Here is a 57,671-nt window from a genome sequence, read left to right as displayed (position 1 = left end):
GCCTTGGACAGGGCATTGTCGCGAATCTGGGCACCAGGATGACCCTTGGCCAGGTCGGCGGCGTGGGCGGCGATCTTATAGGTGATGATGCCGGTTTTGACATCGTCCTTGTTGGGCAGGCCCAGATGCTCTTTCGGAGTGACATAACAGAGCATAGCGCAGCCGAACCAGCCGATCATCGCCGCACCAATGCCTGAGGTGATGTGGTCATAACCGGGGGCAATGTCGGTGGTTAGTGGCCCGAGGGTGTAGAACGGGGCTTCGTCGCAGCACTCCAGCTGCTTGTCCATATTCTCCTTGATCAACTGCATGGGCACGTGGCCCGGACCTTCGATCATGCATTGGACATCATGCTTCCAGGCAATCTTGGTGAGCTCGCCCAGGGTTTCCAGTTCGCCGAACTGGGCTTCATCGTTGGCATCGGCAATGGAGCCGGGACGCAGCCCGTCGCCGAGGCTGAAAGCCACGTCGTAGGCTTTCATGATTTCGCAGATGTCTTCGAAGTGCTCGTACAGGAAGCTCTCCTGGTGGTGAGCCAGGCACCACTTCGCCATGATGGAGCCACCGCGGGACACAATGCCGGTGGTGCGCTTTGCAGTCATGGGTACATGGTGCAGACGCACGCCAGCGTGGATGGTGAAGTAGTCCACGCCCTGCTCTGCCTGCTCGATCAGCGTGTCGCGGAAAATTTCCCAGGTCAGGTCTTCAGCTGCGCCGCCGACTTTTTCCAGAGCCTGGTAGATGGGCACTGTGCCAATGGGAACCGGAGAGTTACGGATGATCCATTCCCGGGTTTCATGGATGTTCTTGCCAGTGGACAGGTCCATGATGGTGTCGGAGCCCCAACGGGTACCCCAGGTCAGCTTTTCCACCTCTTCCTCAATGGAGGAACTGACCGCCGAATTCCCTATGTTGCCGTTGATTTTCACCAGGAAATTGCGGCCAATGATCATCGGTTCGGTTTCGGGGTGGTTGATGTTGTTGGGAATAATCGCACGGCCGCGGGCCACTTCGTCCCGGACAAATTCCGGCGTGATTTCCTGCGGCAGGGATGCACCAAAGGACTGGCCCGGATGCTGATCCTTCAGCAGCCCCTGCTCCCGCGCCTCCTGCAGCTTCATGTTCTCGCGGATGGCAACGAACTCCATTTCCGGCGTGATGATACCCTGGCGGGCGTAGTGCATCTGGCTGACGTTCTTGCCCGGCTTGGCCCGCAGCGGCTTGCGCTCGTCCATAAAACGGAGCGGGTCCAGTAGCGGGTCTTTCATACGGCGGCGGGTAAATTCAGAGGTATAGTCCGCCAGCTGCTCCACATCACCGCGCTCCTCAATCCAGGCTGAGCGAATAGGCTTGAGGCCCTTGCGCAGGTCAATCGTCGCCTCGGGATCACTGTAAGGGCCGGATGTGTCGTAGACAGCAACAGGAGCATTCTTCTCGCCACCCATGTCCGTCGGTGTATCGCCCACGGTAATCTCCCGCATGGGCACCCGCAGATCGGGTCGGCTACCCTGTACGTAGATCTTACGGGATTGAGGCAGCGGTTTGATGGCCGCGGAATCGACCTTGGCTGAATCGCTGAGATAGGAAGGTATTGTTGTCATCTTGCGCCCCTGGGGTTGGGTGATAAACGGGTCGCGTATGACGGGGCAGTGATCACAGAGCGAGTCTGTGGATTTGCAGTGTATTGTCTTAAATCCCTACGCCGGTATTATCCGGATCAGGTTGCGGGTTCTGCATGGCAATCTCAGCCGGCTGTCAGATGTTCTGACGCCAGCACCCCGTCAAGACGCGAATTCAATGTAATTGACACTTACAACGTGTGCCGACTGCAAGTGTAGAGCTCAGGCTGATTATTGTCCATAATGGCTGGCCTGAAGCGCTCAACGGCTATCTGAACACATATGAACAGGTATCTGCCACCTCGCCGGGTGATTCATTAACAGGAGACATCATGAAGAAACGACTGCTTTCCGGGCTGATCGGACTGCTCGCAGCCCAGCCTGCACTTTCCATGGATCTGGTTGAGACGTACGAGAAAGCACTCTCCTATGATTCCGGTATAGCAACTGCCCGCGCAAGCTTCGAAGCCCAGAAGGCGGCCAGCGACGTCAGCCGCAGCAACCTGCTTCCACAGATCGGTGCGTTTGGCGATGTCAGCCATACCGACGTCGATGGCCCCAACCAGGACAGCGCCTATGAAACCTACGCCTTTGGCGTGGAGTTGACCCAGCCGCTGTTCCGGGCCGACGCCTGGTTCAGCTATGATGCCAGCAAATTCCAGACAGAATCTGCTCGCGCCCAATACAACCTGGCCCAGCAGCAATTGATTCTCGATGTAGCCACTGCTTACTTCAATGTTCTTCGTGCTGCAGACACTCTCACCACCGCCCGGGCGACAGAGGCAGCTATCCAACGGCAGTATGATCAGGCCCAGGAACGCTTTGATGTAGGCCTGATCGCCATCACAGAAGTCTATGAAGCCCGCGCCAGCTACGATGACAGCAAAAGCCAGCGCATCGCTGCAGAAAGCGAACTGGATATTGCCCGCGAGCAATTGGCACGGCTGACCGGTGAATATACCGAAGACCTGAACAACCTGCGCCGCAACTTCCCGCTGGGCCGTCCTGAGCCGATGGACCCGTCTGCATGGGAGAACACCGCACTGGATCAGAACTGGCAGATTCAGTCCGCGATCTTCGATCTGAATACAAGCGAAGCCAATCTGAAAACCGCGAAATCAGGGCACCTGCCAACGGTTGATCTGAACGCTTCCTATGGCAAAACGGACATCGAAGGCCTGGAAGATCCGGCTCTTGCAATGAGCCAGCGAGACGGCACAACAACGGAAGGCCGCATTGGCATCCGGCTGAACGTGCCTCTGTACATGGGGGGAGGCACTCAGGCCGGCGTTCGCCAACAACGGTCGCTGGTAAACGTTGCGGAGCAGTCCCTGGAAACGGTTCGCCGTGACGTCAGGGTGAATACCCGCAGCCTGTTCCGCACCGTAAACACCAACATCGAATCCGCCTCTGCACTGGAGCAGACCATCATATCCCGCCGCAGCGCTCTGGACGCCACACGTGCAGGATACGAAGTTGGAACCCGAAATATTGTGGAAGTACTGGATGCGGAACGTAACTATTACGTAGCCCTGCGAGACTTCGCCAATGCCCGCTACGACTACGTGATCAATACCCTGAGCCTGAAGCAGGCCGCCGGCACCCTGAGCCCTCAGGACCTGGTTGACCTGAACAACTGGCTCAGCGCTTCAGCGCCCGGGATTGAAGCACTGGCTGAAGAAGAGGAAACCCTCGAAGACCCCATGCAATGAGCTGAAGTATAACGGGCGGGCTGCGGAGCCCGCCCTAGACCCTCTCAACAATGCCGTCCACCACCTTCTCGAGCGCTCCACGGTTGGCCTCGACCACCGCCAGTGCGTTACGCCCTGCAGTTTCTGCAGCCGCCCTGTCTGCAATCAGATGCATCACACACTGCGCCAGAGCATCTGAACATGGAGTTATGTAGAGCCCTTTCCCCGCATCAAGCCGGCTATAGATGGTTTCAAAGTTGAAGATGTTGGGGCCGGAGAGTACTGGCATGCCCCAGGCGGCTGGCTCCAGAGGGTTGTGGCCACCGCGCTCGATCAGAGATCCGCCCACGAACGCAATATCGCAGGCGCCGTAGAGCATTAACAGCTCCCCCATGGTGTCTCCGAGATAGATCTGGCATTGTTCCACGCCACCCACCAATGCGTCGCCAGTCCCGGAACGTCGCAGCAATGCCAGCCCCATGGAGCCTGCCAGGTCAGCCACATCATCGAATCGTTCCGGATGCCGGGGAACAATCATCAGCAACGCATCCGGGTACTGCGCCATTACCTGTTGATGGGCCTCGAGAATCTGTCGGTCTTCGCCTTCGTGAGTACTCGCGGCAATCCAGACCGGTCGTTCTGTACCAAGCTGCTGCCTCAGCTTCAATGATGCTGAGCGAATCTCCTCCGAGATCTCCACGTCAAACTTGATGCTGCCAGTTACCGAAACCGACTCCGGCGTTGCACCAATACGCAAGAAGCGGCCAGCATCTTCCTCCGCCTGCGCGGCAATCCAGCTGATACTTTGGAGCAGTGGCCGCACCAGGGAAGCTACTCGCTCATAGCCCCGTGCCGAGCGGGCAGAGAGCCTGGCATTGATCAGAAAGATGGGAACGTGGCGCTGCTTGCTCAGGGCAATCATGTTGGGCCATATTTCGGTTTCCATGATCACCAGCGCACGCGGGCGAACCCGGTCCACAAAACGGCGCACGGCACCCGGTGTATCATAGGGCGAGAACGCATAGCGAACCCGGTCACCAAACAGGGCTTTTGCCCGGGCTGAGCCAGTGGGGGTCATCGCTGTCATCAGTACCGGAATGTCAGGATTGCGACGCATCAGTGCCTTTACGAGAGGCGCAGCTGCAATGGTTTCACCCACGGAGACCGCATGGACCCAGATCACCGGCTCGTCAGAAGCCTCTACATAACCCAGCCGTTCCTGCCAGCGCACAAAGGCTTCCGGATTGCTGCGCCCTATCCACCACAGGCGCAGCAGCACAAATGGCAGCGCGATGCGAAAGAACAGGGAGTAGAAAAAGTGAAGCATAATAACTCCGGGCCGAGTCGGTGCGGCGGTCATTCTACATAAAGCTGATGCCCGAGTCTGCGGCACGGAATTCATCCTTTTCCGCAAGTTGCGGAGATTGCTGCTTTAGTGGATGAGAACCGTCCTGCTAAACTCCGGTTTTCACGATGTGGACACAATCAGGCAGGGAAACGAGTGAAGGAAAACAAGCGAAGGTCCCGCGATACCCGTTACTCCAGCTATCTCCACCCGCGCTGGTGGCCCACCTGGCTGGGTATCGCTGTGATGTGGCTGGCAGCATGGCTTCCCCTCAGGCTTCAGTGGTGGCTTGGCAGACGTATTGGTGATCTGGCCTATCGCTTTGCCGCCCACCGGCGCCACATTACGGAAGTTAATATACGTTTGTGCTTTCCCGAGCTATCAGAACAGGAACAGCAGGCTCTGGTAAAGAAATCATTCCAGGCCAACGGTATCGGTGTCATGGAACTCGGACTCGCCTGGTTCCGCAATCCCACCTCGTTCATTCCGGTCACCCGAGTACACGGTCTCGAATACGTTGACACCGCCCTTGCCAAAGGCAGAGGCATCCTGCTGCTTGGGGGTCACTACAGCACTCTGGATCTCGGCGGCAGCCTGGTAACCGAGTACATTGAGGCTGACGTCATGCAGCGTGACCACAACAACCCATTGATGAACGCAGTCATGACCCGCGCCAGGGCTCGCCGGTATGGCATGGTGCTGGACAGCAAGAATCTTCGGGGGCTGCTCAAACAGCTGAAAAACAACCGCGTAGTCTGGTATGCCACGGATCAGGATTACGGCCGCAAAGGCATCGTATTCGCGCCGTTTTTTGGTGTGCCTGCGGGCACCATTACCGCCACCTCGAGAATTGCAGAGCGCAGCGGGTGTGCGGTAGTGCCTTTCAGCCATTTCCGTCGTGAGCATGAACCGGGGTACGATATTTATTTCCATCCTCCACTGGCCAATTTTCCCTCCGGAGACGAGATGGCCGACGCAACTCAGGTAAACAGAGCCATTGAAAATGAGATCCGCAAGCACCCGGACCAATACCTGTGGATGCACCGTCGCTTCAAGACCCGCCCATCAAAGGATGATCCGGATCTGTACGGCAAGGGCGCAGGTTAAATGAACTGCACACCGATCAGGATCGGGGCATCCAATGACAGCTGACCGCTCCAGCTCGCCAGCACCGGTTGTATGGCTGTTGACGGACAACAAGCCTGGGCATCGCAACCAGTTGAAAGGGCTGGGTAACCGGCTGCGAGTGCTGGCTGGCGCCAATGTGTCTGAAATTGACGCCACCCAGGTACCGGTTCCGTGGTGGAGAGCGCTGTTGGGGATCGCTCCGGCCATGGATGAAATCCCGGACAACCCACGGCTGATAGTCGCAGCAGGCAGTGGCACACATCGTCTGCTGCTTTCCCTGAGGCGCCGCCCGAAAGCCAGAACCGTCGTGCTGATGAAACCGGCGTTTCCCATTGGCTGGGTGGATGCAGTCATTATTCCCGAGCACGATGGCGTAGCCCCCGGGAAAAACATTCTGACAACCGAGGGCGTAATCAACGCCATCACGCCATTGGCAAAAATCACCCAAAAGCCTGAGGGCCTGATCCTCATCGGCGGTCCCTCATCCCATTTCGACTGGGACGATGACGTAGTGCTGGGACAGTTGTCACAGCTTATGGGACATTACCCGGAATGGCGCTGGACCATCACCGGTTCCCGTCGCACTCCGGAAACCCTGTTGAGACAACTCGATGATCTTGCCGGCCCTAAAGTCACGGTTGTCGACCCCGAACGTACCCACTCCAGCTGGCTGCCCCATCAACTTGCCGCATCCCGTGCAGTCTGGGTAACGCCAGACAGCGCCTCCATGGTCTGTGAGGCCGCCACATCAGGCGTTCCCACCGGGCTTTTTGAACTGACTCCCAAACACAATAGCCGAGTCGCGCGAGGCATGGCGAGCCTGGTGGAAAAAGGGTACGTTGCACGCTGGAGTGACCACGCCACCGTGATGGCAGGCAAACTGTCAGGATCGCACTCCCTGTGGGAGGCCGACCGGGCGGCAAGGTGGCTGATCAATCGTTTTCTGAAGGGAGGCAGGCATTGAGGATTCTTCAGGCTTTACCCGCACTGTACAGCGGCGGAGTTGAGCGAGGCACCGTGGAATTCGCCGCCGACCTGGTCAAGCGCGGACATGAATCCTTTGTCGTCTCCAAAGGTGGGCCCATGGCCGAGCAGCTTCGTGGACAGGGCTCAAAACACATCTTCATGCCGATCCATCGGAAGACCCCCGCCTCTTTCATGCAGATCCTACCTATGCGGAAACTGCTGCTGGAGCTGAAACCGGATATTGTGCATGTGCGCTCCCGCATGCCTGCCTGGATCATTTTTCTGGCTTTGAAGAGCATTCCGGCGAATCAGCGCCCGGCCATTGTTTCCACCTTTCATGGTATGTATTCCGTTACCCCCTATAGCGCCATCATGACGAGGGCTGACCACATAATCGCCGTGTCCGGGTGTGTGAGGAACTATGTTCTGGACAACTATCCAGTGCCGGAAGAAAAACTGACGGTCATTCAACGTGGGGTGGATGTGGACGCATTCCGGCAGCGAGAGCTTAGTTCGCAGTGGCTGGGCCGCTGGTTCCGGCAGTACCCGCAGTTGGCCAACCAGAAAATCATCATGATGCCCGGGCGCATTTCACGCTGGAAAGGCCAGCTGGATTTTCTGGCCATGATGGCGCAACTGGTACGGGAACGGCCGGATTGTCATGGGGTTATCGTAGGCGGTGCCGAACCGGGCAAGGAGAAATTTCTGGAAGAGCTGGAAAAAGAACGTACACGGCTTAACCTTGCCGACAATGTGACCTTCCTCGGCCAGCGCAACGACATGACCACCCTCTATCTGCTGGCAGATGTGGTATGCCACATGTCCACCAAGCCGGAGCCCTTTGGGCGCACCGTTACCGAGGCGCTCGCCTCAGGCACCCCGGTGGCAGCCTTCGACCGCGGTGGTGCCGCCGAAACCCTGCGCGCCTGCTTCCCCGAGGGGCTGGTACAACCGGACAACACCGAGGCGTTTGCACAAACTGTGCTGGCTCTTATTGAAAACCCCAGGCATGACATTGAAATCCCCTGGCGATTCCGGCTGGAAGCCCAGACGCAGAGCACGCTTGAGGTCTATGAAAACCTGCTGGCCAGCAGACAGGCGCAGTAATGGGCTTCCAGGACCGACTGACGATTGCCCTGGTCATTGCTACCCCCGGCACGGGCTGGGGCGGCATGGAAAAGCATACAGCGGAACTCGCCAAGGCGCTCGCAATGAAAGGGCATGAAGTTCACGTGCTGGCTCATTCCGCCTACAGTGAGCGCTTTTCCGCGCCTGTCCACTTTCATGCGCTGCCCCTGCAACTGGGCCGTCGCAACCTGTGGCTCAGATACCGCCTGCGACAAACACTGCACACCATCCAACCAGACATCGTCCATGCCCAGGGCAACAAAGCCGCAAGCCTGATCAGCGGTGCTCGGCACCATGCAAGGGTCACCGTCGGTACGCTTCATGGCACCAAGAGCTCTCACAGAGCCTTTGACAGACTCAATGGCGTGATCGGTGTCAGCCGCGAGATCATCGGCACTGTCGCCCACCCCACTACCCGGCTGATCTTTAACGGGCTGCAACTACCGGAAAACACTGCCCAAAGCCAACCGAAAGCTCCGGAAATCCCCATTCCCCCTGAGCGCCCACTGTTATTGGCGGCGGGTCGCCTGGAACCGGTCAAACAGTTCGACCGGCTGATCCGGGCCTGGACCCAGGCGGACTGCGCCGGCACGCTGGTGATCCTGGGCAACGGAAGCCAGAGAGCAAGACTCCAGGCACTGATACAGGAGCTGAATGGTGCAGAGCGCATCCTGCTTCCCGGCTACGAACCGCACTTATCGCCCTGGCTGCGGGCCGCAACGGCCTGCATCATCACCTCCAGCCGAGAAGGCTTCCCCTACATCATGGTGGAAGCCCTGATGGCGTGCTGCCCGGTTCTGTCCACACAGGTCAGTGGTGTGGGGGATTTCCTGCCGGAGCGCTGCATTGCGGCTTCTGACAGTGTTGAAGACATCGCGACACTGATTCAGAGCAGCCTGGCAGAGCCGGGGTTGCTGACTGATATCCAGAGCGACAGCTTCCGGCAAGCCCGGGAGCAACTCAACCTGGAGACGATGGTTGCGAAAACCGAAGCTTTTTATCGGGAGCTACTTGCCACCGTGCCGACAGGGCGCTGATAGCCGCATCCGCCACTAACCTGTGTCCTTCCAGGGTAAGGTGAGTACCGTCGCTCATCAGAGTTTGAGACTTTTGCTGCCATAAAGGCTGATAGGCATTTACAAATATCGCATTCGACTCTTGCTCGGCCAGTTCCTGTAAACCCTCGTTGTATCGCTCTATGCGTGGATTCCTTGGTTCATCGAGGTTTGGCGGCGTAGCCACGAGCACAAAAAGTGTATCAGGAGCCGACCGCACTACCCGTTCTATGTTGCCCAGGTATTCCCGCAGAGGCACCTGCTCCACCGCGCCCCAGCGTTCCTGCAGGTGAAAACGACGCGTCCATTTTTTGAGCTTTTTGACCAGTTTTCTGGCGAGCTTTCGGCGAGGGGTGTCGGGGTAATAGAGAACATAGGGAGCGCCACGAAAGGTAAGCCAGGAGTCGACGAGGCCGTACTGAATAAACGCCAGCTGATAATCCTGCGGCGGGAAGGCCTCTGCATAACAAAGCAATTCGCGGGTCGTGCTCATGGTGTGTCCGCAGTTGGTCAGCGCCAGACCCAGATGTTCTGCTACCATCTCAGGCCACACCGGTTCGTGATAGTCTTTCAACCCTTCGGTGTTGCAATCGCCGTAGGCAATACAACCGTTCATAATGTGGCGCCCCATCAATGATTGATCTGTCTGACCTCGAGCCCTTCGCCTCCGGCTACAACCGGCACTGCTACCAGCACCCGGACGATCCTGCATTGTGTCTCAAAGTCCTGCGCCCTGAAAACATCGAAGCCCGTTTCCAGAGGCAGCCCTGGCCCAAGAAAGCCCTTGGCAAGGCCAGAATCAATGACAATCATCAGGAGCTCAAGGCGCACCGGCAACAGGCCATAAGGACACTGATCGCACAGGGCCGAGACTCGCTGCTCTGGTCCCACCTGCCCCGCTTCCATGGCTCCGTTGATACCTCGCTGGGGCTGGCAAATGTCAGCGAACTGATCATCAGCAGCGATGGCCGCCCTGGCGAAACACTCGAACACTATCTGCAGCGCCGGGGATTTGATCAACCGGTTCAGGACACCGTGGAACGATTCTGCAACTGGCTCCTTGAAACCGGCATCCTCACCCGGAACCTGCTGCCGCACAATCTGGTAATATCAGACCGGACCGGACAACCAGAATTGTTCCTGGTAGACGGCCTCGGCGCGCCCTCCATACCCGATATACTGGCCAGAATACCAGCCTGGCGACGGCGCTACATCAGCCGACGCATCAAGCGATTTCACCTCCGGATCAACTGGGAAACCGGGGAGCGCAACGAAAGCTGGGAAGCCTCTCAGAAGCTGTGACCAGCACCAATTGCTTCAACCGACCTTGCCGCTTACGCCGGATGGTGGTAGCTTCCGCTCATCCTGTTTCCTGTTGATTGTCCATCAGATTATGGCTCTTTCCAAAGCAACGTTTCTGATCACCGCCCTCCGGCTTGCCGGCAAACTCCCCCTGAGAGGTGCCCAACTCATTGGACGCTTCTTCGGGATGATCAGTTGGGTGTCCAGGTCACAGCTTCGTACGGTCACTGAAATCAATCTGAAAATCTGCTTCCCAGAGCTTACCGACGAACAACGGCAGCGCATGGCACGTTCCAGCCTTCGCCATACAGGCCAGACCATGATGGAAATCCCACTGATATGGGAATGGCCAGTAGAACGCTGCCTGGGGCTGATCAGGGAAATTGAGGGTGAGGAACTCCTCACGGAAGCAAAGAAAGATGGTCGGGGCCTGTTACTGCTGGCACCGCATCTGGGAAACTGGGAACTCACAGGCCTGTATTTTTCATCCCGATACCGGATGGCTGCCCTTTACAGCCCGCCTCATATCAAGGAATTTGAAGACTATATGGTCAAGGTCCGGGGTCGCATGGGCTCGGAACTGGTTCGCGGCGACCGCAGAGGCCTGGCAAGACTGATCACGCTCCTGCGGGAAGGAGAGGTTGCCGGCATCCTCCCTGATCAGAGCCCTCGCGGGAAAGGCAACGCTTACGCGCCTTTCTTTGGCCTGGAAGTACGGACCATGACCCTGGTCTCGAAACTGCTGCAAAAATCCGGTGCAAAGCCCCTGATGACCTATTCCGAGCGACTGAAAGACGGCCAGGGCTTCCGCCTGGTGATCCGTGAATGTGAAGCCGGCATAGATGATGATGATCCCGTCGTCGCAACGAGCGCTCTGAACCGGTCAGTTGAAAACTGTGTCAGGGAAGCCCCGGAGCAATACCAGTGGGAGTATAAACGCATGCGCCACAGGCCACCCGGAGAACTTAACCCCTACAAGCCAGGAAAGGTATGTTGAACCTCGACCGACCAACAACTTGCACCACTTTTAGCTTGTTCTCAGGTGTGGTTTAAATGGACCGAATCAACATGAACCAACCAACTCGCATGTTTCCCGTTGTCCTGATCATGGTAGGCCTCGGGGGGGCATTGTTGTCTTCCAGCATCCTGGCAATCGCCACTCTGCTTCTGGCAATCTCCGGACTGGTTTTCATCTACAAAAAAACCTTGCAGAAAGCTGGCTGGGATACGCCTAAAGAGCTTCGATTACTGCATTTTGCGTTCTGGTTTTTTGTGCTCGTAAGCTCCCTGTCATGGGCACTGGAAGGCTTTGATTATGAAGGTGGAAAAACCTTTGGCACACACGCCCGGTTTATCCTGTTCTGGCCGCTGGTGGTGGCCCTTACCGCAGTCGGTTTTCGCGCTCGCCACTTCTTCCTGGCCACGGCACTTGTTGCCCTTTCCTCGCTGGTAGCATTGCTGATTGCGCTTGCGACTGAATATGAGAGCTTCGAGCAGCTGCTCACCACCCGATTCGGCGCTGGCATTAACCCGATCAGTTTTGGCAACCTTGCCCTGCTCGGGGGAGTCCTTGCTCTTGTTGGTGGCTCCTATTTTGCCAGAACTGGTAAAACTCCTGCGGCGATTGCTGTTTTAGGTCTCGGAGCGACAGCGATTGTTATTTCCATGCTTTCGGGGACCAGAAGCAACCTTATTGCCCTTCCCGTTCTCCTGATTCTTTTGCTGCCATTGGTCGGCCCCAAGCTGCGCCTGCCAGGTTTAGCGGCAGTTGCAGTTATCTCATTGGCCCTCCTGTTCAGCAGTGATCGCATGCACCAGTCCATTGAGGACGCTCTCGAGGGCAAGGTGCTTGAACCGGGAATAGAGATACGCCTTGAGCTCTGGCAGGTAACCGCTAATATTTTTATGGAGCACCCATGGACTGGCGTCGGCCTTGGCGGTTACAGCTCAGCCATTGAAAACCTGGCGGATTCTCATCCCGAATACACTCGCCTGAAGAATTGCTGTACCGGCCATGCTCACAACGATCTTCTCAACAATGCAGCAACCAGTGGCATTCCCGGCATTCTAAGCTGGGGATTTCTGATCTTCATACCTATGGTCATATTCGCCAAAAATGTTTTCAACAGTCATAAACCCAGTGCTCACATTGCAGTGGCGGGCACAATGGTAAGCGCCGGTTACCTGGTATTCGGGCTCACTGAGGCCACGTTCAACCGAAGTCTTTTCCTTACCTTTTATCTGCTGGCCATTGCGGGCCTGGCATCAGCGTTGTTAGCTGAACTCAGCGCTTCGTATTTCCGTCAGCGCAAGGTGAAAGTCTCTGCCACAATTATTGCCAAAGACGAGGAACACCACATTGCCGACTGCCTTAAGTCCGCAAGACTCGTGGCGGATGAAATCATCGTTCTTGATAGTGGCAGCAGTGACAGGACGGCTGAAATTGCCAAAGAGTACGCCGACGTTGTTGAAGTGACGGACTGGCCGGGATTCGGGGTTCAGAAACAGAGAGCCCTGGAGAAAGCGACTGGCGAATGGGTGCTTTCACTGGATGCCGACGAGCGGATCACACCGGAACTGGCCAAGGAGATCAACCATCACCTTGCAGAGCCAGATGCAGACGCGTACAAGCTGCCCTGGGCGGTAACCATCTACGGCAAACGGCTGGATTTCGGGAGGAGCGGGCGAGCCCCCCTCCGACTGTTCCGCAGAGAGGGGGTCAGCTTTTCCGATGCCCTGGTACACGAACGGATCCTGATTCCCGAAGGTCGCAAAACCAGAACCCTTCGCGGCCGCCTGACCCATTACACCCATCGGGATTTTGGGCATTCCCTTGAGAAGAGTGCCAAATACGCATGGCTAGGTGCTATGGAGAAACATCGGAGGGGCAAGAAAACCAGGACAATGCTCTACCCGACGCTTCGCGGGGTGATGACTTTTGTACAGGTTTATTTTATCCGGTTTGGTTTCCTGGATGGCGCCGTGGGCTATTTGACCGCTGTGACGTATTCACAGGTTACGTTTAACAAATATGCAGGGCTCTGGACGCTGGGACGAACTTCCATCGACCAACCTTTAGGAAAAGATGAAGATTGACAAACACTCCCCTGAAAAAATGAACTTTGGGGATGACCTGAATAACTGGCTTTGGCCCAAGCTCATACCCGAATGCCTGAGCGAAGAAGATGGCATTCATTTCCTCGGTATCGGCACATTACTGAAGGCCCGCAGATTCGAGACAAAACTCGCTCTTACACCTCGCATCGTAATCTTCTCATCAGGCAGTTGGGGGGTTGATCTTCCTGTCCTGGACAGTCGCTGCCGAGTCTACGGTGTTCGTGGGCCAAGGACTGCCCGAGGGCTGGGCCTTAGTCCCGATAAGGTCATCGGTGACGGAGCATACCTGCTTAAGAACTTACCTGAGGGCCACATCGAAGAGCTCGGAACCGATGTTGGTTTTGTGCCTCACCATGGGAGCGAGCGTTACGTTGATTGGCAATCGGTCTGCGATGCAGCAGGACTGCGCTTTATTTCTCCGAGGCAATCGGTGGAGTCTTTCCTGGATTCAATTTCTCACTGCAAAGCAGTAATTACCGAAGCAATGCACGGAGCGATCACCTCGGATCTTTTGAGAATCCCTTGGGTTGCGGTTAGGTTTGCTCCAAACTTCGCCGACGAGAAATGGTTTGACTGGGCCGAATCTATGTCTATCAACTTGAAGATTCAACCACTACCTATGGTGTACCAACAAACACCGCCGGTGTGGAAGTCAATGGAAAATCGAGGAAAACGTGGATTAAACAAAATTGGCATCGGGCCAGAAAAGTGGGCCAGGTTACCATATGCATTAAGAGCCTCGCCCTCAAAGCAACGGGATCACTTGATAGAAAGTCTCAAATCGCTGGTTGAACACAGGGACGAGCAACTTTCCTCGGACACGGCGCTTGCCCAAACCGTTGAGCGACTTAATAGTGCTCTGGAAAAGTTGCGGGAGGACTACCGTGAGAAACGTTTTTAGAAAGGATTCAACTTCATTTCCCGAGACAGCCTGCGGCGTACTTTAATTTTCCTCACCAGGTTCAGAGGCTTTCTCTTTAACTCTCCATGGTGCTGCTCCAAAAAGTCATCCACCGCACTCATTACTCGGGCACTGGAGCACCCATCACGGAAGCTGTGAAGATTGTCGCAGAGCGCCCGTGTCGCCTCCATAAGCTCTGCAGGGTACTCAAGTGCCTCCTGCAGCGCTGTCTCTACCTCTTCAACCTCCTGAACATCAATCAGGTACGGACCGGGCATTTTCGTTCTGTAAGTGACTACCGGCCGATCCAGAAACATGAACTCGAACATAATGGAGGAGGTATCACAAAGCATAACATCTGCTTCAGGCAAAATCGGGAGCAGGTCCTCATCACTCTCCACAAAGCGCAGATTCTCGCCCGCCAGGCTCCGGTACTGCTCGACCACCTCTGGGTCCATCTTGGGATGAAGAGTGACGATAAACTTCCAGCGACCACTTCTGGATAGTTCAGCGATTTTTCCTACCAGATCCGGCGCAGAGGTGACTGATCGGCTGAACGTTGACGCATAGAAAACCACCGGAAGCTCACCGTCTTCGCGCTTCCTTTTACCCCGCGCAGCCTTCGACAACAGTGGGTCAAGTTTCGGCCATCCGGTATGGGCCACGGAAAAGTGGCGATGCTTTTCCGCGAGCTCCCTGAACTTGGCCGTATCCCGTTCAGCGTGAGTGCAATAGAGATCAAACCAGCCTCGGATCCGGTAATGATCGCTTTCATCTTCACGGCTGTGGCCGCGTTTGTTGCGAGCCATACCGTGAAACACCTCAACTTTTATGCCAGGAAAAAAATACGGCACCCAATCTCCGGGAACAAAGGTGGCGATGGCATTGTAGTCCATCACCTCTGCAACCGTTTTCAGGTGTTTTTCATCTGGTCGGAGAGGGGCAGCTGTGCAGCCCGCCACAAACCACGCAACATCGTCTCCACGCTTCCGGATTTCCTCCTGGAGTGGACGGAGTATGGAATAGGAGTAAGGCTGATTGACAAAAAACAGGTATTTTTTCATGCGTGAAGCTCGTTGGTAAGCTCCTGATAGAGCTCAAGTGTCTGCTGTACGGTAGTATTCGTGTTGAAATCAGAACTGATGCGCTGGTAGCCGTTGTCGCCAAGCGTTCTTGCCAACAGAGGATCCCGAGCAATTCTGTCCATTGCACCGGCCAAGGCAGCCGGATCCCTGACCGGAACAACCAGTCCATCCATATCGTGCCTGACAAGTTCTGGCATTCCGCCGGCTTCGGTCACCACCACGGGGCGTCGGTATGCCATAGCTTCTATAACTACTCGAGGCAGGCCTTCGCTTTCAGACGGTAAAACCAGACCATCACAAGCGGCAGCGACCTGGGGGGCATCCGTCCGAAAGCCTGCTAACCGGATACGATCCGGATGCCGGGAGCTTCGGATTCTTGAGGCCAGTTCCTGATTTTCCAACAGATCACCAACGAGCAAGAGGCAGACCGGAGAGTCGTCCTCCATGTACTCCATGGACTCAATCAGGGTACCAAAGCCCTTACCAGGCCGATCGCGACCGGTGCAACAGAATACGAATGCGTTATCGGGGAAACCGAACTCCGAAAGATCAGCCGGTGGCTTTGTATACCACTCAAGATTATGACCTTTATATATGCGGACAATCTTGTGAGGAGAAATCCTTCTGCCCAGAAAACGGATATTCAGAAAATACCTTTTGACAGCATCCGACACACACACAATCCGGTCAACTCTGGGGTGCAGAAAGGTAATCCAGGACTCAGGACTCCAGACGCCGACATTTCCAATCACCCCACGGTAAACGACAATTTTGACGTTCATTCCTCTGGACGCCCGCAGAGAACAGGCCAGTGCCCTGGGATTAAATGACTGCACCACGGTAAATGGCCGGGATTTCAGTTTCTCTCTGATCTGTCGGGTTCCGACCCTGTCAAACCTTCCCGTCAGCGCAATAGGGGAAATGGGCACGCCTGACTGCTCTATCCGCTTATAATGTCGTCCCCTGGGATTCGCCATCACCTCTATCTGGAGCCCAGCCTGGTGAAGACCGATAAAAAGCTCAGACTCCGGCAGATCACAAGAATCAGTGATGCACAGGACAACCGGCGCGCTACTCTTAGAATTCATAACAACCTGCCGAGAAGAAAACGTTCGATTCAAGAGGATTGACCATAACCATCGAGGAATGACTGCCAGCCCTGCTGCAGAGATGATGATTCTCCGCCACTGACTTTCACCAGAGATCGATACAGTCTCGAAAGGTTCTGGTCCTTCCAGCCGGCGGCCGAATTCGCTGATTTGATAGCGCCTTTATCGAAATCGATCAGGAAAAATTTATCGTCACGAACCAGGACATTGAAACAATTCAGATCCGCGTGCATAACGCCGGCATCATGAAATTTTCGAACCGTGCTGCCAAGAGATGCCCAAGCCTGCCTGCCCATCGCCTCAAGCAACTCAGCCAAAGGCGTTGTGCCCTCAAGCTCCTCAATTATAATAGCCGCACGATATTGTATTGGTGAGAGCTTCCGGTACCAGGCTGCAACAGGGCGAGGCACCGGGAGCCCCAGACCTATCAACTGGCTCAGTAATCGGAACTCAGCAAAGGAACGCACCTCCGACTCGCGGATATACCCATAAGAGCTCTGAGACACTTTAGCCATCCACCCGCCGCGGCGATACTGTCTGAGCACCAACTTGTCCTCTCCGGCTTGCAAAAACCAGGCACCTCCCCGACCACCACTGCCGACGGGACGGGCATTCTGCCCCCAATAGGCGGGATCAAACCAGTTGGTCGTAACTCTGCCCTGGTACCTGGGATGGACCAGCATCGCCGCCCCCCTCTCCCGGATACAAATTTCAGACTCAACCATATAGGGTACCCGGTTACCGAAAAAACAAGAGAAAGCGTCACACCTGAGCGTGCTGGGAAGGCCAAGCCCAAGTACGGTAGAATGGCGCACAGTTTACCAACGAGCCCCTCCCGGCTCCACATCCGGCAGCTAAAGATTGGAAACGGACCGTAACTTGATCAACTCCATCTGCATCCTCCGCCTTTCAGCCATTGGCGACGTTACCCACGTAATCCCCGTTGTACTGAGTCTTCAGGAGCAATTGCCCGGAGTGAAAATCACCTGGGTGATCGGCAAGATTGAAGCCAAACTCATTGGCGACCTGCCTGGCGTTGAATTCATCATTTTCGACAAGAAAGCCGGCCGAAAGGGCTACGCGGACTTGCGCAACACCCTGAAAACCCGGAAGTTTGATGCACTCCTCCATATGCAGGTGGCATTCAGGGCCAACCTGGCAGCGGCGATGATCCCTGCCAGGGTAAGAGTCGGCTATGACAAGGCGCGCAGCAAGGACCTGCACAGCCTGTTCATTAACCGGCGGATTGCTCCGGCGCCGCAGCAGCATGTGCGGGACTGCCTGGCGAGTTTTCTTGAGCCGTTAGGGCTGAAACCAGCCGCACCAAAATGGAGCATCCCCCTGTCCGATGAAGATCACGAGTTTGCCCGCCGCCAGTTGGCAACGGACCGCAAGAACCTGGTGATCAGCCCCTGCGCCAGTCACACCCTTCGCAACTGGCCGGCGGAACGCTATGCAAGGTTGGCCGATCACGCAATCCGTGTTCATGGAATGAAGGTGATTCTGGTGGGCAGCCCGGCACCTTTTGAGGCGGAATTCTGTTCTGCGATAGAGAACGCCATGGAAGAGCAGGTCCATAACATCTGCGGCAAGGATACATTGAAACAACTGGCTGCGCTGCTAGGCCATGCCGACCTGGCTGTGGCTCCGGATACCGGCCCGGCCCACATTGCCAGTGCGATGGGTACTGATGTGCTCGGCATTTATGCGGCGAGCAATCCTTATCGTTCGGGACCGTACAACTCGCTTGAATGGTGTGTTAATCGGTACCCCGAAGCACTGGAGCGGTTCACCGGTAAATCCGTCGACGAGGCTCGCTGGGGGGCCAAGGCGGAATTTGAGGGGGCGATGGAGATGGTTTCTGTGGAGGATGTTACCGGGATGTTGGATCGGTGGGTTGAGGCACAGGGTAGGAAGTAGTTGGCGCCGGATTTGGGGTTCGGCGCCGGGTTGGGTTGTCGCGTTACGCTCATTGTCGGATTACGGCCCTTTGGGCCTAATCCGACCTACGGGTAGAGAGACCGTTATTTGCGAGCGGTGTAGTCCTGGTAGGACTTTTCTTCTACGAAGCGGGAGCCCAGGGCCAGGTTGACATCTTTTTTGATGGCGGCGCGCTTGTCGTTGGTCACGTAAACAGCGCGGGCCAGCTCAATGAACCTGGGGCCAAAATCCTGGGCAGCTTCCTGGTCGCGGATGTCGTCTTCGATTTCCCAGAGTTCCTCGTTAACGGCTTTCAGCTGCTTGCGCAGATCCGCAATGGCAGCCTGATCCTGAACAGCTTCATCCCACGTGGCGCTCAGCTCATCCAGTTCAAGACGAACGTTTTTGACCTTCTCCGGGTCTGCAATCCGTTCGGATTTGATCTCCAGGATGGTGATCTTGTCCAGCACTTCGCCGAAGGAGACCGGCACTTTGATAACGTCTGCCATTTGCTCTTCCTGCAGGTGTTGTTAATGGAACACGGGATTAGCCGTTAACCGGTGTCAGCCACTGTGAGTGGGCTTCGCTCTTGCCCTTCACCGCGTCGAAATACATGCCCTGCAACTTCTCGGTCAGCGGGCCCCGCTTGCCAGCGCCGATCACACGGCCATCCAGTTCACGGATCGGCAGTACTTCGGCCGCAGTACCCGTGAAGAAGGCTTCGTCTGCGATATAGACCTCATCCCGGGTAATGCGGCGCTCTTTTACCGGAATGTTGAGCTCTTTGGCGAAATCCAGAATGGTCTGACGGGTAATGCCTTCCAGGCAGGAGGTCAGCTCCGGTGTATGCAGAACGCCATCACGCATGATGAAAATATTCTCGCCAGAGCCTTCCGCCACGTAACCCTCGTTATCCAGCAACAGGGCCTCTTCACAGCCACTGGCGATGGCTTCATTCAGGGCCAGCATGGAATTGATGTAGTTACCGTTGGCCTTCGCCTTACACATGGTGATGTTGACGTGGTGCCGGGTGTAGGAGGATGTCCGAACCTTGATGCCCAGTTCCTTGGCTTCCGGCGACATGTAGGACGGCCAGCTCCACGCCGCCACCATTACGTGTACCTTCAGGTTGTCGGCACGCAGGCCCATGCCTTCGGAGCCCAGAAACACCATCGGGCGCAGGTAGGCCTCATCCAGGTTGTTTTCCCTTACCGCGGCACATTGCGCGGCATTCAGCTCGTCCTTGCTGAATGGCATGGTCATATTCAGGATATGGGCGGAGCGGAACAGACGGTCGGTATGTTCTTTCAGGCGGAAAATCGCTGCGCCCTTCTCGGTGCTATAAGCACGCACACCCTCGAAACAGCCCAGGCCGTAGTGCAGTGTGTGGGTCAGCACGTGGGTTTTGGCTTCCCGCCAGGGAACCATTTCACCATCCAGCCAGATGAAGCCATCACGATCAGCCATCGACATTGTTTCTGCTCCTAAAGCGCTCTTATTCGGGAAACCGGCATTCTAGCAGGAAATCCCGGGCTTACGAAGAGGTACAACCACTCTTACATCACCCCAGCATTATCTGATTCCACATACTCTGGATGTAGTCACGCTCCTCGGGAAAGGCATCCCCCGCCACCTGACTGTTCAGGTTCTGCAGTGCCCGTCGGTGGATGGTGGATCGCAGGGTTATGAAGGCCTCTCGCAGCTTCTCGGTGTCCTCTACCGGCAAAACCCCGGCCCGGCCCAGCTCTTCCATCTGGCGGATGTTATCGGACCATTGGGTCAGTTCCGGATGCTCCGAGCACCAGGCCAGCATCAGGTACTGCACCATGAACTCGATATCGATAATGCCGCCGAAATCGTGCTTGATGTGAAAAACCTCGGGCTCCTTGCCCTCAACCCGGGGAGTGCCCAGTGCCGAGCGCATTTTCTCACGCATGCTGACCACGTCCTCCCGTAATTTGTTCCGGTCCCGTTGTTGGCACAGTATGTCATGGCGCAGCTTTTCAAAAGCCTCCAGTGTTTCCGCGCAGCCGGCCACACCACGGGCACGAGCCAGCGCCTGATGCTCCCAGGTCCAGGCGTCATTGCGCTGGTACTTCTCGAAGGCAGACAGGGTACTCACCAGCAGCCCCGAACTTCCGGACGGTCGCAGGCGCATGTCCACTTCATAGAGCTGGCCCGATGGTGTCTGGGTATTGAGGATGTGAACAATACGCTGGCCCAGCCGCGTGTAGAACACCGCGTTGTCGATGGGCTTGTCGCCGTCCGTCGACTGCTCCGGGTCCGCATCATGGATAAACACCAGGTCCAGGTCCGAGGTGTAACCCAGCTCGATACCGCCCAGCTTGCCATAACCGATAATGGCAAAATCGGTGTCACAGGCGGATCCATCCTTGCGCAGGGGGTAGCCATGGCGGCTGACCAGGTTGGCAAAGGCAACATCCACCACATGATCCAGCACCACTTCGGCAATCCAGGTCAGGTAGTCGCTGACTTTCATCAATGGCAGTGTTTCCCGGATCTCCGAGGCGGCCACCCGCAAGATGTGCGCCTTCTTGAAATGCCGCAGGGTTTCCATCTGCTCCTCAAGATCCTCGAAAGGAATACGCAGCATCTGCTGACGCAGGTCATCCTGGAGTTCGGTTTTCGCCGGGGGGCTGTACAGGCTCTCAGCGTTCAGGAGTTCGTCCAGCAGCAGAGGCGTTTCCGCCAGCTGGCTGGCGATCCAGGGGCTCTCGCTGCACAGCCGGACCAACTGGGCACGCGCCCCCGGATTCTCCATGAGGAGCACCATGTAGGCGGTTCTGCGCAGGATCGCCTCTACCAGCTGCAGAACCCGAGACAATGTCTGGGAGGGGCCGTCCACGTGAGTGAGCGCTTCCAGAAGCACCGGCATGAACTTGTTGAGCCTTTGACGGCCCTGGGTTTGCAGCGTTTGCAGGGTGCGAGTCTCACGCAGGTCACTCAGGGCTGAATAACTGCCTTCCGGATCTTCAAACCCATGCTCGCTGAGCCAGGCTGTCGCGGCTTCCCTGTCCATTTCCCCCAACCAGAGTTCCTGCCATCCTTCATCGAGCACTGCGGCTTCGTTTTCTTCATCTTCGATGGCAATAATATCTGCAAAGTGGGTAGCCACTCTCTCGCGATGCCTGTCCAACTCAGCTGCGCAGGACGCCCAGTCATCAAACCCCATGATCAGTGCGACCCGGGCCCGGGCCAGATCATTATCCGGCAGCAGCTGTGTCTGCTTGTCTTCCATACCCTGAAGGGCGTGCTCCATATTGCGAAGGAAAATATAAGCATCCCTCAGCTCTTTAACTACCCGTGACGGCAGGAGCTCCAGCTCCTCGAGCTCCTTGAGAATCACCAGCAGTTCCCGCTGCTGAAGCTCCCGATCACGGCCGCCCCGGATCAGCTGAAAAGCCTGAACCACAAACTCGATTTCCCGGATGCCGCCGTTGCCAAGTTTGATGTTATTTTCAAGACCCTTGCGGCGCACTTCCCGGCTGATCATCGACTTCATACTGCGCAGGGACTCGAACGCACTGAAATCGATGTACTTGCGGTAAACAAAGGGCTTTAGACTGTCCATCAACACCTGACCGGCGCCCTGATCCCCGGCCACGACCCGGGCCTTGACCATGGCATAACGCTCCCAGTCCCGGCCCTGGTCCTGGTAATAGGTCTCCAGCGCGGCAAAGCTCAGGGCCAGCGCCCCACTCTGCCCGTAGGGACGCAGACGCATATCCACGCGGAACACAAATCCGTCTGCAGTGATCTGGTCCAGGGCCTGGATCAGCCTCTGCCCCAGGCGAATGAAAAACTGCTGATTATCAATGGAACGTCGCCCGCCGCGGGTTTCCCCTTTCCCCGGAAACGCAAAGATCAGATCAATATCAGAAGACACATTGAGCTCGTGGCCACCCAGCTTGCCCATGCCCAGCACAATCAGCGGCTGCGGACCGTCTTCTCCCGTAGCCGGATTCAGGCCCCATGGCGTTCCCAACTGCTCGCAGGTATCGTCGTACAACCAGTCCAGAGCGCCCTGGATGCTGATATCGGCGAAGTCGCTGGTCGCTGCGATGGTTTCCGCCATACTGGCCCAGCGCATCAGGTCCCGCCAGATGATCCGGAACTGAATTTCCATCCGGAAGCGCCGCAAGGCAACATGAAGGCTGCTTTCGTCCTCCACCCCGGCCAGAAATTCCTGCCAGCGCTGGCGCAGATAATCGGCGGTGGTAGGCTCTGTCAGCGGTCGGGATCGGCACAAGGACTCCACCTGCTCCCGATGACGCTCCAGCACTTGCCGCAGGAACAGACTACGGGCAATGGCCTGAGCGACGTCTTCATCGGATACGCCTCCAGGGGCATGCAGGAAACCTGGCACGCCTTCCGGGAAAACCGAACTCCAGACGCCAGCGACTTCATTCGCCAACACCGTCGGTAGTGAGCGCCAAGGCTCGGACATAATGCAAACCCCTGTGTCTCTGTTATATTTCACGTACTGTATAACGAACTCCTCCCCGACTGAACAGCCGTAAGGACACCGATGCAGAGGAATCGCCGGCCGCTGAACCCGGAACATCAACTCTCCCACCTGCCAATGTCCGGGATTATCAAGGCACGAATCAAACGGCTTTTCTTGATTCTGGGAGGCCTGCTGATTACTCAGATAATGATCATCTGGGCGGCGGAAGACCTCTCACTGTTTGAATCCACGTGGATGACCATGACCACCCTGGTAACCGTGGGCTACGGTGATTTCGCACCAGAAACCTATGTTGGCAGAATCAGCACCATTGTGGTGATGTTCGTTTCCGCCATCACCCTGCTAACGCTGATCGTCAGTGATTACATCGAATACCGGTTCTACCGCCGGGAACGAATCTTAACCGGACGCTGGGTATATGCCATGAAAGACCACATTGTCATTATCAACACACCAAAGACCGGTGGCGAACAGTACTTTTCCCGCTTTGCCTCCCAGATTCGCGCAGTGCCGAGCTATGAAACCGTTCCCATCATGATACTCACACGGCACTTCACCAACGGTCTTCCCACGGAACTGTCCGACAACGGTCTGGTGCACTTCCACGGTTCCGGTAGCGACCCCGCAGCACTCAAGGCAGTCCACGCCGGCAGCGCGCGACACATCATCGTGCTGGCTGCCGACGAGGCCGACCCGTCATCAGACAGCCTGACCTTCGACATAGCCCATCGCTTGAGTGAGTCCAACCTGGGCCAGAAAGTCACTGTTGAATGCGTTCGGGATGAGAACCGTGACCGTTTTACAGCGGTAGGGGTTCGCACAGTGATCAGACCGGTCCGGACCTATCCGGAAATCATGGTGCGCTCAGTTGTGGCGCCAGGGTCGGAAAAGGTCCTGGAGGACCTGTTTAACTACCAGCACGACCATCCCCACCGCTACGAGATCGACCTTGACGACCTGACCTGGGCGGACATTGTCAGCGCGCTTATCCGCCACGGGATCGGCACGGCACTGGCCTACATTGATGACAACAACGACGTTATCTGTCACCCCCCAACCGACCAGGAAATTGAAGGCAAAGGACTGATTGTACTTGTAAAATCCAGCGAAACGCCCGATGTGGGCGTGGTCGAGGAAGCCCTGGCCCGCTATCGCGAATTCATAAAGAAATGGCATGACCTCCAGGACCAGGCAGCAGAAGAGGAAGCTATCGCAGAAAGGGCCGAAAACCGGTAACCAGGCAGCATGAACGCTAGCCTGCAGCAATGGCGAGCTGAAGCTGCCCGAGCTCCCTGTGTGAAACCATGTCGCTGACAGGCGTACCATTAACCAGAGCGCGCACCACTCGATGGTAAAGCTCACTGACGCCACGCTCATCAGCCAACCGGCCAATGTTGCCGAGTGCTTCCTCATCAACAGGAGCGGGAGAACCGGTCAGCCAGGACACACTCAGCGCAAACAGGAACTCATTCACTGCCAGCTCTGGCTCCTCCCCTGCATCCGGAGCCGGGTGATAAAGGCCAGCCAGGTAATACCCCTGTTCTGCCTTACTGATCAGATTCAGGAAAACCGGCACCTCGTCCGCCAACCGCCTTGCCCAGGCGAGCAATGCCGCCGCATCCCCGGACTTGAGTTCAAATTCAATCTCGTTCAGCAGACGCGACCTGCCTTCAACTGCAATCTCACCAGAATCGATAGCCACTTCAATCAGAGTGTCTCCCTGCTCAATCATAACCACGCGGCGCTCGAAGTTAGTCTCGAATACCGGTTGCAGCTCGGCAAGGTTCACGCTCTGGCCTACAGGCGTATCCGCGATCAATCCCATATTGAGTGTTGTGCCAATCAGCGGCCACTCCCACTCCTGCCGGCGGTGAGCCCCGTCCACAAATTCCCCGCGGGTTTTCAGGGTCTGAATGTACCTGTCACCCATCTTGCGGATTCTCAGCGCAATCTTCTGCCTGTTGAGGTCACCGTCCGGTGTATCAAAGTAGGTGTTGCCTAACTGCAGAGTCTCTGACTGGCGGGTATTTGGCTGGCCTGATAACCAGTCGATGGCCCGGTCGAGATCCGACTGCGCCACGCTGAGCTTGATTTCCAGTTCCTGGGCCATTGCCTCTCCTGACGTGGGAAATTTGGTATCAGCATACATAAAAAAACCGGCAGCCCGAAGGCCACCGGTTTTCGACTACTTGGTGACTAGCTGATTAGCTGATCAGAAGTAGTAAACAGCACCAACAGAGGCGATGGAGCGCTCGTCAGTAACAGCGTCGTTACCCATTGAGTCTGTGTACTCGTACACATCGTCACCGCCGCCCAGGTAGCCTTCGAAATAGACATACATGTGGTCAGAGATGTTGTGCAGAGCCTGCAGGGTAATGGTGCTGGTTTCGGTATCTGCGGCATCATCAGCAGTCTCAAGCTCATAAGACAGCGCAAACTGGTTCGCGCCGAGCGAGTAAACGCCCATGACACCGAACAGGTCAGCGGACTCATCACGAGTATGATACTCACCGGTCAGGCGCAGGTTATCCAAATTGTAGCTGGCACGCAGACCGTAGGTGTTTTCGTTATTGCCATCGCTTGTGTCGTTGGAGTCAATGGCAGCAGCCAGTTCCAGAGCGTCCATTTCATAAACGGCAGCAAGCTGGTACGGATAGGATTTTTCGCTTCCTGCTCCAGCTTTAGTGTCATTGTCGCCGTTAAACTGAACAGCTGCCCACAGGCTCAGACCACCGAAAGACGGTGACATATACTGAATGAGATCGCCTTCGCCAGTGGTGTAGTCCGGACCAATGCTCAGGGTTGCGACTTCATAGTACTGAGCAATTTCGTCAACGGCACGCTCGTAGGTGGAGTCGTCAGAGCCGACCCAAACCTGACCGAAGCTGTCGCCCTTCACACCAATGTAGGCTTCGTCCAGACCGTCAATGCCATTGCTGGCACTTTTGTCGTCAGCGTTGATGCCTTCAAGTTCGATCTTCAGGAAGCCAGTGATCCCCGGAGCAATCTCGTGGTCGTGCTTAACCCCGATGGTCGTGCCGTTGTCGAAATGCTCTACGGAAGAAGGACCACCGTCGAAGTTGTCATGGGCGATGGCGTACTGGATGTTGCCGTAAACGGTCGGCATTGAATCCATGCGTGCTGCCAGCTCGGAGGCTGTAGCTGTAGTCTGTGCCAGCGCGCTGCCAGAGAATGTAGCGGCTGCAATAGCAGATGCGATGAGCGTCTTTTTCATGTTGCGTCTTCCTTTTTGAGTTAACTCAGGTTTTAGCGACGGGTTTGATTCCCGCTCTTCAGACTTCACCAGTCGGGCTGGTTGAGCCCTATTCTGTGTACTTACCATGTCAGTTTTGTGACATAGCAATAACAATTCGTTTTTCTTCTTTTGCGCAGAGACCCAGCTTTACAGACTGACGGGCCTTTGCATGTCAGCCACTTACAGCTTTCTTTTGAAGCTATGAGTAACAAACCTTTTGTAATGCAATGAACTCTCATTTGCAAATTTTTAATCAGTGCTTTTTAGCTTAATTCGATTCAAAAACTCGAGTAATTATATCCACGCGCGAATAGCCGCACCCTGATACGCTCCCCTTTCAAATCCGGGGCCAGAATACAACCATCCCTTTATAATCAGCAGGTTAAAAAACACCCCCTAACCCTGAATGGCCTGCACCGCGCCCACACCAGAGATGCCCTGCACCCTCACAGATCACTACCCCGCCAGGCGCGCTAAATCAGTGCATCTACCTATGCCCTTGCCAACACCCCCCCAACCTCAAGAAGAAAAGTAACGGGTCCGTCATTCTCCAGAACCACTTTCATATCGGCACCAAACTGCCCCCGACCGACAGACGCCTTTCCCAGGCACTGCTCTGACGCCACCAGAAACTCCTGGAACAGCGCTTCAGCATGATCGGGGGGTGCGGCCGCAGAAAAACCTGGGCGCGTGCCTGAACGGGTATCGGCAGCAAGGGTGAACTGAGGTACTACGAGGAGAGAGCCGCCATGATCAAGCAGGCTGCAATTCATCCGTCCCTGGTCATCGGGAAACACCCGGTAATTAATCACTTTCCGGCAGAGTTTTTTCGCGGTTTCGGAAGTATCCGTCTTCTCAACACCAAGCAACAGCAGAAGCCCCGAGTTGATTTCAGAGATTTTCTCACTTTCGACGCTAACGCTGGCGTAAGTAACTCGCTGTATCAGCCCTTTCATTGAATTCCCTGCGGAAGGACTTAAAAGATCGAGCGGAGTTTATCCATGCAGCCCCTCAGTCGCAACCCCTCTTCGGAGGTATTTCCTCGCTTTGTGAGAAGCGTCTATTCGCCGTTGCCGTCAAGCCGTGCAGCCACCTCGTCAATGCCATGCATCAAGGCGTCAATGATCGCCGGCTCCGACGCCGAATGGCCCGCATCCCGAATGATTCTCAGGTCTGCTTCGGGCCAGACTTCACTGAGGGCAAGGGCGTTGTCCAGGGGGCAGACCATGTCGTAACGGCCATGCACAATGATACCCGGGATATCCTTCAGGGCCCCCGCATCGCGAATAATCTGATTGTCTTCCAGAAACGCGTTGTTCATGAAGTAGTGGCACTCAATACGAGCCAGGGCAATCGCCACATGGGGGTGGCCGAAATGCTCGACCACCCGCGGGTTCGGGTGAAGCGTGGCACACCGCCCCTCCCAGATGGACCAGGCTTTTGCAGCCTGGATCTGCTCAAGCTCATTGGTGCTTGTGAGACGTCGATAGTAGGCGGACACCAGATCACCCCGCTCACTCTCCGGAATCGGCGCAACGAAGTCTCGCCAGTAATCGGGAAATACCCTGCTCGCACCCTCCTGGTAGAACCAGTGGATGTCCCTGGGGCGACACAGAAAGATCCCCCTCAACACCAGCCCAAGCACCCTGTCCGGGTGTGACTGGGCGTAAACCAGACTCAGAGTGGAACCCCAACTGCCCCCGAAGAGAATCCATTGGGTGATGCCGAGAAATGACCGGACAGTTTCCATGTCCTCCACCAGCTTTTGAGTAGTGTTTCCTTCGAACTCCGCCAACGGAGTTGAGCGACCGGCCCCGCGCTGATCCATGAGGATGATCCGGTAGCGTTCGGCATCAAAAAAGCGACGGTAATAGTCCTCGCACCCGCCACCGGGACCACCGTGGACAACCAGAACAGGGATACCATCCGGATTGCCGCTTTCTTCCACATAGAGTTCATGGGGAGGGTCCACCGCAAGACGGTGTCGGGCATTAGGCTTGATTTCAGGATAGAGGGTGAGCATAAGACGCTCCGGAAAAAGGATGTAACCGGAGTTTAGCTGAACTGAACGAAAAAGGGACAGATCACATCTGCCCCTTTCTCTACAGCCTGTTGCAGATTACTTCTTGTGGGCGCGCTTGCGCTCGTTTTCGGTAAGCAGCTTCTTGCGCAGACGGACCGACTTCGGCGTTACCTCCACCAGCTCGTCTTCATCGATGAACTCCAGCGCCTGCTCAAGGGTAAACTTGATGGGCGGCACCAGAGCGATCACTTCCTCTTTGCCAGAGGCGCGCATGTTGTCCAGCTTCTTGCCCTTGGTGGGGTTTACCACCAGGTCGTTATCACGGCTGTGAATGCCGCACAGCTGACCTTCGTAAACTTCCTGCCCCGGATCCAGGAACAGCTTGCCGCGGCTCTGGAGCGTTTCCAGCGAGTAGGTGAGCGCGGTACCGGTTGCCATTGATACCAGCACGCCGTTCTGACGGCTGGTCATGTCACCGCTCTTGATCGGGCCGTAATGACTGAATGTGGAAGTCAGGATGCCCGAGCCGGATGTCATGGTCAGGAAGGAGTTACGGAACCCGATCAGGCCCCGCGCAGGTATCGTATACTCAAGACGCATACGCCCTTTACCGTCCGGCACCATATTGGTCAGCTCACCCTTGCGGAAGCCCATCTGGTCCATCAGGGCTCCCTGGTGCTGCTCCTCAATGTCAATAATGACGTTCTCGTAGGGCTCCTGCTTTACTCCGTCAATCTCGCGGATGACCACTTCCGGACGACCCACCGCCAGCTCGAAGTTTTCCCGGCGCATGTTTTCGATCAGTACCGAGAGGTGCAACTCACCGCGGCCGGACACTTTGAACTTGTCGGCGGAATCACCTTCTTCAACGCGCAAAGCGACGTTGTGCAGCAGCTCCTTTTCCAGCCGCTCCTTGATGTTGCGACTGGTGACGAACTTGCCTTCCCGGCCACAGAACGGAGAGTCGTTGACCTGGAAGGTCATGGAGACCGTTGGCTCGTCCACCGTCAGCGGAGGCAGGGCCTCTACATTGGCTTGATCGCACAGGGTATCGGATATGTGCAGCTCATCCATACCACTTACGCAAACGATGTCACCCGCTTGCGCCTCGTCGACCTCAACACGCTGCAGGCCGGAGTGCCCCATGATTTTGAGGATGCGGCCCTGGCGCTTCTTGCCATCAGCACTGATAGCTGTCACCGGGGAATTGGTTTTGATCTTGCCGCGCCTGATGCGGCCGATGCCGATAACGCCCAGGAAGCTGTTGTAGTCCAGCTGGGAAATCTGCATCTGGAACGGGCCGTCGCGATCAACGGTCGGTGCCGGCACGTGGTCAACGATGGCCTGGAAAACCGCATCCATATTATCGTCCAGCTTCTCGTGATCCATTCCAGCAATGCCGTTAAGGGCACTGGCAAAGACGATCGGGAAGTCGAGCTGCTCATCGCTGGCACCGAGGTTGTCGAACAGGTCGAACACCTGATCCACCACCCAGTCCGGGCGTGCACCCGGACGGTCGATCTTGTTTACCACCACAATCGGGTGCAGACCGGCGTCAAAGGCCTTCTGGGTAACAAAACGGGTCTGTGGCATTGGGCCGTCGATGGAATCGACCACCAGCAGCACACAGTCCACCATGCTCATCACGCGCTCCACTTCGCCGCCGAAGTCGGCGTGGCCCGGCGTGTCGACAATGTTAATGTCGTAGTCGTGCCATTTCAGCGCGGTGTTTTTGGCCAGGATGGTGATCCCGCGTTCCTTTTCCTGGTCATTGGAATCCATGACGCGCTCATTTTCGAGCTCTTTGCGGTCCAGAGTACCGGACTGACGCAACAACTGGTCTACCAGCGTGGTTTTGCCATGGTCGACGTGGGCGATGATGGCGATATTACGAAGTTTATCAATCACAACTATAATCCTGCAGCATGTACTGAAATGACCTGAGAGGTCTTCAGCAGGCGAAGCGCCCCTTACATGCCGTCTCAAATCCGTAAAATGAATTTCATTTGCCAGGCCGGGCAGCCTGGATGCACCCTATCACCCGTTCGGTATCATTACCGAAAGGCCGGGGCAAAAATGAAGTGGCGCGCAGTATATAGCAAAGTCCCTCATGTTTATATGAACATTAATGCCTATTGGAACAACCGGCCAGACGCACCATTTTGATGCATTTTCTTGCTTGCCGCCCCATTTTAACGCACCACTGCAGGGCAGCTCGGCATGCGCCCACCCCTGCATCGCTCCAAAACAGCCCGAAAACCGCATAATTGCGCTCTTGTGGAGCACAAAAACAAAACTGGCAAGGCTATTGCTTTATCGTAATCAGCCGAATTTGCAGGTAACTCGGAACAGCTTTTGATAAGCTGCTCAACCTGAAAGAAAGATCGGGAGTCAGCACCGCTGAACGATCCGGCAACAACGTACACAGAAATTGCCCGCCCTGCGGGTTAACTGACGGAGCTTGCACAATGTCCAAGACGATTGATCTGATCAAGGAACACGAAGTCAAATGGGTCGACATGCGATTCACTGACAGCCGCGGCAAAGAGCAGCATGTAACGCTGCCTGCAACCGAGGTAGACGAGGACTTCTTCGCTGACGGCAAAATGTTCGACGGCTCGTCCATCTCTGGCTGGAAGGGCATTAACGAATCCGACATGATTCTGATGCCGGTAGACGAAACCTCTGTTCTTGATCCGTTCACGGAAGAAACCACCATTAACATCACCTGCGACATTGTGGAGCCTTCCACCATGCAGGGTTATGAGCGCGATCCGCGCTCGGTTGCCAAGCGTGCTGAAGAATACCTGAAGTCCACTGGTATCGCAGACGGAGCACTGTTCGGCCCTGAGCCGGAATTCTTCGTATTCGACTCTGCCAGGTGGAAGGTCGATATGCAGGGCGCCATGTACGAATTGCACTCTGAAGAAGCAGCCTGGGTATCCGGCGAAGAGTTCGATCGCAACAACATCGGTCACCGCCCGGGCGTGAAAGGTGGCTACTTCCCGGTTCCGCCGGTAGACAGCCTGCACGACCTGCGTGGCGCCATGTGTGCGGCCATGGAGTCCATGGGTCTGGAAATTGAGGTGCACCACCACGAAGTGGGCACTGCCGGCCAGTGTGAAATCGGCGTTGGCGCCAACACTCTCACCCGCAAGGCTGACGAAGTTCAGATCCTGAAGTACTGTGTGCACAACGTTGCCCACGCCTACGGCAAAACAGCCACATTCATGCCCAAGCCGGTCGTTGGTGACAACGGCTCCGGTATGCACGTACACATGTCCCTGAACAAGGATGGCAAGAACCTGTTCGCGGGCGACGGTTACGCCGGTCTGAGTGAAATGGCCATTTACTACATTGGCGGTATTATCAAGCATTCCAAGGCTATCAACGCCTTCACGAACGCCTCCACCAACAGCTACAAGCGTCTGGTTCCGGGCTTCGAGGCACCAGTCATGCTGGCATACTCAGCCCGCAACCGTTCTGCGTCCATCCGTATTCCGTACGTGAACAGCCCGAAGGGCCGTCGCATCGAAGTTCGCTTCCCCGACGCCTCCGCCAACCCGTACCTGGCTTTCGCAGCCCTTATGATGGCCGGCCTTGACGGCATCCAGAACAAGATCCACCCGGGCGATGCCATGGACAAGGATCTGTACGATCTGCCAAAGGAAGAAGCCCTGAACATCCCGACCGTTGCCGAGACTTTCCAGGAAGCCCTGGACTGCCTCGAGGCAGACCACGAGTTCCTGACCCGTGGCGGCGTATTCACCGAAGACATGATCGGCGGCTACATTGATCTGAAGCGTGGCGAAGTTGAAAAGCTCAACATGACCACACACCCGGTCGAGTTCGAGCTGTACTATTCATGCTAATCACGTCCTGCTAGGGCGCCGTACGGCCCAGCAGTCAGAAGAGCCCCGCCCCGTGCGGGGCTTTTTTGTGTCGGAAATCACAATGCCGTACCACCCTTAACGGAATGTAACCCGGCGCACAAGGAATGGCGTTGAAATACACAGGTGTGACGCTGATAATCAGGTAAAACAACAGACAGGTTGTATCTATGAAATCACGGCTCGTATTCGTCGCAGGTATCCTCACGCTCATCGCCCAACCTCTTTCCGCAGAGGTGTATCGCCAGGTCGATTCCCAGGGCAATGTCACCTATACCGACGAGCCTGTAGAAGGCACCGAAGCAGAAGAGATCAAGGTCAAACCGGTAACAACCGTCACCCTGCCGAAGCTTGAAGCTGTCCAGGAAACGGAACAACTCAGGCAGAAAGTGCAGGAGGAAGGCGCCGCCTACGACAGCGTCACTTTTCTTGCGCCTGGCGATGAAGAAGCCTTCCATAGCGGTAGTGGTGATGTGGAATTTCAGGTTACCAGTTCACCGTCCCTGCGGGACAATCACAAATACGAAGTCACCCTTGATGGGCAGCCCGTCGGCCAGAGCGAATCAGGAACCGTTATGGTGCGAAACGTGTATCGTGGCACTCACGACGCTGGCGTTAACATTGTAGACAGCAATGGAGTCACCATTAAAAGCGGCGAAACCATCACCTTCACTATCCACCGGCCCAGTGTCAAAAACTGAAGCACCTTACTGAAGCTATACACCCTGCCCAGAAGAACGCCTGAAGTCCATGACCACCTCACCCTGATGTGGTCACTCCTCACATTATGCTGCGCACTATTTTAGTGCGCCCGCACCACAAAGCAGCCATACTCTGATCATTCGCAGGGCGTCCAGCTGGCGTTCTGACGGGCACAATACGACTTATGCACTACACAACAGCGCATTTACGGGCTGTTGAGCCCTAATGCCCGCAAAATGCGCAAATGCAACGCTGCAATCATCCAATGTGGTTCGCTTTTTGCAAAACCGCAGGAGTACCAAGCGTTGCCGACCAGAAGGGATGGAAGCATGGCAATACCGGCCGGATATAAAAGCATACTGGACAGCCTGACTACAGCGGTGATCGTGCTGAAGGACGGCCTGCAGATCCAGTATCTCAATCCGGCCGCCGAGAGCCTGTTTGAAACCAGCATAACGCGCAGCCAGGGGGGCCCGATCAACGACATTCTCATCGATTCGGAGGATGCCCTCAAAACCCTTTACGCAGCAGCCGAAAACGGGCAGTCGTACACCCGCCGCGAAGCCGAGTTCGTACTCACAAGCGGCCTACGGCTCACTGTTGACTACTCGGTATCTCCCATCAGTCTGGATCCTACCGAACTGCTTATTGAGATCCAGCCACGGGATCGACTGCTGCGCATCAGCCGGGAAGAAGACATTATCTCTCAGCAGGAGACCACAAGGATCCTGGTACGAGGCATGGCCCACGAGATCAAGAATCCCCTGGGCGGCATTCGGGGCGCAGCCCAGCTACTGGACCGGGAGCTGACCAGTGAAGACCAGAGAGAATACACCCAGGTCATTATTGCAGAAGCCGATCGCCTCCGGTCCCTGGTGGACAGAATGCTTGGCCCCAACAAGGCGCCGAAACTGGCCCCCACCAACATTCATGAAGTGCTTGAACGAGTAAAGACGTTACTGGAAGCCGAGAGCCGCGGCCGTATCAATTTCCGCCGCGACTATGATCCCAGCCTTCCGGAGTTCCAGGGTGACAAAGAGCAGTTGATCCAGGCCTTTCTCAACATCGCCCGCAACGCCATGGAAGCCGCTTTCGAAAATCAGGCGGAGATGACCGGCGGCGAACAGCCCACCATCACCTTCCGGACCCGCGCTCTCCGGCAGTTCACCATTGGCCATAAACGACACCGGCTGGTTTGCCGCGTGGACGTAATCGACAACGGACCGGGCATACCACCGGATCTGCTGCAAAACGTTTTCTACCCGATGATCAGCGGGCGGGCGAGCGGAACAGGCCTTGGCCTGTCCATTACCCAAAGCATCATCGGGCAACATCACGGGCTGGTTGAATGTGAAAGCCAGCCCGGTGAAACCGACTTCATCATCTTCCTGCCCCTGGAGGACAATCAATGAGCCAACCGGCAAACGTCTGGATAATTGACGACGACCGCAGTATTCGCTGGGTGCTGGAACGCGCCCTGAACCAGGCCGGTATGCAGCCCCGGGTCTTTGAAAGTGGCGAAAGCATCATGATGCGGCTGGAACACGAACAGCCTGACGCCATCATCAGTGATATCCGCATGCCCGGCGTCGACGGCATCACCCTGCTGTCCCAGATTGTCGACGCGCATCCCGACTTGCCGGTGATTATCATGACCGCCCACTCCGACCTGGAAAGCGCGGTAACCAGCTACCAGACCGGTGCCTTTGAATACCTGCCCAAGCCTTTTGATGTGGATGATGCCGTGGCCCTCGTCAAGCGGGCGGTGGCTCACAGCCATGAACGCCGGGCCACGTCAGAGCCCCAGGCAGAGAGCTCACAGCGCAACACCGAAATCATCGGTGAGGCACCGGCCATGCAGGAGGTATTCAGGGCCATCGGCCGCCTGTCCCACTCCAACATCACCGTCCTGATCAACGGCGAAAGTGGCACCGGCAAGGAACTGGTAGCACAGGCCCTTCACAATCACAGCCCCAGGGCCACCCGCCCGTTTATCGCGCTGAACATGGCCGCCATTCCCAAGGATCTGATTGAGTCAGAGCTGTTCGGACATGAGAAAGGTGCCTTCACAGGCGCCGCGGCGGCGCGACAGGGGCGATTCGAGCAAGCCAACGGCGGCACCCTGTTCCTGGACGAAATCGGCGATATGCCTGCCGATACCCAGACAAGGTTGCTGAGGGTACTGGCAGATGGCGAGTTCTACCGGGTAGGCGGCACCACGCCTATCAAGGTGGACGTGCGCATCATCGCAGCAACACACCAGGACCTCGAAAAACTTGTTCAGGCGGGCACCTTCCGGGAAGACCTGTTTCATCGTCTGAACGTAATCAGGGTGCATCTGCCAAAACTGGCAGAACGCCGGGAAGACATTCCCCGCTTGATGGAACACTTCCTTAAGCGCGCGGCCAAGGAACTGGCGGTGGAAACCAAACTGCTACGCCCAGAAGCGGAAGAATACCTCACCACCCTGCCCTGGCCCGGCAACGTCCGCCAGTTGGAAAACACCTGCCGCTGGCTGACCGTAATGGCCAGTGGCCGTGAGGTTCATATCGATGACCTGCCACCCGAGCTCATGCAACAGGCAGAAGCTCCCGCCACCGGCCAGACCTGGCAGGAGGGCCTGCGTAACTGGGCCGAACAGGAATTGAAGCGCGGACACAAGGGCATTCTTGACACAGCCGTGCCGGAGTTCGAACGCATCATGATTGAAACCGCGCTGAAGCACACCGGCGGGCGCCGGCGGGATGCTTCCATTCTGCTGGGTTGGGGGCGGAACACGCTGACGCGGAAGATTAATGAGCTGGGGATGGATCATCCGGAGGGGGAGGAAGACTGAGTCTTTTCCCCTATCTTTCCCGCCAGTAGATCACCCGGTCATGGCCACGGTAAACGCCGAAGGTGGCCAGGGCAGAGGGGTTTTCCAGGGTGCCGTCTTCGTCTGCGTCGTCCTTTAGCCAGTCATCCACACTCCATGTCAGCGTGTCCGTGCCCTGAGACCCATCCGGCTGCAGGCGTAACGGGCCTGCCTCACCACTATTGAACATGCCTGAGTCTGGCGCCAATGTGTGATGTTCTGCCAGGCTGGCAATGTTGGCCGTGGTCCAGGGTGAGCAACTATCGGCGGCATTAACCACAAACCGTGATCCATTCCAGTACTCCACTCGGAAGGGCATCGGCAGCTCGGGAATATTCTCCGGGCCATACACATTGTCCATCGCCAGCCGCCCGTACCGCACGTCAAAATCTGCTACAGGGGTGAACGCATAGGGTGCGCCGTCGCCGCTGACACCATCCGCGTCTGTAATATCGGTCACGGCATACTCCAAATCAGGCCCGATAGGCGCCACCCGTGCTTCAGGTAATTTGTTGTAGCGGACGGCGTCTCCAGTGGAGTAATTGAATTGCAGCAACCCGGGCTCCACCACCGTCAGCGTGCCAGTATCGGTGGTGGCGGTTACCGCCATTGGCGCGTTATCACGATTCAGCGCTGTGTTATCCGCCACAGGAACGGTTCGCGTCACGTTTCCTGCCGAAAGCTGCTGAAAACCCGGCTCCGTGTAGTTCAGTGTTCGGGTTCCCTGCACCGATAACGGCTCTATTTCCACGCTCGGCACCAACAACCACCCAATATCCTGCCCCGTGTAGGCGAACGGCGTTGCTACTTTACACTCAGCCTCCAGCTCGCCCGGGTCGACCAGTACATCGAATCGATCAGGATAGAAGCGACCTGCCGGAGAACTGGTACCCTGGGGCACAGTTTTGCCCAGGTAACCGCCAGCAGCCGGTGTTGCCAGAAATTCGAAAACCCCAACTTCCGACACCCGTGCACTGACGGTTTCCGTGGCATCCGCCGACCGTGTATGGGAATACCCCGTTGGCGAGAGAGTTCCATCCGCCCCGCCGGAGGGTGCCACCACCCCCGAAGACAGCGGAACATCCAGCAGACGGAAATTGGGAGTAACGGGGTTCCCCTCACACAGATCACTGTCACTATCGTTCTGCCAGCCAACAGCGGTGATAGAGAGGTCGAAAGTATCCCCGGCTTTCACGAACAACGGACAGGAGGCATCCCCGGCGGCACACTCACCGGCAGTACTCACACAAAGGCCGGCTGGTACACTGACAAACTGGTCCGAGCCGGGCATCACCAGGCCCTCATCCCCTGTAGCTGCAGACCCCAGGTAACGACCATCCAGTTGCATCCGTCCGGCATCCGGATAACGGACCTCCACCTCCGCGATACCGCCGGTTCCAAAGCTCAGCTCAATGGTGGTGGGTGACCCGAAATCACCGCTGACATCCTCACCATCAATGGAAAGGGCTCGGCTTACAGGCCGGCTTGTCTCGTCCGGGTTAACATAGGTGAACCAGAACTGGACTGGCCGCTCCACGTTTTCAAACGCGGGTACGCACGCTTGCGTGCTATCGTCCCGTCGTACCGCCCGCACTTCAACAACATCGGAAGGCTTGTGGGATATCAGGTCCGGCACGTCGAATGCCAGGCCGGAATCGAAAAACTCCAGTACGCAGCCTGCCTCAGAAAGCCCTCCGCCGCCGGCCTGGCAAAGAGTGACGGCCTGGGGTCGTGTGGATGGCTGAGAACCGATAACATCCAGCGTGACTTCTCCGGCAACTGTATTCTGCAGTGTCGCCTCACTGAAGCCACCGGAAAAATTGACTACATTCCCGTCCTGCCAGCCATCCGAAGGTGACAGAGTAGCCTGAACCGGATCGGTGAATAATTGCTCACAACTTTCATTGGCACAGGCACGAATAGTGACAGTCTCCGGCTGACAGGTTAGCGCCACGCCGTCGTGGAGAATTTCAAAATGGTCAATCTGCTCACCCACGGGGTTTAACTGAAGCGCGCAAAGCTCGATGTTGTCGAGCTCGTGGATGTTTGTGGAACCGCCGGTGGATCCGGTCAGGGAAAGAAGGAAATTTTCCGGTACGTCCGGCTGTCCATCTTCATTCAGTGCATTGAATGGGCCTATCAGCTCCTGAAAATTGTTTCCCGTGCCTGTCAGATCTCGCTCCACTGAAACCAGAGCGTCACCAGCATTGCGGGAATCCACAGTAATCCTGTAACGGTGAGCCGACGGATTACCGCCAGGCTGGTCAATACCCGTTACAAGTGTGCCGGTACCTCTGAGGAAACGATAGCCTCCCTGGTAGGCACCCCGAATGGCGACAGCATCTGGCCGAAAGCCCGGCCCGCCCTGTCGACCTTCGGTGGGATTCGAAAAATTGCCAAACTCGTCCAGCCCTATTCCTATCCAACCACCGGCAAAACCCGGGTCGCCATTATTGCGTTGGGCATACCCCAGAGAACCACCGAAACTACCGGGCTGGGGCGTGATGGCGGCATCCGAAAGCACGATAGCCAGGCCGTCCGCCCCAGTGCCGCCATAGGCGTAATAATCAAACTCCAGAATGACAAGGTTATCAGCTCCGGGGATTTCCCTCTGCAGCGTTGCAGCCGTTGACTGGTTGCTTGCAGCTTCAGTCATCCGTAAACGACCACCAACCACTGATGGCTCGAAACTTCCACTGGCCACCGATGTCACCCAATCATCTGCTGAAAGAGCGCTGACAAAATCGTCGGAAAAACAGGCCAGATCTCCGGCCGGATCCACCACTTCAATATTAATCTCATCTGTTCCGAACAACTGTTGCGTAGCGTCGCAGCCGAAAACAATCATGCACTCGCGATACAGCGCCTGGAAGCTCACCGTGTATTCGCCGGGCTCATCAAACGTTACCGCCCGTGTGACGGGTGAGCGGTCACACAGCGTGTCATCGCTAGTGAACTGACTCTGCTCTCCATCAATCGTCCAGCGGTCTTCCCATACCTGGTAGGTATACCAGGGCCCATCCGGTGGACACTCCCGCCCGGTAACGCTCAGTAGAACACTCTCACCCACTTCAACAATGACCGGCCCTGAGCTATCTCCGTTCGCTGATAGCTCCACCGGCGCCGCACACAGCCCCGAGAGCAACCCCGATTCAACGCCGCTGTAATCTGCTATCGGGTCCTGGTTACCGATCGAGATGCCACTGCCGGCAGCCAGCCCGCCCAATATGTCGGCGTTGTTTCCCAGACTCATGCTCCCCGAAGCGTAGACAAGCCCCCGAATGGTAACGTTGTTGCCAATCGATAAATTTCCATCTACGACTAGCAGGAGCTGATCACTGTTACCGCCGGGATTAAAGCTGACATTGTTACCAGTGCTCAGGGAGCCATTAACGAAAACGCGGACCTGCGCTCCGTCGGCCACATTCAGCTGATACCCGTTGTCCAGGTTATCGCTGCGAACAAAATAATCCCCGGAAGATAATGTGGTGCCAGAGGCAGGCCAGGGATTGTCAGCAAAAGCGATGTCAGACAGATCCAGAGTATTGTCCGAGGCCTCCAGGTTTTCGTTCATCCCATCGGGCTCGCCGAATACCTCGGTACAGGACGCTGCCCAGGCTGAAGGAGAGAGAAAGCAGCCGATCACCAGGACCGACAGGACGGCAAAAAATTCACGGGTCCGTTTCATCGTACGCGTACCTCCACTACCCGCGTTGCCTGGTCAGCACCAGCGCCGCATTGACCGGTGCTGGTAATGGTGTAAACAGTATTACCGCCGGAACCACCAATATCCGCAGTGACCGATTCACAGGCCAGCGCTGCGCCACAGGTTTGAAGGCCATCCGCAGCATCAAAGTCCAGCGGACTATTAATGCCGCCGCAGCTATCGGCATCCAGTACGTCCCGCACCGCCACCTGCGCGCCGCTTTCTGCGGCAAAGAAGGCTCGCTGGGACTGAATCTGAAGGCTGATGGATTCGCCACTGCTCTGCTGGAGCTGGGACATACCAAGCACCAGGAACGCCAGCACCGTCACAACGAACAGGGCAACAGGCAGGCCCGCACCAGAATGGCGTTTCAGCGGTTTATCAGGGCACATTGCGAATCTGAACCTCCTGGCTGATGGCGGTGGATTCCCCGGTTTCGGCGTCTTCAAGAACAAAGCTGAATGACACGACAGCCCCGCGTTGAAGTGTGGGTGGGGTCACTTCAAAAACCAGGGAGTTTTCTTTAAGGCTGGCAGCAAGCACTTCCCGCCCTGGATAGTTTGACGGCAGACCAGATGCAGCCGGAGGGTTGATGCCGTAATTACTATAGCGGTAAAGCCAACGATCAGACTGGCAAAGGGCAACCGGCTCACCAACCACATAGAAACGCTTCTCCGGCGATTTCGCCGAGAACCGGTGAATGGCTCCACCGTCGAAAGTAACGGTTACCGGGGGGGCGCCCGCAGGCATGCTGGCTGGAGGCGACACGGGCCCGGGGCTGCTGAGGTCATAGACATCGCTGCCGTAACCGTAAACGACAACCCTGCCGGAAGCGGCCTGCCCGCCGGGCAATGGCACAGCTTCAAAAGAGGATGGAGAGCTGCCTCTCGGTAAATCAAGATAGTTGGATGCCGCCCTGGTGGGCATCCACTCAATACAGGAGCCATCAGCATTGGTGCGGATAGAAGTGGGTAAAGCCGCCCTCAGGCTTCGCGTCACCTGCTCGCTGATCACCACCCCGGCAAGCGCCCTTTGCTGGCGCGAGCTTACATCGATGGCTCCCTGAGTGGACAGGGCAATGAACTGCACCGAGATTGTGGCCACAATAGCCAGCAACACAATGACGATAACCAGCTCAACCAGGGTAAAACCCGCCGCGCGACGCATCAGAAGTTTGCCCTGTAGGCCGAGAACGAAAATGCCTGCCCGCCGGGTGCAGTAATGGCCAGACCAATGCGCTTGGCTTCCGACACCGGCAAACCCACCTCGTCGCCAGCGCAGACCACCGTAACGTCAACCACAAACCCACTGTAACCGTTCAGGACAGCTTCAGCACTTTCCGGGGGTGAATCCGAGGTGTTGTGGTAATCGTCCACATCATCATAGGAATCCCGGGTTTCGCCTCCTTCCGGACCAATATTGCAGGTACCGGCATACTTCGGCGAACCTCCCTGGGGTGTGGCATCGTCGTATTTTTTCGAAATGATCTCATCCATATACAACTGAGCCAGCTCCACTGCCCGGGTCTGGTTCAGAGGGTCTGCGCTGCGACCGGAAATCAGTGCGAAAGCGCCCACCACCCCCGCAATGGCGACGCTGATGATCACAATGGTCATCACCAGTTCCACCAGTGTTGCGCCTCGTTGAAGCCATGTCATGGTTGACAGCTCCCCCTGTAGACCGCGCCCAGTGAACTCAGGCAGGTATCAAAGGTGCTGTCTCCCGTGAAGGTGAATTCGAGGTTTGCTCCGGCAGCCGGCGCACCATTTGCGTTGAACGTAATGGTGAGCGGCAAACCGCCCGGTGCAGAGAGTGTGGCACCCTCCCGGGACAGCTCGAAAGTTCGCGAAGCCGATGTTCCGGCGCCGACGATAAAGCGGAAGTTGCTGCCGTCCTGTTCAATAGTGAGGGTATTGGCGACATTGCCTGCCAGCGCTGCCTGTTGTACAAGCAGCGTGGCGGAAGCAAGTTGCTGGGTTGCCAGCAGGGGAGAAAAGGCAGAACGGCCGGCAAACAGGCCAACACCCAGGGCGGAGAGAACCCCGATCAGGATGATGACCATAACCAGTTCAACAAGTGTGAACCCCGATGACCTCGGGGCGTTCTTTATTGTCATGCCCCTCTCCCGGATACCCGGCCGCCCCCAGGTGAAACGTCAACACGGAATCACCGTAGGTCGGATTAGCGTGAGCGTAATCCGACATTGGGCGGGGCCGGTGATCAGATTTGTCGGATTACGCTTTCGCTAATCCGACCTACTAGACTAGCAATCGCTAGTCGCTCGAGCAGTTACACCACCAGTGGCAGGATTATAGGTAAAGTTACAATCCACAGTGCCGTCCCCATCAGTATCCTCAGCGGATTCCAAGACAATATTGTCGTCAGCGTTGAATGAAAAATCGTTTGCATCTAATTGTGCAGCAGTTCCAATACCATCGACGTCATTCGTTGGATAGCCTTCTGCTGACATCGTTATTCCGGCAGCACCATCGAGGTCAACCGGCTGACTCGCAACACTTCCATTTGCAACCCAACGTGAATGGGCGATTGCCGCCGCAGATTTTACGGAACCAATGCCGCCCTCAAGCGCTGCCTCGCGCGCGTCCGTTCCAAAATCCGCAAACCTAGGCAAAGCAAACGCCGCCAGAATCCCCAAAATCACAATCACCATTACCAGTTCGATAAGGGTGAAACCTTTCTCTTTTCTTGCTGCCATCTGATTCATCACATTCATGGTCTACTCCTGCTCTCGCTTTATAAGTGTTCAGTTGATGACTTTGATCACTTCGCCATTACTGGCGTCGTATTGAATGTTGTCGGTACCACCATTCAGGTTGTACTCGTAGGTGCACACCGAGCCACTCGCCGAAGCGGTATAATCAGTGGTGTCACCACTAATCGCCACGGTTGGCGCATTGGACTGCATCAGGGCCAGCCACAGGTCCCGGCATTCCTCTGCGGTGATGCTGGCAGGGTCGGTATTGCCGCTTACGCCCGTCGGCCAGCCGTCCGCGCTCACGTCCACATTTTCCTCACCAAATCCCGGCAGGTCGGTCTGTGCGCCAGCGGCACCGCGAGCGGTCCATTGCGCGCGCACCAGTGCGACAGCAGCGGCGTAGGCGCCGGAGGTGCCCTGTATGCTTGCACGGTGGGCCTCGTCCGACAGTTCGGCGAACCGTGGCAGCGCAAAGGCTGCGAGAATGGCAAGAATGGATATCACCACCACCAGTTCGATCAGGGTGAACCCCCGTTTCTGGCGCCTGGTTGTTGTTATCGCCTTCATAGCTCGGCCTCCCTGAGGCTTGTTATCAAAAATCAGCATGCCCATTTACACGCTGCATCTCCACCGGCTGAAGCTTCAGCCCGGACTGGAGATCTGCTTCATCAAGGCGTCCATTGCCGTTGCTGTCCGTGAATTCTACTGCCACCACCCAAGCCAGGGGTGTGTCGCGGCTTCCTTGCCTTTCTCCTATGATTATCGGCTGGCGTGGTTGAAATATAACCTGTCCATACCCGCCTGCCGTGTCATTTTTGTGTACTTTGTCACCGGCCTGTAACGGCCTGAAACACCACTGGCCGTGATCCGGCCGCCCCTGCTGGCAGATTCCCTCATACCTAGCCGGTTCAGACTCAAACCAGTGGAAGGGATTGCGTCCCGCCCAGGCTCTGAAATCAGGCCCTTTTTTCAGGCGAATTTCCGCGCCTTTTACCACCAGCACACTCCGGATCTGATTGAGCATCAGTCTTGTGCCTTCCTGCTCAGCCCTTGTCGCTTCTCTTTCCACTACTCCCAGCAGTACCCACCAGAGGACAAAGAGGATACACAGAGCAACCAGAAATCTCAGTCGACGTGAGTTGGTGAGCACCGACATCGCCGAATACTTCTGGCCGACCACTCAGCCACGCCCCATGGCCGCAGCCCCCAGATCCCATATGGGCAGGAACACGCCCAGTGCCAATATCAGAACCAGTATGCCCATGGCCACAATCAGTATCGGCTCTATGGACTCCGCCAGCCGCTTCAGCCCGTAGTCCACATCTTCATCGTAGAAATCGGCCACATTGACCAGCATGTCATCCACGGAGCCGGTCTCCTCACCCACGGCGATCATCTGAAGAATCAGCGGAGTGAACATTTCGCTTTGCCTTGCCGTTCGCAACAGGCTTTCGCCACGCTCGATACCGGCCCGCATTTCCTTGATGTGAATGGAAATCCAGGCATTGTCCGTGGCATCGGAGACCACCGTCAGTGCATGGGTCGCCGGCATGCCCGCCGACAGCATGCTGGCGAAGTTACGGGCAAACCGGCTCAGGGTAATCAGCTCCAGCAGTGGGCCGATAATGGGCACTTTCAGTTTGTAGCGGTCCCACGTCAGCTGGCCCTGCTCGGTCTGCTTCCACTGGCGCACCAGCAGCACGGTCGCGGCGATACCGAAAAGCACGATGTACCAATAGCCCAGCAGGAAATTGGAAGTACCTACCAGCACCTGGGTCAGGAAAGGCAGGTCTGCCCCCAGTTTGTTGAACACCGAAGCGAACTTGGGAATAACCAGGAAATTCACCACCATCAGGGCGCCAAACAGGGCAATCACCACAAACATGGGGTAACGCATGGCCTGTTTGAGACGGCGCTTGGTGTCCCGCTCCAGTTCAAGAATGTCAGAAAGACGCTTGAATGCGTCATCCAGCTGGCCGGTATTCTCACCTACGTGGATCATCGCGATGAACAGTTCCGAAAACACCTTCGGATGCGCCTGCATGGCGGCAGCCATGGTGGAGCCACCTTCCAGGCGGTCGGTGACATCATCCAGCACCTCACCGAGCACCTGTGAGCGTGTCGTGTCGGCAAGACCACGCATGGTCCGTATCAACGGAATGCCAGCCTTGGTCAGCGCATGCATCTGGCGGCAGAAAACAATCAGTTCGTCCAGGGTGATCTTCTTGCGAAAAACAGGCAGTTTGTTCAGCTTCTCACTCAGGGATTCGCTCTCTTCCTGAGCACGGATGGAAAGTGGCGTAATACCCCGGCGCATGAGTTCCGATGCTGCTGCCTCAGCGCTGGGCGCGGTCAGCGCGCCCTGTTGCACGGACCCTCTATTATCCTTGCCCCGGTAACTGAACTGCATCAGAGACCTCCCTCACCGGGCGACGGTTGGTGCGCAGCGGTGCCCTGGGACTCAGAGAGAACGGGCACCTCTTCCAGGGAAATGTCACCTTCCGAGGTGGCGGCCACCCGGGCCACTTCTTCCAGTGTGGTAATCCCTTGCAGGGCAAAGTCCATGGCACACATTCCAAGTGGGCGGTACAGATGGCTCCTGCGGGCTTCGCGGGTAAATCCGGAGATGTCCTCACGCCGCAGCGCATCCAGCATGCCCTCATTCATTTCCAGCATTTCGTAGACACCCAGCCGGCCCCGGTATCCGCTATTGCCGCACTGGTAACACCCCCGGCCATGGACGAAACCGGCTTCCAGGTCCAACGGGTCAAGATCGAACTGGTCCAGCCATATTTTTTCCTGACTGGTGAGTTCGTATGTCTCCCGACAGTTATCACACACCTTGCGCACCAGCCGTTGGGCCACAACGCCAAGCAGGGAGCTGGCCACCAGGAAGGGCTCTACCCCCATATCTATCAGGCGCATGGCGCTGCTGATGGAATCGTTTGTATGCAGGGTGGAAAGCACCAGGTGACCGGTCATGGCCGCGCGCAAACCGATCTCCGCCGTTTCATGGTCGCGCATCTCGCCCACCAGGATGATGTCCGGGTCCTGACGCAGGGCTGCGCGCAATACACTGGCGAATTCCAGGCCAATTTTCGGATTTACCTGCACCTGGGTGATGCGAGGCAGACGGTATTCCACCGGATCTTCTGCAGTGATGATCTTCACTTCCGGGCGGTTCAGCTCCGTCAGTGCCCCGTAAAGGGTTGTGGTTTTACCGCTACCGGTGGGACCAGTAACCAGGATCATGCCGTGGGGCTTCCTGATCATGCGTCGGAAGTTCTCCAGCAGCATTGGCGGCATGCCGGTGGCATCCAGGTTCAACATTCCCTGACTCTGGTCCAGCAAGCGCATGACCACTGACTCGCCGTACTGGACCGGCATGGTGGACACCCGCACGTCGATACTCCGGCCCTTAACCCGGACATTGAAGCGACCGTCCTGGGGAATGCGTTTCTCGGATATGTTCAGGCCAGCCATCAGCTTCAGGCGAAGCACCAGCGCGGAGTTCACCCGCTTCTCCTTCATAACCTGTTCCTGCAGCACACCGTCCACCCGCTGACGAATCCGCACCACAGTCTCGTCCGGTTCGATGTGAATATCGGAGCTGCGGGCCTGTACTGCATCCTCGAACAGGGTCTGCAGAAGCTTCACCACAGGGGCTTCGGCGCTTTCGGATTCGGCGCTGAGGTCTGCCAGGTCAAAGGCATCATCACCCAGCTCATCTTCCAGCTCTTCCGCCAGCGAGGCGATTTCGTCGGTGCGACGGTAAACCAGGTCGATGGTGTTCAGCAGTTCGCTTTCCCGCACAACGGCCTGCTTGATGGGCTGTTTCAGCACCCGAACCAGTTCGTCGTAGGCGAAGATGTCCAGGGGGTCGGCCATGCCCACCAGCAGTTCACCGCTTTGCTCAGCCAGTACAATACTGCGGAAACGGCGGGCCATGGCTTCCGGCAGCTTCTTGACCAGATCGTTGTTGAACTGGAAGTGGCGCAGTTGCACGAAGGGCACATCCAGCTGACGGGAGAGAATGTTCAGGAGATTGTCTTCTTCCACATAACCCAGATCGATCAGGGTCCGGCCCAGCTTCCGCCCGGTATTCTTCTGCTCACGCAGAGCGGTCATCAGCTGTTGCTCAGTGATGACATCATTCTGGACCAGCAGGTCACCTATGCGGATTTTTTTCTTTGCTTCAGCCATGAATCATCCTGCTCGCAATGCCTGTAGCCGCTGACGCACATAGTCCGCCAGCGAACGGGGCAGCCCTGGTAGTTCGGCTGCCTGCCGGTACGCTCTGGCGGCCCCGGCCGGCTCCCCCTGGGCTTCCAGTGAAATCGCCAGCCCCACCCACCACGGGGCCTGGCTGTCATCCCAGGCAATCAGCTCGGCCCAGTGGCGGGCGGCCTCCTGACTTTCTCCCTGCTGCTGCAGCAGTGTGGCGAGGGTCACCCGGTATTCCGCGTGACTGTCAACTGGCGGCACGTTTGAATTGAGCGTATTGACGGCAGCGGCCAGGTCGCTATTGGCATGCTGTGCCCTGGCTCTCAACAACCGCAACTTCGGGTGCTGGGAGGCAATGGCCTCGGGCAGCCAGCCCAGGGCCTGATTCTGTTGACCGTCCACCAGGAGCGCCCTGGCGACCACATAGCGGCTGCGGGGCGCAGTCTGTTTCTGTGTCAGTACTGCAAGACGGCGCTCTGCGTCGATGATGTTGCCCCGGGCCACCAGTCTTTCCAGTTCCCTCGCCGTACTGCGATCCGTTGCGGACGGCGTTTCCGGCGCCTGCTTGACGCCAGCCGTCGACACCTCTTCAGATTGTGATTCCTCAGCCGTGACGGGTTTCGTTTCCTGTTTGGCCGTGTCCTTGCTGGCCGTGGTTTCCGCCACAGGATCCGGCGATGCGGCCGGTTCTGGCTGTCTTGTTTCAGATTCAGCAGCTTCCGGTTCCTGTGTCGGCTTCTGTTTCGGTTCGGGCACGGTCACCTCACGTTGTGGCGCGGCTTCCAGTGCTGCCACTGGTTCGTCTTCCGGCTTCTCGTTATCAATGACCGCAACCTCTCTCTGAACCGCCTGGGCTGGGGACGGCTCGCTCTCTACAACCATTGGCTCCGGTGATGCGCTGCCTGCAAGAATCCAGTACCCCCCCATAATCGCAATGAGAAGCGACAGAACCACCACCGCAACCAGCAGAAAAGGCCGGCTGTTGTGGGACTGTTGCCGCTCGCCCACATAGGCACCTGGGGCCGCTGGCCGGTTCTGGCGCTGCTCCGCTGCTCTCAGTGCATCATTAAGCAGGCTCATAGCCACCTCACCAGCAGGTTGGGCAAACGGGCACTATCGGTATCACGGATCGCCTGCATCACGTGCCATCGGCTGACTTGCCGGTCGCCGCGACCCCAGGCCGATAACAGGGCCTTGTGGGCTATGATATTGACCAGTCGGGGAATGCCGCCGGAGGAGCGGGAGATCAGGCGCAGAGCAGAAGGTGCAAACAGGTCTCCACCGTTGTAGCCGGCCTGGGCCAGGCGATGCCTCAGGTACTGAGCCACAGAGACCCGGTCCAGGGGCGCCAGACGATACTGGAAGGTGATGCGCTGCCGGAGCTGGCGCATGCTATCCCGCTGCAGGAGTGCATCCAGTTCAGGTTGGCCGAACAGGACCACCTGCAGCAAGCGGGTACTTTCGGTTTCCAGGTTGGTCAGCAGCCGCAATGCCTCAATGGTTTCTTCAGGCATGGCCTGAGCTTCATCGATAACCAGCACCACCTGTCTCTGCTCCATGGCCAACGCAATCAGGCGTTCATTCAGCGCCTTGAGTATCTGATGGGTATTGGTGCAACGCGCTACATCCACACCCAGTTCTTCGGCCACGGCTTCGTAAAGGGTATCCGGTGTCAAATGGGGGTTGGGAATGTAGGCCGTATGGGCGGTTTGCTCCAGCTCATTAAGCAGCAACCGGCACAACAGGGTTTTGCCGGTGCCAACTTCGCCGGTGATCTTTATAAAACCCTCACGCTCACGCAATGCCACCAGCAGCAACTCCAGCGCATCGCTATGGCTGCGTGCCCGAAGGAAGTAGCGGGTGTTGGGCGTCAATGCAAACGGTGCTTCCTGCAGTCCGAAATAGGATTCGTACATGCTAGCGTCTGGCTTTCTCCGGCTGGGGTGTAACGGACTCAGATGATTCCAGCAGCTCACGCAGAACCTGCATCCGCTCGCGGCTGGCCGATACATCCGCATTCATCTGCTGACTGCCGGCAACGACCGGTCGCAAAAGGATCACCAGTTCGCTTTTTCGGGACTGAAAACGGCGTTGCTTGAAAAGCTCCCCCAGCAAAGGAATCTCACTGAAGAACGGCACCGCCGAATTGTTGTCTTCGCTGGTATTCTGGATAAGACCACCAATCACGACAATCTGACCGCTCTCGGCACGAATCACGCTGTCTGTCTCACGGACGGTGCTTCGGGCCAGAGGCAAGGTCACATCCCGGTCGCCCACGGTAATGACCTTTTCCTGATCATTCACTTCGCTAACAGAAGGATGAACGTGCAGGGTGATGGCGCCGTCTTCAGCAATCTGTGGTGTCACATCCAGGGAAATACCGGAGAAAAACGGCGTCAGCTCCACGGATGTAGACGTCCGATCAGTAGCTGTGACCGCCGAGTTGTTATCATCAAAATCAATGTCCGTGACAAAGAACTCGTCCGTGCCCACCTTGATCACCGCCTTCTGATTGTTCACGGTGGAAATTCGCGGACTCGACAGTATCTGCACATTGCCCTGCTCACCCAGCAGTTCAATCAGCCCGGTAAAATCACCCGCACGTACACTGGCCGAGAACAGCCCACCAATGTCAGATGTTCTGATAGCCTGCCCCGCCAGTGCCTGAGCGGTAAAATCCTCCGGCAGCCCATCTGAAGCGGTAATGCTGGAAGCACTCTGGATATCCGCCCAGTTGATGCCCTGCTGATACCCTTCGTTGAGGCCAATCTCCAGGATCTTTGCTTCCAGCACAACCTGCCGCTGCATGATCAGCTGGGTACGGCGCAGATACTCTTCCACCTGCCGGAGAGAGTCACCATCGGAACGCACCATCACCAGACCAGCGCCCGCGTTGACGATGACCTGGCTGCCGTTGTCCGTTCCGATGATCATCTTCAGGGCACGCTCAATGTCCTGCCAGAAATCAGATTCCGTTTCGGTGGAAATCCGCGTACCAACCAGGTTTGCGGTCGTATCGTTGTCACCATTACCACGGGTTGAACCGGCCCCGGTCGAGTTGTCCCGCGAACTGCTGACCTGCCCGGAACTGACACGGGTTTCGGAACCGCCGCTGCGCTTGAAGTGGAGGTAGTCAATCGGGAACATTCGTGTCTGGACACTGTTGGCCTGCACCCTGAAAAGGCGGCCGCTGCGCTGGATGTCCAGGCCGTACAGATCGCCGGCAATGTCCATTACCTCGGGAACAGTGACATCCCGGAGCCTCAGGTCAACGGTGGCATTTACATCCGGGTGCACCACCACGTTGTAGCGACTACCCTCCACCAGCGCCTCGAAGAATGGTCCGGCCGCCAGCCCCCGGGCATTCACATCGAAGCGCTCTTCATCATCCGCTGCAGAGGATAACGAGGGCATAAGCGCTGCGCTGACGTCTTCCGGTACATCACCGGACATCTCTTCCGACCTGTCTTTTCGTTGCTGCTCCGCTTCAGCCTCGGCCATTGCATCGTCAATGGCAGTCGCGGCGTCTGTCGAGGTGGCCTGACTGGTCCGCATCAACGGATTATTGCTGCAGGCCGTCAATACCATGGCCAGTAGCAGGGTCAGAATCGTTCGGTTCAGTGTCATAGCAGCTCGTCTGTCTGTCATTGCGAACTCCGCACTTGCGGAAGGGGGTCCAGGCGTAAAACTCGCACTCGTCCCTGATCGACCAGCTCTACCCGGTCCGGGTGGATCCGCCTGATGCGAACACCCTCGAATGTCTGTCCCTCCCTGCGGGCAACGCCATCGATAACCGCCACCCTGCGATCATTGCCTATAAATATCGATGCCAGTGTGAACTCTTTTTCTGGCGCCTGAGCCTGCCGGACAGCGCCAAAGCCTTCCGGTCGGGTCGGGTCCTGCAGAGCCAGAGCCGTCATGGGCGCCAGGGCCAGTATTGCGACCAATAGCAGTCTCATCTCACACCCCCAGCCATGCGCGATCGAGGCTCAGGGTTCGAACCCGGATCCTGACTTCATTATCGGGATAGTCACTGGAATCGTATTCCAGCAGCACCCACCCCAAACGGGCATCCATGGCCTCAAGCGTCTCAAGATAGGCCAGCACGTCCATATAATCACCGCGAACAGCTATTTCAGCATCGTGGGCAAACAGCAGTGGCTCTGCGGCTTGCCCGCCGCCGGCCTGGTCTCCTGTATCATCGGGCTCGCTCTCAAATACGGCCACCGGCGCCATGAGTTCCAGCCCCAGAAGCTCCAGTTTACCCTGGGCGGTCAGCATATCCCGTAACAGCCCGACCATGGCCCGGGGCGCAATCAGCCGCCCCGTGGTTTCAGCAAGTTCTCTGTTGAGTCTATCCAGCCTCTGTTCCCGGGCAGCGAGCTGTTCTCTCAACACCTGTGACGGATCAGATGCCAGTTGCGCTGTAAGCACTTCCTGCTCTTCCGTCAGGGACGCCCTGGTATCTGACAATGCTATCTGGCGGAAACGAAGCTGTTCGTTGGCTGCCTTAACCGGAGCAACAGCAAGCTCCCAGCCAGCAAACAGAATCACCACAACCGCAGTAACGACAAGCAGCAGCCGTTCCCGTACGGGCCGGCCGTTAAACCACTCTGTCCCCCGATCCAACTGCTGACGAAAAGCTGGTGTCATCGCACACTCTCCCCGCCAGCTTCCGTTGCCACACTGAAATCGATCCAGCGCCCGTCTTCCTCGCGATCCAGCCGGAAACTGCCGAAGGTTTTGCCTGCAAAAGCAGGCTCCTCACCGAGCTTTTCAAGGTACACCGGCACAAGGCGGCCCGATTGCGCACTGCCGGCCAGGCCAACCTCTCCGCTGCGGGCGTCGAGCCGTATATGAGTCAACCAAAGCCCACCCGGTACCTGGCGCGCTAACGCGGACATCGGCGCAGAGAATCCGGCTGTTTCAGTAGCAATCAGTTTTTCCACTCGATCCAGCAATTGCTGTCTTCGTGCCAGTGTGTCGGTCACACGATCCAGCGCCGCCTCTACTTCTGGGTCGGGCTGGCGAGCTTCCACATCCCTCCTCAGTTGCGCAACAGAATTCTCAAGTCGTTCATTCTGTTGCTGCAGCGCGCCAACTTCTGCCTGCAACCGGGATTCCTGGTAGCGGACAACGCCAGCAGCCACTGCAATTCCAGCCAGGGCGAGAACCACAAGGGATAGCGCGACACCAGCCTGCAACTTTTCCTTGCGAGGACGAAGTTCATCGGTATAGAGGTTCACCTGCTGGGTTTTCTCAGCGCCCCCATCCACCATGGCCAGGCTGGCACTCCAGGCTACGAGACAGCGGCTATCCAGAGGCTCATCAAGGCCAAAAGGCGTCCAGTCCAGTGTTTCAACGTTAGCAGCCACATAGGACGCCAACATGGATGACAATGGCATAACACTGTCACGAGCCACCAGACGGATGACGGCAGGCGGCACCTGCCCCAGCTGACTTTCGTAATAGTCCAGGGAGCGCTGCATTTCCAGCGCCAACGACTGCACCGCATTCTCCTGGCTGGATGCATCCCGGAGATCATCCGAGGTTACGTCCAGCCGCCTGGACAGATACAGCGTCTCCCCCTTGCACACGATCATCTGTCCGAACCGCTCGCGCATATGAACCAGCGCTGCTCCCCGCCGAGCCGGGTCTATGCGGGGTATGAGGTTGCGCAGCGCCAGCTCCGCAATATCAATGGCGACGAGAGTAAGACCACAATTCTCTAACAGCGACACCAGTTCGCCAGCGAGGGATTTTCGTGCAGCAACCACGTTCACCAGCTTCCCTCGACCGCGGGAAGCGTCCTCGGGGAAGGGAAACACATCAGAGACCGCATCGGAGGGATTGAAATCGAGAAAATCCTTGAGCTTCCACTTCAGAGCGTCCCCGAGCTCGGACTCATCAATGCCTTCAGGACGTTCCAACTGGAAGACCTGGTATTGATCAAGAGGGAGAACGAGTGTGGTGTCGGCGCCAGCCCAGCCACGCTCACTGGACAGGGCGGAGAGTACCTCTTCCCGACGCGCCGGGGAGCAATCAGAAAAACCGGCACCCCCTCCGGATTCTGCCCAGGCAATCCCGTCCGGGCGAGTTTCCAGATAGACGTGTTGCCGCTTGGCGGAACGCCGCAGAATTTTCGTTAGAAAGCTTAGGGCCACTCGCCAGCCTCAGTGCTCAAGAAATGCACGGATTTTACATTGGACCTTCATGATAGTTGAGAAAGTGAACGTAATTCCATGTTTTCTTGTTTGATTTGACCTGTTTTTGCAACTCGTTAACAGAAAAGCCCCCGCCGGGCGGGGGCTTTTCCATGTCGAAGGATACTCAGAACGGAATATCGTCGTCGAAATCATCAACCGGTTCCGGCATGCTTCCCTGGGAGGGCTGGCTGTAACCACCGCCTCCGGACTGCTGCCCTGACTGGTTTGCCGCTGCCGGTGCTGCGTTACCTGCCTGTTGCGGACGGCCTGCGGGAGCACCCTGATTCATGCCTCCGCCCTCGCCACCGCGGCTATCGAGCATCTGCATCTGGCCGTTGATATCCACCACCACCTCGGTGGTGTAAACGTCCTGACCTTCCTTGTTCTGCCATTTTCGCGTCTGAAGCTTGCCCTCGATGTAAACCTTCGAACCCTTGCGCAGGTACTGGCCGGCAACCTCGGCAATTTTGCCGAACATCACGACCCGGTGCCATTCGGTTTTCGGCACCAACTGGCCTGTTTGCCTGTCCTTGTAGCTTTCATCTGTTGCAAGGTTCAGGTTTACCACCGCGTTTCCATTCGGGGTATAACGGGTGTCCGGATCCTGCCCCAGGTTCCCGATCAGAATAACCTTGTTTACGCCTCGTGCCATGATCTGCTCCTGACTCTGTTTTCAGGGATAGCCTGCTTTCCCTGCAGGCCTCCGATTTTCAAGAACTGCTACCCTGCCGGACAAATGAAAAGTCCGCAAGCGACAGTTCATCGAATGTCTGACGATCCACCTTGAGGTAGGCCGTTTCCGCCTCTTCCAGAATGACCACATCCTGCACCCCGGGAAGCTTCCTCAGCGCATCGTCAATATCATCAAACTGGCTGTGCGCCACATGCTGTAACTGTACCACGAAACTGGCGGTGTAACCCGGGCTCGGCATGGTCAGAGCCACCGCCAGCCAGAGCAGCAGCACGATCACCATGAACCATAACACTCCCTGCAAGCCCAGTTGCTCAAGAAGCAGCCCTCCCATGGCGCCACCCAGAAACGCGCCAAAAAACTGGGAAGACGAATAGACCCCCATGGCCGTACCCTTTGATGCTGCGGGTGACTCCTTGCTCACCAGCGATGGCAGGCTCGCCTCCAGAAGATTGAACGCCATGAAGAAAAAGAACAGTACACCCCAGGCGGCTACCAGACTCCCTGAAAGACCGCCCATACTGGCGGTTGAAATAGCCAGCAGAGCAATAGCTCCGCACAGGATCGGTTTCATCCTGCGTTTTTTCTCGCCGATAATGATAAACGGCACCATAGCGAAAAACGAGGTCACCATGACCGTCAGGTAAAACCACCAGTGGGAGGATGCGGGCAGGCCCAACTGATCCTGAAGCATTGTCGGAAAGACCAGGAATATCGCAGTAAGAACCAGATGAAGGGCGAATATGCCGAAGTCCAGTCGCACCAGTCGGCTATCAGACAGGACCGTACCCAGCATTGCCCTGGCCGGATGGGTATCAGCACTGGACTTGTGCTCATGGGGCGTTGGCACCAGGCGGCTAACAACCACCATCGCCAAGACTGCCAGCACCGCTGTGGTGTAGAAAATGCCAGAAAGTCCAAACGCCGAACCCAGCAGCGGACCCAGCACCAGCGAAACGGAGAAAGACAGACCAATGGAAATACCCACCGTCGCCATGGCCTTGGTTCGCTCTTCCTCACGGGTCAGGTCACTGAGCAACGCCATCAGCACACTGGCAATGGCTCCCGCCCCCTGAAGAATCCGCCCGGCGATTACGACGTATATGGAGTCTGTGGCAGCGGCCAGCAAGCTACCCGCGGCGAACAATACCAGACCGATATAGATCATCCGCTTGCGGCCAACCCGGTCTGACAGCATACCGAAGGGTATCTGCAGCACAGCCTGGCTGAGCCCGTAAGCACCGATGGCCAGACCGATGAGGGCCGGCGTGGCGCCCTCAAGGTCAGTACCAAGCAGAACGAAAACCGGCATGACCATGAAGAGCCCGAGCATCCTCATGGCGTACACAGATGCCAGTGCTGCAACGGAGCGTCTTTCCAGTGAATTCATGGGGCGCCTAACGGTACGGGTTCGGGAAACGTAGGTTCAGAAGGGTGCCTGCCCTTCGAAAAATCGCTGCGCATTGTAACAGAAGCCACCCTGGCAAAGCATATTGCATTTAAGTGCTTCAAAGCATCCTGGCCTTGGCCGGTGGGGGCCCAAACACGGTATAATCTCCGTTTTTTCGACAGCGAGGTATTATGGACCATATCCAGATCAAAGGGGCACGAACCCACAATCTGAAAAACATTGACCTGGATATGCCAAGGGACAAGCTGATCGTAGTTACCGGCCTGTCCGGTTCCGGGAAATCGTCCCTTGCGTTTGACACTCTCTATGCAGAAGGTCAGCGCCGCTATGTGGAATCCCTGTCCACCTACGCCCGGCAGTTTCTGTCAATGATGGAGAAGCCGGATGTAGACCACATTGAAGGCCTTTCACCGGCCATCTCCATCGAACAGAAAAGCACTTCCCACAACCCGCGCTCTACCGTTGGCACCATTACGGAAATCTACGATTACCTGCGACTGCTGTTTGCGCGCGCCGGGGAGCCACGCTGCCCGGACCACGATCAGCCACTGGAAGCCCAGACCATCAGCCAGATGGTGGATCAGGTGCTGGCCATGCCAGACGACAGCAAGCTGATGATCCTTGCGCCGGTAATCCGGGACCGCAAGGGCGAACACCTGCACGTTATCGATACCATGCGCAGCCAGGGCTTCATTCGCTTGAGGGTTGATGGCCGTGTCTACGACATCGATGACGTTCCTTCGCTGGACAAAAAACGTAAACACCAGATTGACGTGGTCGTGGACCGATTCAAGGTCAAACCGGGACTGGAACAGCGGCTAGCGGAGAGCTTTGAAACCGCATTGGGGCTGGCCGAGGGTATCGCTCTGGTTGCCCCCATGGATAACGAGGGAGAGGAACACACCTTTTCCGCCCGCTATGCCTGTAACCAGTGTGGTTATGCCATCAGCGAACTGGAACCGCGTCTGTTTTCCTTCAACAACCCGGCAGGCGCCTGCCCCACCTGCGACGGTCTGGGTGTCAAACAGTTTTTTGATGCCGAGAAAATCGTGCAGCATCCGGAAGCCACCCTTGCCGAAGGGGCCATCAAGGGCTGGGACCGTCGCGCAGTGTATTATTTCCAGATGCTGGCCAGCGTTGCCGAGCACTACGGTGTCGATATGGACACTCCCTGGGAAGACCTTCCGGAAGACTTCCGCCAGGTATTGCTTCATGGCTCCGGCACCGAAGACATTCCATTCCGCTACGTGAACTCCCGCGGACATATCATGGAGAAGGCCCACCCCTTCGAAGGCATCCTGCCCAATCTCGAGCGCCGCTACCGGGAAACCGAATCACAGAGCATGCGGGAGGAACTGGCGCGCAACCTCAGCACTCAGCCCTGCAAGGAGTGTGGAGGTTCGCGGCTGCGGCGCAGTGCACGGCATGTATTCATCGAGAAGAACAACATCTCCGATGTGACCCACATGCCCGTTGGTGACGCCCATGAGTACTTCGGAAAACTCGCCCTGCCCGGCCGCAAGGGCGAGATCGCCGAGAAGATTCTCAAGGAAGTCCGCCAGCGCCTGCAATTTCTGGTCAACGTCGGGCTGGAGTATCTGACGCTTGAGCGTAGCGCCGACACCCTATCCGGCGGTGAAGCACAGCGCATCCGACTGGCCAGTCAGATTGGCGCAGGGCTGGTGGGGGTAATGTATATCCTCGATGAGCCCTCAATAGGCTTGCATCAACGAGACAACGACCGCCTCCTTGCCACACTGTTCCACCTTCGCGACCTGGGCAACACCGTTATTGTTGTTGAACATGATGAAGACGCCATTCGCGCAGCAGACCATGTTATCGACATTGGGCCGGGTGCCGGTGTTCACGGAGGCCACATCATTGCCCAGGGCACTCCCGAAGATATTATTGCCTCCGAGGAATCCCTCACCGGCCAATATCTGTGCGGCAAAAAAGAAATCGCAATTCCCGAGCGGCGCCACACCAACAATGGAAAAAGCCTGGTACTCAAAGGCGCCACCGGCAACAACCTCAACAGCGTTACGCTGACACTGCCCCTGGGCGTCATGACCTGTGTTACAGGCGTTTCCGGCTCTGGCAAGTCCACCCTGATCAACAGCACCCTGTACCCGGTTTGCGCAGCAAAGCTCAACAAGGCCACGAGCCTGACCCACGCTCCCTACGAGTCCCTGAAAGGCCTGGACCAGCTCGATAAGGTTATCGATATTGACCAGAGCCCTATCGGCCGGACACCGCGATCGAACCCGGCCACCTATACAGGTCTCTTCACCCCGATCCGTGAACTGTTCGCCGGCACTCAGGAAGCCCGCTCCCGTGGTTACAAACCCGGCCGCTTCAGCTTTAACGTCAAGGGTGGTCGCTGTGAGGCCTGCCAGGGCGACGGAGTCATCAAGGTTGAAATGCACTTCCTTCCAGACGTTTACGTGCCCTGCGACGTCTGCAAAGCCAAACGCTACAACCGGGAAACCCTTGAAGTCCGCTACAAGGGCAAAAACATCCATGAAGTGCTTGAGATGACCGTGGAGGAAGCCCGGGAGTTTTTTGACCCCGTCCCGTTCCTGGCCCGCAAGTTGCAGACACTGATTGATGTTGGGCTGTCCTACATTCGCCTGGGCCAGAGCGCCGTCACCCTATCAGGAGGCGAAGCCCAGCGTGTAAAACTCGCCAAGGAGCTGTCCAAGCGCGATACCGGTAAGACTCTCTACATTCTTGATGAGCCCACCACAGGCCTTCACTTTTACGACATCCAGCAACTACTGACCGTTCTTCAAAGATTGCGGGACCACGGCAATACCATTGTAGTGATCGAGCACAATCTGGATGTTATCAAGACAGCGGACTGGATTATTGATCTCGGGCCCGAGGGTGGTTCTGGTGGTGGTCGGATTGTGGCTGAGGGTACGCCTGAAGCGGTGGCTGAGGTTGAGGGGTCGCATACGGGGCGGTATTTGAAGGGGGTGTTGGACAGGAATTTGAAGTAGGGGCCGCGGCCTGGGTGTCGGTATACGGCCCTTCGAGCCTAAACCGACCTACTTAATGGTAAGCGGCCGGTAATCCCATCTTGAGCCTGGCGCTGCTGCCGTCAGGATAGTGTCCACTTATTTTCTAGTGGACAC

At 56.8% G+C, this 57,671-nt stretch carries 48 protein-coding genes and 1 riboswitch (1 of these 49 running past the window's edge); of the genes, 16 read left to right on the top strand and 32 right to left on the bottom strand.

The annotated features are described in order from the left end of the window. Positions 1 to 1,601, bottom strand: the 5' portion of a protein-coding gene (thiC, locus tag QPM17_RS19580; protein ID WP_285393064.1) for a phosphomethylpyrimidine synthase ThiC. It extends 277 nt beyond the left edge of the window; the window shows 1,601 of its 1,878 coding nt (coding positions 1–1,601); it begins with the start codon at positions 1,599 to 1,601; its stop codon lies off the left edge, out of view. A gap of 75 nt (positions 1,602 to 1,676) precedes the next feature. Then, positions 1,677 to 1,791, bottom strand: a riboswitch (TPP riboswitch). 160 nt (positions 1,792 to 1,951) lie between these two features. On the opposite strand from thiC, the gene QPM17_RS19575 reads away from it, so the two are divergent. Next, positions 1,952 to 3,331, top strand: a complete 1,380-nt coding sequence (locus tag QPM17_RS19575) for a TolC family outer membrane protein (protein ID WP_285393062.1) — start codon at positions 1,952 to 1,954, stop codon at positions 3,329 to 3,331. 34 nt (positions 3,332 to 3,365) lie between these two features. Here QPM17_RS19575 and waaA read toward each other — a convergent pair whose 3' ends face one another. Then, entirely contained in the window at positions 3,366 to 4,637 is a 1,272-nt protein-coding gene (gene waaA, locus QPM17_RS19570; protein WP_285393060.1) for a lipid IV(A) 3-deoxy-D-manno-octulosonic acid transferase, read from the bottom strand. Between the two features lie 174 nt (positions 4,638 to 4,811). On the opposite strand from waaA, the gene lpxL reads away from it, so the two are divergent. From lpxL to QPM17_RS19550, 4 genes are read left to right on the top strand one after another with little or no spacing between them, the layout of a single operon-like run. Next, positions 4,812 to 5,762 (top strand): LpxL/LpxP family Kdo(2)-lipid IV(A) lauroyl/palmitoleoyl acyltransferase, encoded by a 951-nt coding sequence (gene lpxL, locus QPM17_RS19565; protein ID WP_285393058.1) that lies wholly within the window; start codon positions 4,812 to 4,814, stop codon positions 5,760 to 5,762. A gap of 34 nt (positions 5,763 to 5,796) precedes the next feature. Beyond that, a complete protein-coding gene (locus QPM17_RS19560) occupies positions 5,797 to 6,747 on the top strand; it encodes a mitochondrial fission ELM1 family protein (RefSeq protein WP_285393057.1) in 951 nt (316 codons plus the stop codon). Continuing rightward, entirely contained in the window at positions 6,744 to 7,856 is a 1,113-nt protein-coding gene (locus QPM17_RS19555) for a glycosyltransferase family 4 protein (RefSeq protein ID WP_285393056.1), read from the top strand. Before QPM17_RS19560 ends, QPM17_RS19555 begins: the two co-directional genes overlap by 4 nt. Then, positions 7,856 to 8,914: a glycosyltransferase gene (locus QPM17_RS19550; RefSeq protein WP_285393055.1), complete on the top strand. Its 1,059-nt coding sequence runs from the start codon at positions 7,856 to 7,858 to the stop codon at positions 8,912 to 8,914. Before QPM17_RS19555 ends, QPM17_RS19550 begins: the two co-directional genes overlap by 1 nt. On the opposite strand, the gene QPM17_RS19545 is transcribed toward QPM17_RS19550, so the two are convergent. Next, positions 8,838 to 9,548, bottom strand: coding sequence for an SGNH/GDSL hydrolase family protein (locus tag QPM17_RS19545; protein ID WP_285393053.1), 711 nt, complete (start codon positions 9,546 to 9,548; stop codon positions 8,838 to 8,840). The two genes, QPM17_RS19550 and QPM17_RS19545, sit on opposite strands and share 77 nt — an antisense overlap. 17 nt (positions 9,549 to 9,565) lie before the next feature. On the opposite strand from QPM17_RS19545, the gene QPM17_RS19540 reads away from it, so the two are divergent. From QPM17_RS19540 to QPM17_RS19525, 4 genes are all read left to right on the top strand, one after another. Beyond that, complete coding sequence (locus QPM17_RS19540) at positions 9,566 to 10,234, top strand: YrbL family protein (RefSeq protein WP_285393051.1); 669 nt, start codon at positions 9,566 to 9,568, stop codon at positions 10,232 to 10,234. 91 nt (positions 10,235 to 10,325) lie between these two features. Further along, positions 10,326 to 11,231 (top strand): lysophospholipid acyltransferase family protein, encoded by a 906-nt coding sequence (locus tag QPM17_RS19535; RefSeq protein WP_285393210.1) that lies wholly within the window; start codon positions 10,326 to 10,328, stop codon positions 11,229 to 11,231. 71 nt (positions 11,232 to 11,302) lie between these two features. Further along, positions 11,303 to 13,330 (top strand): O-antigen ligase family protein, encoded by a 2,028-nt coding sequence (locus QPM17_RS19530; protein ID WP_285393049.1) that lies wholly within the window; start codon positions 11,303 to 11,305, stop codon positions 13,328 to 13,330. Beyond that, positions 13,320 to 14,252, top strand: coding sequence for a polysaccharide pyruvyl transferase family protein (locus tag QPM17_RS19525; RefSeq protein ID WP_285393047.1), 933 nt, complete (start codon positions 13,320 to 13,322; stop codon positions 14,250 to 14,252). Before QPM17_RS19530 ends, QPM17_RS19525 begins: the two co-directional genes overlap by 11 nt. Here QPM17_RS19525 and QPM17_RS19520 read toward each other — a convergent pair. The 3 genes from QPM17_RS19520 to QPM17_RS19510 are packed head-to-tail and all read right to left on the bottom strand — an operon-like array spanning position 14,249 to position 17,171. After that, the gene (locus tag QPM17_RS19520) at positions 14,249 to 15,316 is read right to left on the bottom strand and encodes a CDP-glycerol glycerophosphotransferase family protein (RefSeq protein ID WP_285393045.1); all 1,068 of its coding nucleotides are present in this window, start codon (positions 15,314 to 15,316) and stop codon (positions 14,249 to 14,251) included. The two genes, QPM17_RS19525 and QPM17_RS19520, sit on opposite strands and share 4 nt — an antisense overlap. Beyond that, the gene (locus tag QPM17_RS19515) at positions 15,313 to 16,425 is read right to left on the bottom strand and encodes a glycosyltransferase family 4 protein (protein ID WP_285393043.1); all 1,113 of its coding nucleotides are present in this window, start codon (positions 16,423 to 16,425) and stop codon (positions 15,313 to 15,315) included. Before QPM17_RS19515 ends, QPM17_RS19520 begins: the two co-directional genes overlap by 4 nt. 29 nt (positions 16,426 to 16,454) lie before the next feature. Further along, positions 16,455 to 17,171 (bottom strand): 3-deoxy-D-manno-octulosonic acid kinase, encoded by a 717-nt coding sequence (locus QPM17_RS19510; RefSeq protein WP_285393041.1) that lies wholly within the window; start codon positions 17,169 to 17,171, stop codon positions 16,455 to 16,457. Positions 17,172 to 17,328: 157 nt separating this feature from the next. Between QPM17_RS19510 and QPM17_RS19505 the strand changes: the two genes are divergently transcribed. After that, positions 17,329 to 18,366 carry a glycosyltransferase family 9 protein gene (locus tag QPM17_RS19505; RefSeq protein WP_285393209.1) on the top strand — a complete coding sequence of 346 codons (1,038 nt, stop codon included), beginning with the start codon at positions 17,329 to 17,331 and terminating at the stop codon, positions 18,364 to 18,366. 104 nt (positions 18,367 to 18,470) lie between these two features. Here QPM17_RS19505 and QPM17_RS19500 read toward each other — a convergent pair whose 3' ends face one another. The 3 genes from QPM17_RS19500 to glnE form a co-directional block, all read right to left on the bottom strand. Further along, entirely contained in the window at positions 18,471 to 18,875 is a 405-nt protein-coding gene (locus QPM17_RS19500; protein ID WP_285393039.1) for a DUF6165 family protein, read from the bottom strand. Positions 18,876 to 18,912: 37 nt separating this feature from the next. Next, positions 18,913 to 19,839 carry a branched-chain amino acid transaminase gene (locus QPM17_RS19495; protein WP_285393038.1) on the bottom strand — a complete coding sequence of 309 codons (927 nt, stop codon included), beginning with the start codon at positions 19,837 to 19,839 and terminating at the stop codon, positions 18,913 to 18,915. Between the two features lie 88 nt (positions 19,840 to 19,927). Beyond that, entirely contained in the window at positions 19,928 to 22,834 is a 2,907-nt protein-coding gene (glnE, locus tag QPM17_RS19490; RefSeq protein WP_285393036.1) for a bifunctional [glutamate--ammonia ligase]-adenylyl-L-tyrosine phosphorylase/[glutamate--ammonia-ligase] adenylyltransferase, read from the bottom strand. 81 nt (positions 22,835 to 22,915) lie between these two features. Here glnE and QPM17_RS19485 point away from each other — a divergent pair, with 81 nt between their 5' ends. Further along, the gene (locus QPM17_RS19485; protein WP_285393035.1) at positions 22,916 to 24,091 is read left to right on the top strand and encodes an ion channel; all 1,176 of its coding nucleotides are present in this window, start codon (positions 22,916 to 22,918) and stop codon (positions 24,089 to 24,091) included. A 16-nt stretch (positions 24,092 to 24,107) separates the two neighbouring features. On the opposite strand, the gene QPM17_RS19480 is transcribed toward QPM17_RS19485, so the two are convergent. The 5 genes from QPM17_RS19480 to typA form a co-directional block, all read right to left on the bottom strand. Beyond that, the gene (locus tag QPM17_RS19480) at positions 24,108 to 24,965 is read right to left on the bottom strand and encodes a CYTH domain-containing protein (RefSeq protein WP_285393033.1); all 858 of its coding nucleotides are present in this window, start codon (positions 24,963 to 24,965) and stop codon (positions 24,108 to 24,110) included. 102 nt (positions 24,966 to 25,067) lie between these two features. After that, positions 25,068 to 26,090: a porin gene (locus tag QPM17_RS19475; protein WP_285393031.1), complete on the bottom strand. Its 1,023-nt coding sequence runs from the start codon at positions 26,088 to 26,090 to the stop codon at positions 25,068 to 25,070. A gap of 512 nt (positions 26,091 to 26,602) precedes the next feature. Further along, a complete protein-coding gene (gene dtd, locus QPM17_RS19470; RefSeq protein ID WP_285393029.1) occupies positions 26,603 to 27,067 on the bottom strand; it encodes a D-aminoacyl-tRNA deacylase in 465 nt (154 codons plus the stop codon). A 104-nt stretch (positions 27,068 to 27,171) separates the two neighbouring features. After that, positions 27,172 to 28,134: a prolyl aminopeptidase gene (gene pip, locus QPM17_RS19465; protein WP_285393027.1), complete on the bottom strand. Its 963-nt coding sequence runs from the start codon at positions 28,132 to 28,134 to the stop codon at positions 27,172 to 27,174. A 96-nt stretch (positions 28,135 to 28,230) separates the two neighbouring features. Beyond that, complete coding sequence (typA, locus tag QPM17_RS19460) at positions 28,231 to 30,042, bottom strand: translational GTPase TypA (RefSeq protein ID WP_285393026.1); 1,812 nt, start codon at positions 30,040 to 30,042, stop codon at positions 28,231 to 28,233. 560 nt (positions 30,043 to 30,602) lie between these two features. Here typA and glnA point away from each other — a divergent pair. The 4 genes from glnA (at position 30,603) to ntrC (ending at position 35,562) form a co-directional block, all read left to right on the top strand. Further along, a complete protein-coding gene (gene glnA / locus QPM17_RS19455; RefSeq protein WP_285393024.1) occupies positions 30,603 to 32,006 on the top strand; it encodes a glutamate--ammonia ligase in 1,404 nt (467 codons plus the stop codon). A gap of 188 nt (positions 32,007 to 32,194) precedes the next feature. Further along, a complete protein-coding gene (locus QPM17_RS19450; RefSeq protein ID WP_285393022.1) occupies positions 32,195 to 32,725 on the top strand; it encodes a DUF4124 domain-containing protein in 531 nt (176 codons plus the stop codon). A gap of 330 nt (positions 32,726 to 33,055) precedes the next feature. Continuing rightward, on the top strand, positions 33,056 to 34,138 hold the full coding sequence (gene glnL / locus QPM17_RS19445) for a nitrogen regulation protein NR(II) (protein ID WP_285393021.1): 1,083 nt from the start codon (positions 33,056 to 33,058) through the stop codon (positions 34,136 to 34,138). Continuing rightward, positions 34,135 to 35,562, top strand: a complete 1,428-nt coding sequence (gene ntrC / locus QPM17_RS19440; protein ID WP_285393019.1) for a nitrogen regulation protein NR(I) — start codon at positions 34,135 to 34,137, stop codon at positions 35,560 to 35,562. Before glnL ends, ntrC begins: the two co-directional genes overlap by 4 nt. A 10-nt stretch (positions 35,563 to 35,572) precedes the next feature. On the opposite strand, the gene QPM17_RS19435 is transcribed toward ntrC, so the two are convergent. The 18 genes from QPM17_RS19435 to QPM17_RS19350 all read right to left on the bottom strand — a co-directional run bounded on the left by QPM17_RS19435 (position 35,573) and on the right by QPM17_RS19350 (position 54,513). Continuing rightward, positions 35,573 to 39,268 carry a DUF6701 domain-containing protein gene (locus QPM17_RS19435; RefSeq protein WP_285393017.1) on the bottom strand — a complete coding sequence of 1,232 codons (3,696 nt, stop codon included), beginning with the start codon at positions 39,266 to 39,268 and terminating at the stop codon, positions 35,573 to 35,575. After that, the gene (locus tag QPM17_RS19430; protein WP_285393015.1) at positions 39,265 to 39,678 is read right to left on the bottom strand and encodes a hypothetical protein; all 414 of its coding nucleotides are present in this window, start codon (positions 39,676 to 39,678) and stop codon (positions 39,265 to 39,267) included. The genes QPM17_RS19435 and QPM17_RS19430 overlap by 4 nt, the downstream gene beginning before the upstream one ends. After that, complete coding sequence (locus tag QPM17_RS19425) at positions 39,668 to 40,453, bottom strand: PulJ/GspJ family protein (RefSeq protein ID WP_285393013.1); 786 nt, start codon at positions 40,451 to 40,453, stop codon at positions 39,668 to 39,670. The genes QPM17_RS19430 and QPM17_RS19425 overlap by 11 nt, the downstream gene beginning before the upstream one ends. After that, the gene (locus tag QPM17_RS19420) at positions 40,453 to 40,944 is read right to left on the bottom strand and encodes a type IV pilus modification PilV family protein (RefSeq protein WP_285393011.1); all 492 of its coding nucleotides are present in this window, start codon (positions 40,942 to 40,944) and stop codon (positions 40,453 to 40,455) included. The genes QPM17_RS19425 and QPM17_RS19420 overlap by 1 nt, the downstream gene beginning before the upstream one ends. Further along, positions 40,941 to 41,402 (bottom strand): type II secretion system protein, encoded by a 462-nt coding sequence (locus tag QPM17_RS19415; protein ID WP_285393009.1) that lies wholly within the window; start codon positions 41,400 to 41,402, stop codon positions 40,941 to 40,943. Before QPM17_RS19415 ends, QPM17_RS19420 begins: the two co-directional genes overlap by 4 nt. 147 nt (positions 41,403 to 41,549) lie before the next feature. After that, a complete protein-coding gene (locus QPM17_RS19410) occupies positions 41,550 to 42,020 on the bottom strand; it encodes a type IV pilin protein (protein ID WP_285393007.1) in 471 nt (156 codons plus the stop codon). A 30-nt stretch (positions 42,021 to 42,050) separates the two neighbouring features. Beyond that, positions 42,051 to 42,569 carry a type II secretion system protein gene (locus tag QPM17_RS19405; RefSeq protein WP_285393005.1) on the bottom strand — a complete coding sequence of 173 codons (519 nt, stop codon included), beginning with the start codon at positions 42,567 to 42,569 and terminating at the stop codon, positions 42,051 to 42,053. Between the two features lie 25 nt (positions 42,570 to 42,594). Next, the gene (locus QPM17_RS19400; RefSeq protein ID WP_285393003.1) at positions 42,595 to 43,182 is read right to left on the bottom strand and encodes a hypothetical protein; all 588 of its coding nucleotides are present in this window, start codon (positions 43,180 to 43,182) and stop codon (positions 42,595 to 42,597) included. Next, positions 43,183 to 44,412, bottom strand: a complete 1,230-nt coding sequence (locus tag QPM17_RS19395; protein WP_285393001.1) for a type II secretion system F family protein — start codon at positions 44,410 to 44,412, stop codon at positions 43,183 to 43,185. After that, positions 44,412 to 46,205, bottom strand: a complete 1,794-nt coding sequence (locus tag QPM17_RS19390; RefSeq protein ID WP_285393000.1) for a GspE/PulE family protein — start codon at positions 46,203 to 46,205, stop codon at positions 44,412 to 44,414. The genes QPM17_RS19395 and QPM17_RS19390 overlap by 1 nt, the downstream gene beginning before the upstream one ends. Before the next feature lie 3 nt (positions 46,206 to 46,208). Continuing rightward, positions 46,209 to 47,306 (bottom strand): tetratricopeptide repeat protein, encoded by a 1,098-nt coding sequence (locus QPM17_RS19385; protein WP_285392998.1) that lies wholly within the window; start codon positions 47,304 to 47,306, stop codon positions 46,209 to 46,211. Continuing rightward, on the bottom strand, positions 47,303 to 48,142 hold the full coding sequence (locus tag QPM17_RS19380) for an ExeA family protein (RefSeq protein WP_285392996.1): 840 nt from the start codon (positions 48,140 to 48,142) through the stop codon (positions 47,303 to 47,305). Before QPM17_RS19380 ends, QPM17_RS19385 begins: the two co-directional genes overlap by 4 nt. A 1-nt stretch (position 48,143) precedes the next feature. Then, positions 48,144 to 49,874 (bottom strand): pilus (MSHA type) biogenesis protein MshL, encoded by a 1,731-nt coding sequence (gene mshL, locus QPM17_RS19375; protein WP_285392994.1) that lies wholly within the window; start codon positions 49,872 to 49,874, stop codon positions 48,144 to 48,146. Beyond that, complete coding sequence (locus QPM17_RS19370; RefSeq protein ID WP_285392992.1) at positions 49,871 to 50,185, bottom strand: hypothetical protein; 315 nt, start codon at positions 50,183 to 50,185, stop codon at positions 49,871 to 49,873. The genes mshL and QPM17_RS19370 overlap by 4 nt, the downstream gene beginning before the upstream one ends. Position 50,186: 1 nt before the next feature. After that, a complete protein-coding gene (locus tag QPM17_RS19365) occupies positions 50,187 to 50,879 on the bottom strand; it encodes an MSHA biogenesis protein MshJ (protein ID WP_285392991.1) in 693 nt (230 codons plus the stop codon). Then, on the bottom strand, positions 50,876 to 52,390 hold the full coding sequence (locus QPM17_RS19360) for a PilN domain-containing protein (RefSeq protein WP_285392989.1): 1,515 nt from the start codon (positions 52,388 to 52,390) through the stop codon (positions 50,876 to 50,878). Before QPM17_RS19360 ends, QPM17_RS19365 begins: the two co-directional genes overlap by 4 nt. A 166-nt stretch (positions 52,391 to 52,556) precedes the next feature. Continuing rightward, a complete protein-coding gene (gene ssb, locus QPM17_RS19355; RefSeq protein ID WP_285392986.1) occupies positions 52,557 to 53,084 on the bottom strand; it encodes a single-stranded DNA-binding protein in 528 nt (175 codons plus the stop codon). A 58-nt stretch (positions 53,085 to 53,142) separates the two neighbouring features. Beyond that, entirely contained in the window at positions 53,143 to 54,513 is a 1,371-nt protein-coding gene (locus QPM17_RS19350; protein ID WP_285392984.1) for an MFS transporter, read from the bottom strand. Positions 54,514 to 54,704: 191 nt separating this feature from the next. Between QPM17_RS19350 and uvrA the strand changes: the two genes are divergently transcribed. After that, positions 54,705 to 57,536 (top strand): excinuclease ABC subunit UvrA, encoded by a 2,832-nt coding sequence (uvrA, locus tag QPM17_RS19345; RefSeq protein WP_285392982.1) that lies wholly within the window; start codon positions 54,705 to 54,707, stop codon positions 57,534 to 57,536. The last annotated feature ends 135 nt before the right edge of the window (positions 57,537 to 57,671 follow it).

Source organism: Marinobacter azerbaijanicus (assembly GCF_030250645.1).
Classification (GTDB): Bacteria; Pseudomonadota; Gammaproteobacteria; order Pseudomonadales; family Oleiphilaceae; genus Marinobacter; species Marinobacter azerbaijanicus.
Note: the sequence above shows the minus strand (reverse complement) of the source record. Positions and strands in the feature narration are given on the sequence as shown.

What these genes read in the sequence shown, in the direction of transcription:
- QPM17_RS19495 (WP_285393038.1), bottom strand. Translation starts at nt 19,839, where the DNA reads ATGTCGATGGCTGATCGTGATGGCTTCATCTGGCTGGATGGTGAAATG.
- QPM17_RS19545 (WP_285393053.1), bottom strand. Translation starts at nt 9,548, where the DNA reads ATGAACGGTTGTATTGCCTACGGCGATTGCAACACCGAAGGGTTGAAA.
- QPM17_RS19395 (WP_285393001.1), bottom strand. Translation starts at nt 44,412, where the DNA reads ATGCAGTTCAGTTACCGGGGCAAGGATAATAGAGGGTCCGTGCAACAG.
- QPM17_RS19540 (WP_285393051.1), top strand. Translation starts at nt 9,566, where the DNA reads ATGATTGATCTGTCTGACCTCGAGCCCTTCGCCTCCGGCTACAACCGG.
- QPM17_RS19380 (WP_285392996.1), bottom strand. Translation starts at nt 48,142, where the DNA reads ATGTACGAATCCTATTTCGGACTGCAGGAAGCACCGTTTGCATTGACG.
- QPM17_RS19485 (WP_285393035.1), top strand. Translation starts at nt 22,916, where the DNA reads ATGCAGAGGAATCGCCGGCCGCTGAACCCGGAACATCAACTCTCCCAC.
- QPM17_RS19450 (WP_285393022.1), top strand. Translation starts at nt 32,195, where the DNA reads ATGAAATCACGGCTCGTATTCGTCGCAGGTATCCTCACGCTCATCGCC.
- waaA (WP_285393060.1), bottom strand. Translation starts at nt 4,637, where the DNA reads ATGCTTCACTTTTTCTACTCCCTGTTCTTTCGCATCGCGCTGCCATTT.
- QPM17_RS19550 (WP_285393055.1), top strand. Translation starts at nt 7,856, where the DNA reads ATGGGCTTCCAGGACCGACTGACGATTGCCCTGGTCATTGCTACCCCC.
- QPM17_RS19575 (WP_285393062.1), top strand. Translation starts at nt 1,952, where the DNA reads ATGAAGAAACGACTGCTTTCCGGGCTGATCGGACTGCTCGCAGCCCAG.
- QPM17_RS19415 (WP_285393009.1), bottom strand. Translation starts at nt 41,402, where the DNA reads ATGACAATAAAGAACGCCCCGAGGTCATCGGGGTTCACACTTGTTGAA.
- QPM17_RS19500 (WP_285393039.1), bottom strand. Translation starts at nt 18,875, where the DNA reads ATGGCAGACGTTATCAAAGTGCCGGTCTCCTTCGGCGAAGTGCTGGAC.
- QPM17_RS19530 (WP_285393049.1), top strand. Translation starts at nt 11,303, where the DNA reads ATGAACCAACCAACTCGCATGTTTCCCGTTGTCCTGATCATGGTAGGC.
- mshL (WP_285392994.1), bottom strand. Translation starts at nt 49,874, where the DNA reads ATGACAGACAGACGAGCTGCTATGACACTGAACCGAACGATTCTGACC.
- QPM17_RS19430 (WP_285393015.1), bottom strand. Translation starts at nt 39,678, where the DNA reads ATGTGCCCTGATAAACCGCTGAAACGCCATTCTGGTGCGGGCCTGCCT.
- QPM17_RS19350 (WP_285392984.1), bottom strand. Translation starts at nt 54,513, where the DNA reads ATGAATTCACTGGAAAGACGCTCCGTTGCAGCACTGGCATCTGTGTAC.
- QPM17_RS19385 (WP_285392998.1), bottom strand. Translation starts at nt 47,306, where the DNA reads ATGAGCCTGCTTAATGATGCACTGAGAGCAGCGGAGCAGCGCCAGAAC.
- QPM17_RS19480 (WP_285393033.1), bottom strand. Translation starts at nt 24,965, where the DNA reads ATGGCCCAGGAACTGGAAATCAAGCTCAGCGTGGCGCAGTCGGATCTC.
- uvrA (WP_285392982.1), top strand. Translation starts at nt 54,705, where the DNA reads ATGGACCATATCCAGATCAAAGGGGCACGAACCCACAATCTGAAAAAC.
- QPM17_RS19420 (WP_285393011.1), bottom strand. Translation starts at nt 40,944, where the DNA reads ATGACATGGCTTCAACGAGGCGCAACACTGGTGGAACTGGTGATGACC.
- pip (WP_285393027.1), bottom strand. Translation starts at nt 28,134, where the DNA reads ATGCTCACCCTCTATCCTGAAATCAAGCCTAATGCCCGACACCGTCTT.
- QPM17_RS19370 (WP_285392992.1), bottom strand. Translation starts at nt 50,185, where the DNA reads ATGAGACTGCTATTGGTCGCAATACTGGCCCTGGCGCCCATGACGGCT.
- QPM17_RS19525 (WP_285393047.1), top strand. Translation starts at nt 13,320, where the DNA reads ATGAAGATTGACAAACACTCCCCTGAAAAAATGAACTTTGGGGATGAC.
- dtd (WP_285393029.1), bottom strand. Translation starts at nt 27,067, where the DNA reads ATGAAAGGGCTGATACAGCGAGTTACTTACGCCAGCGTTAGCGTCGAA.
- ssb (WP_285392986.1), bottom strand. Translation starts at nt 53,084, where the DNA reads ATGGCACGAGGCGTAAACAAGGTTATTCTGATCGGGAACCTGGGGCAG.
- QPM17_RS19425 (WP_285393013.1), bottom strand. Translation starts at nt 40,453, where the DNA reads ATGCGTCGCGCGGCGGGTTTTACCCTGGTTGAGCTGGTTATCGTCATT.
- QPM17_RS19390 (WP_285393000.1), bottom strand. Translation starts at nt 46,205, where the DNA reads ATGGCTGAAGCAAAGAAAAAAATCCGCATAGGTGACCTGCTGGTCCAG.
- QPM17_RS19410 (WP_285393007.1), bottom strand. Translation starts at nt 42,020, where the DNA reads ATGAATGTGATGAATCAGATGGCAGCAAGAAAAGAGAAAGGTTTCACC.
- QPM17_RS19560 (WP_285393057.1), top strand. Translation starts at nt 5,797, where the DNA reads ATGACAGCTGACCGCTCCAGCTCGCCAGCACCGGTTGTATGGCTGTTG.
- QPM17_RS19535 (WP_285393210.1), top strand. Translation starts at nt 10,326, where the DNA reads ATGGCTCTTTCCAAAGCAACGTTTCTGATCACCGCCCTCCGGCTTGCC.
- QPM17_RS19405 (WP_285393005.1), bottom strand. Translation starts at nt 42,569, where the DNA reads ATGAAGGCGATAACAACAACCAGGCGCCAGAAACGGGGGTTCACCCTG.
- QPM17_RS19520 (WP_285393045.1), bottom strand. Translation starts at nt 15,316, where the DNA reads ATGAAAAAATACCTGTTTTTTGTCAATCAGCCTTACTCCTATTCCATA.
- glnE (WP_285393036.1), bottom strand. Translation starts at nt 22,834, where the DNA reads ATGTCCGAGCCTTGGCGCTCACTACCGACGGTGTTGGCGAATGAAGTC.
- QPM17_RS19365 (WP_285392991.1), bottom strand. Translation starts at nt 50,879, where the DNA reads ATGACACCAGCTTTTCGTCAGCAGTTGGATCGGGGGACAGAGTGGTTT.
- QPM17_RS19510 (WP_285393041.1), bottom strand. Translation starts at nt 17,171, where the DNA reads ATGGTTGAGTCTGAAATTTGTATCCGGGAGAGGGGGGCGGCGATGCTG.
- QPM17_RS19475 (WP_285393031.1), bottom strand. Translation starts at nt 26,090, where the DNA reads ATGAAAAAGACGCTCATCGCATCTGCTATTGCAGCCGCTACATTCTCT.
- glnL (WP_285393021.1), top strand. Translation starts at nt 33,056, where the DNA reads ATGGCAATACCGGCCGGATATAAAAGCATACTGGACAGCCTGACTACA.
- ntrC (WP_285393019.1), top strand. Translation starts at nt 34,135, where the DNA reads ATGAGCCAACCGGCAAACGTCTGGATAATTGACGACGACCGCAGTATT.
- glnA (WP_285393024.1), top strand. Translation starts at nt 30,603, where the DNA reads ATGTCCAAGACGATTGATCTGATCAAGGAACACGAAGTCAAATGGGTC.
- QPM17_RS19515 (WP_285393043.1), bottom strand. Translation starts at nt 16,425, where the DNA reads ATGAATTCTAAGAGTAGCGCGCCGGTTGTCCTGTGCATCACTGATTCT.
- QPM17_RS19435 (WP_285393017.1), bottom strand. Translation starts at nt 39,268, where the DNA reads ATGAAACGGACCCGTGAATTTTTTGCCGTCCTGTCGGTCCTGGTGATC.